Here is a 57,671-nt window from a genome sequence, read left to right on the forward strand (position 1 = left end):
GCGCATCTATAGACGCAAAAGTTCTAGGAGAAAAATCGTAGCCTATACTTGCATTAGCGCGATGTTTAGGTAAACGAATACGCGTCCCTTCTTTTAGTTCTGTAAATGTATAATTAGTAGAAATCGATACGTTTTTAAAAATATTCAATTCTGTTTCTAGCTCAAAACCTTGGACAGTAGCATCGTTAGATGCATTCTCATAGCCATTAGAACCAAAAATGATGGTATTCTGCTCATCTCTATTAAAATACACTCCGCTTATTCTAAAACCATTTTTAGTATTGTATTCCAAACCACCTTCGATAGTCGCATTTTCTTCGGGCTCTAAATCTGCATTTGGTCCAAAAAACCCAAATAGTTGCGATAAGTTAGGTGCAATAAATGATGTTGCATACGACCCAAATATTTTAGCATAACCTTCATTAACTGCAACCTTAAAAGACGGATTAATATTATATACAAACTGAGAACCATATTCACTATGATTGTTTAATCTTCCACCTGCATTAATAGTTAAGCCAATATCCGTAATGTAAACTACATTTGCATAAGGATCCGTACTCGTAAAGCTTTCTTCTTCAGCAAACAAACTTTTATAATCACCATAATTAAGACCTACTATAGTATAGATGTTATCATTAAAAGTGTATTTATTAAATACATCTACTACAAAACTCTCAGCTTCGTTTATAGAACCAAAAGCAGAAATAGTTTCTCTCTCAATATCGGTATATGCTGCATTTACTTGAATACTACCATTTTTATATGTGAATTTTGGAGCTATACCGACTCGTTTTTGTTTTGATAAAAATTCATCATTAGTATCTGCAAAAGTGAAGTTTGGTGGTGGAAAACCATCAATATCAGTTTTAAATCGATCTATACTTCCATATGCCGTAACATTAAAATTATCTGAAAACTCATAATCTAATTTTAAATTCACATTATATCTAGAAAATGGGTCAGCTTCAGGATTAGTAGACGCAGCTGCCGATAAACCTTCTGCAAACTGATTGCCAAAACTAGCCAAATACGTAAAATCATTTAAAGTTCCATTTACAGTAACATTATTTGTAAAATGCTCTGCTCTATAATCATCTACATCTTGTGACTGATTTGTACCAACAACTGATAAGAAGCTGGCCGAAATTGTCTTTTTAGAAGACTTTTTAGTCGTAATATTTATAACGGCTGTAGCAGCAGAGTTACCATATAGTGTACTTGCTGCACCTTTTACGATTTCAACAGTTTCAATAGTATTTAAGTCTAAAAGACGTAAATCAAACTCATTATTTACCAAAGATGGGTCATTTACTTGCACGCCATCAATAAGTACTAAAACTTGTCTGTTATTTCCGCCTCTAACAAAATATCCAAGATTTTGTCCTGCTACACTTCGTGTCCCATTAATTTCTATACCACTTTTGGTATTGATTAACTGAGCCAACGTACGTCCTTGGTTATTCTCAATCTCTTTTCGTGTAATTTTCACTACTGTTTTACCAGAATTTTCACGTTTAATTGCAAAACGCGTGTCCGTAATAACGACTTCGTCTAGCTTTTCGACTTTAGTAGAATCTTGCGTTTGTGCAAATCCAACATTGAGTATGCCAATAGATAGCACACCTAACCATTTTAGTTTTTTCATTTTAAATTTTAATTGCTCGAGAACATACAGCGAACCATACGTAAACTTTTATCCCGAAAGTTGTACTTATTTGTTGAAATTGGCAGGTCTCCTGACTTACGTCTTGTTGTTGGTCTTCCCATCCTAAACTATTATGGACAGTGACTTTGAAGGTAACAACAAGCTTTATAGCTTACAGTTGCGGGAACAGTTCTGGATTTTAACCAGATTCCCTTTTAATCGAAACATAAATAATTATGAATCAAACCAGATTTCGGCGCAAAACTAAACAATTGTTTTATTGTTTTCATTTAAAAGTCTAAATAATATTACTTTTGAAAGAAAACTATCCTTTTTGAAACTCTACAAATACATAATTATATTTCTGGTTCTTGTCGCTTGTAAGGATGAGAAAAAAGAAGAATTACTTCCCTTCTCACAAACAAAACAACTAAAGCTTAAATATGCAGAAGGGTTTTCAGTGATTGAATACCAAGATTATAAAGTCCTGACTATTTCTAAACCTTGGCCAAAAGCAGAAAAACAATATCAATATTTACTTGCTTCCTCTGAGCAATTAGCAAAAATGACATTTCCAAAAGATGCTTATGATGGTATAATTACAAATACTTTAGAAAGAATTGTTGTTACATCTACCACAAATATTCCTGCCTTAGAACTTCTTGGTGTTGAAAAAAGCTTGGTTGGGTTTCCTGGTACAGACTATATTTCTTCTGACAAAACACGACAACTTGTAGATAATGGAACTATTAGAGAACTTGGCAAAAACGAAGGCATAAATACAGAAGTCTTGATTGAGATTAACCCAGATGTTGTTGTTGGGTTTGGAGTGGATGGAGTAAATAAAACTTTTGAAACTATTAAGAAAGCAAATATCCCTGTCATATATAATGGAGATTGGGTTGAGTCTTCGGCTCTGGCAAAAGCAGAATGGATTAAGTTTTTTGGTATCCTTTTTAATAAAGAGAAAGAAGCTGATTCTATTTTTAATACTATTGAAAAGAACTATCAAGACGCCAAATCATTGGCTACAAATGCAATTTCAAAACCTACCATATTAAGTGGTGCCTTGACTAAAGATGTGTGGCACTTGCCAAACGGAAACAGTCCAGAAGCTCAATTTCTTAAAGATGCTAATGTCAATTATCTATGGAGTGACACTGACGGAAACGGCAGCTTATATCTAAGTTTTGAGGCTGTTTTAGATAAAGCCAAACATGCGGATATGTGGTTAAGTCCATCTTATTACAGGAGCTTAAAACAAATGAAAGATGCTAATCCGCTTTACACAAATTTCGATGCTTTTAAAAGTGGAGAAGTCTACAGTTTTACCAACTCAGTTGGCGCAACAGGCGGAAATTTGTATTACGAACTTGGTGCTGCACGCCCAGATTTAATTCTAAAAGACATCATAAAAATCGCGCATCCTGAGTTATTAGTTAACTACGAACCGTACTTTTTTAAGAAATTTGAAGACTAATAAAACATACAACCTTCAATTTCTATTGCTATTTGTAATTTTAGTTTTATGCTTCTTTACGAACATTAGTCTTGGTTCTGTTAGTATCCCATTTAAAAGTATTTTTAATGGATTATTTGGAACTATTGAGAATTCAAGCTGGCAAGTAATTATTACAGACTTTAGATTGCCTAAAGCTATTACTGCGATTTTAGTAGGTTCAGGTTTAGGGATTTCAGGATTATTAATGCAAACATTATTCAGAAATCCATTAGCTGGACCATTTGTTTTAGGTATTAGCTCAGGTGCTAGTTTAGGCGTTGCTTTGGTTATTTTGGGTTCTGGATTATTTGGCGGTTTATTTGCTACAGCTTTAACTACCAAATGGAGTATAGTTATTGCCGCAAGCTTGGGAAGTTTTTTAGTATTATTAGCAGTTTTAGCTGTCTCTAATAGAGTAAGAGATACAATGGCTATACTTATTATTGGGTTAATGTTTGGGAGTATAACAGCCGCTGTTGTTAGTGTATTATCCTATTTTAGTTCTGCTGAACAATTGCAACAATATATCTTTTGGGGTTTTGGGAGTTTGAGCAACCTATCTTGGAGTGAACTTATCATCTTTTTTGGAATTTACTTAGTTGGATTATTATTGAGTATTCTATCCATTAAAGGCTTAAATAGCCTTTTATTAGGAGATAATTACGCTAAGAGTTTGGGTCTTAACTTAAAACAGAATCGACTTGTTATTATAATTGCTACAAGCCTAATCGCAGGAACAATTACAGCATTTGCCGGTCCAATTGCTTTTATAGGTTTAGCTATTCCACATTTGACACGACAAATTTTCACAACCTCAAACCATAAAATTTTGTTACCTGCAGTTTGTTTGTTTGGTGCTATTATAATGCTTATTTGCGATAGTATTGCTCAAATTCCAGGTAGTGACTATGTCTTACCCATTAATGCTATAACGGCTTTAGTTGGTGCGCCAGTAGTCATCTGGTTATTGGTTAGACAACGAAAAATGATATTTTAATAGTGAGCAAAGACGCAAAAAATACCATTCTTAAAACAGAGAATCTTTCCATTGGCTATAAAACCAAAAAGGGAGACACAGTTGTTGCTTCAACTATTAATTTTGAGTTGCGTCAAGGGCAACTTATTGGGCTAGTTGGTGCCAATGGTATCGGTAAGTCTACGTTGCTTAGAACATTAATAAAAGTACAACCCAATTTATCGGGAAGTATTTTTCTGAATCATAAAGATCTAAAAGAAACCTCAACCATAGAATTAGCAAAACAATTGAGCATTGTTTTGACTGAACAATTAACATCAAAAAATTTATCTGTTTACGAATTGGTAGCTTTAGGTCGCCATCCTTACACCAACTGGATTGGGAACCTATCTACTGAAGACACTCAAAAAGTAAATGAGGCCATTGAGTTAGTAAATATCTCTGATTTAAAAGAAAAGAAATGTTTTGAACTCAGTGATGGGCAACTTCAAAAAGTAATGATTGCCCGTGCTCTAGCTCAAGATACAGATATTATTGTTTTAGATGAACCTACGACGCATCTAGACATGTATCATAAGGCATATATTCTAAAACTACTACAAAAGTTAACCAAAGAAACAGGAAAAACCATTCTGTTTTCCTCACATGAAATAGACTTAGCTATTCAACTTTGTGACACAATGATTGTCATGACAAATGATAGTCTAGTTTGTGACCAACCTTGTAATCTTATTGAAGACGGTGTTTTTAATTCGCTATTCCCTAAAGACATGATTGCCTTTGATACTAAAACGGGTAGCTTCAAGATAACCCAATAACTTTTATTTTAGTTTCGGCATTAAAATTTATCTTTGAAGAAATTCAGATTAAAAAATGAACGACACGCTTATTCTTTTGATTACCATTATAGTTTCTGCCGGAATTGGTACTTTTATTGGATTTAAATTTTCTCAACTTAACAACAAAAGTGAACGCAGTACTTTAGAAGAAAGACAACTTCAGCTTAATAATTCTATAAATGATTTAAAACAGAATATTGAAAAAACGGAGTCTGAACGAGAAGAAATTCGTCGAGAAAAAGATTTTTTAAATACCGAATTATCGCGTCGTAATACTGAGTTTGAAAACCTTCAGCAGCAAAACTTAAAACATGACGAGGAACTTGCAAAACAGCAAGAACAATTACGAAAAGATTTTGAGCTAATGGCTTCTAAAATACTAGAAGAAAAATCAGAGAAGTTTACCACTCAGAACAAAGAAAATATAAAGAACATCTTAAACCCTTTAGAAGAAAAAATAAAAGTCTTTGAAAAGAAAGTTGAAGATTCCCAAAAGGAAAGCATAAGTATGCATTCGGCTTTAAAAGAGCAATTATTAGGGCTAAAAGATTTGAATCAACAAATGGCTAAGGAAGCCACTAACTTAACAAAAGCCCTTAAAGGAGATAGTAAAACTCAAGGGAATTGGGGTGAATTGGTTTTAGAGCGTGTCTTAGAAAAATCTGGTTTAGAAAAAGACCGTGAGTATTTTGTTCAGCAAAATTTTCAACTCGAAGATGGGTCTCGGGTGATGCCAGATGTGGTATTACACCTACCCGATTCTAAGAAAATGATTATTGACTCTAAAGTATCTTTAACAGATTACGAGCGCATGGTTAATGCTGATGATGAAGAAAGAGCACAATACTTAAAATCACACGTTAGTTCAATAAAAAAGCATGTAGACCAACTATCTGCAAAAAATTATCAAGATTTATATGATATAGAATCTCCAGATTTTGTATTAATGTTTATACCTGTTGAACCTGCTTTTGCAGTAGCTATAAATGAAGATAATTCGCTCTATAATAAAGCTTTTGAACAAAATATTGTTATTGTTACACCTTCTACCCTATTGGCTACCCTTCGTACCATAGATACTATGTGGAATAACGAAAAGCAGCAGCAAAATGCCATTGAGATAGCTAGACAAGCTGGTGCGCTTTACGACAAATTTGAAGGCTTAGTAACAGATTTAACTGGAGTTGGTAAAAAAATTGATGCCGCAAAGAATGACTATTCTTCTGCCATGAATAAACTCGTTGAAGGCAAAGGCAACCTTATTTCTAGAGTAGAAAACATCAAGAAAATGGGTGCCAAAGCCAAAAAGTCTCTACCAGAAAACATCATAAAAAGAGCTGAAGAAGACGAATAATTAAATATTCCATAAAAAAGGCATAATTTAAAATATTCCATAAAAAAGGAATAAATTATAATATTCCATAAAAAAGGCATATATTTGATTTAAATACCAAATATTATGACCAGTATAATCACAGGAGATATTATAAAATCTCGAGATTTTAAAAACCAAGATATATGGCTTAATCAGCTAAAGTCTGCACTAGCAATGCTGTCAAGTGATGCTTCTTATTACGAAATTTATAGAGGTGATAGTTTTCAATTAGAGCATAGAGCTTATTTCGATAGTTTCTTTGCTGCTGCTTATATTAAAGCTTGCATAAAGTCAATAAAAGGATTAGATGTACGTATCGCAATTGGGGTGGGTAACAAGTCTTATCAAGGTAAAACAGTAAGTGAATCAAATGGAGAGGCTTTTGTGTTTTCTGGTGAAACTTTTGAAACACTTAAAAAAGAAAAGCTCAATTTAAAAATTAAAACAGGGAATTTCGATTTAGACGAAGAGTTAAATCTATATTTTAAGCTTGCGCTTATAGCCATGGACAATTGGACGGTAAATTCAGCAGAAATTGTAAAGTTAAGTTTTGAAAACCCAAACATGATTCAGTCAGAATTGGCTAAATTAGTAGGGATAAGTCAAGATGCAGTAAGTAAACGCCAAAAACGCGCATACCTTGACGAAATAAAAGAACTTGATTTAATTTATAGACATAAAATAGAAACATTAAAAAACGTCTAGACTATGACATTCCTAATCTTAAAACTTATTCTAGCACATATTATTGGCGATTTCTTTTTACAACCTCAAAAATGGGTTAAGGATAAAGAAAAAAAGAAATTAAAATCCAAATGGCTATATATACATGTAGCTATACATATTGCATTAATGTTTCTTATTGTTTGGGATGTTACGCAATGGCAATTAATTTTAACTATAGGTTTGCTTCATTTTATTATAGATACTGGTAAAATTTTATTCCAAAATAAAAAAACCAAAAGACTTCTCTTTTTTATAGACCAACTATTACACTTAACAACAATTTTAGTTCTTGTACATCTATTTCTTGAAAAGAACATAGAGTTTAACATCTTAAACCAAGATACTTTATTACTTCTATTGTGTATCGCTTTTTTGACTCTGCCTACATCCATAATCATGAAGACCACTTTTTCTAAATGGGATATTTCAAAAATCACAAAGGGGAATGAATCGTTAAAAGATGCTGGGAAATATATAGGTATTCTAGAACGTCTTTTGGTATTTATCTTTATAATCGTAGGCCAATGGCCAGCTGTTGGGTTTTTAATTACAGCAAAATCGGTCTTTAGATTTGGAGATTTAACCGCTTCGAAAGAACGAAAGCTTACGGAGTATATATTGATTGGTACATTGATTAGCTTTGGAATTGCTGTCTTGATTGGTTTACTTTATTTAAACTTAAAGCAATGATTACAATTTCTTTTCTTAATTTTATAAATAACTGAAAATCATATTTATATGAAAAAAAATACGATTTATATAATTCTTCTCGTCTTGGTACTTACCGCATACTTTGGGTACAACTATATATATCAAGACCATAGAGATATTAGTACAGAAAATGCAGATTATACTATAAATGCTTCTGATTTTATTGCAGAATTTATAAACGACTCTGAAACAGCACAAACCAAATACCTAAATAAAACAATTGTCATAAATGGTGACATCACTGCTCAAACTAACAATAGTATTACACTGAATAATTCTATTTTTTGTAGCTTACTTGAATATAATACAATAAGCAAAGAAATTACTGTTTCAATAAAGGGTCGTTGTATTGGATACGACGATTTATTAGAAGAAATAAAGTTAGATCAATGTTCTTTAACCAAAATTAACCAATGAAAAAATCTACTATTCTATTATTACTGCTAATTATGGCAGCACCTCTATTTGCGCAAGATGATTTGCTTGACGAAATAGATCAAGACTCACCTGAAGATAATTACGCAACAGCGACATTTAAAGGACTTAAGATTGTAAATTTTGAATCCACTAAATTAACTTCTAAAAAAGAATTTACACTTGTTGTTGCCCACCGTTTCGGCACAATTAAGAACGGATTTGACAGTTTTTTTGGACTAGATGATGCCGTTACTCGACTAAACTTTATTTATGGCGTAAATGATTGGTTAAATGTCAGTGTGTCTCGTAGCTCTTTTCAAAAGATTTATGAAGGCGCTTTAAAATATCGATTAGTAAAACAGAAAGAGGGTGGTTCTCCATTTACAATTGTCGGTTATAACTCTATCTTAATTAATACTGCTTTAGACGAAACTAACTTACCCAAATTAGAGTTCGAAAATCGTTTGGGCTATGCTACTCAAATTCTTATCGCCAGAAAGTTTAACAAAAACTTATCGTTACAATTAGCACCAACGCTATTTCATGATAATTATGTAGTAGACAACACGCAAGACAATACCCAATATGCTATTGGAATTGGAGGTAGACATAAACTCACAAAACGATGGTCAGTAAATATAGATTACGGATGGCACCTTAACAGGTCTAGCGCTTCACCTTTTAAAAATCCACTGTCTATAGGTTTTGACTTAGAAACTGGCGGACATGTCTTCCAGATGCATTTTACAAACGCACAAGGGATGAACACAAATACCTTTTTAGGACAAGGCACAGGAGATTGGGGAGATGGTGATATCTTTTTTGGATTTAACTTAAGTCGCGTATTTTAAACAGAAGGAAAATGAAAAACTACAAATACATTATAGGATTATTTACAATTTTACTAACGTATAATTGTACAAGTGTTAGTGAAGAAGATTTAATAGATAACACACCACCACCAAGCTCAGTAAGCTTTAATGAAGATATTAGAGTGATTATGGAAAACAACTGTACGTTCTGTCACAGTAATCCCCCAACAAATGGAGCTACTACATCATTAGTAACCTATCAAAATGTTGTTGATGGTGTAAATAATAATAACCTTATTCAGCGTATATCTGCTCAACCTGGAGAAGGTGGAGCTATGCCTTTAGGAGGACCTAGATTACCACAAAACCTTATAGATTTAATAATTGAATGGGAAGCTCAGGGTTTTATTGATGATACGCCTCCACCTCCACCTGTGACATATGATGATGACATTAAGATTATTATAGATAACAATTGTACGTTTTGCCATGGTAATCCTCCAACTAATGGTGCCACGACACCATTAGTTACATATCAGAATGTTGTTGATGGTGTAAATAACAATAACCTTATTCAGCGTATATCTGCTCAACCTGGAGAAGGTGGTGCTATGCCTTTAGGCGGACCTAGATTACCACAAAACCTTATTGATTTAGTCACTGAATGGCAAGCACAAGGCTTTATTGAAAACTAATAATGGTATAGTTGTTGAACATGATGAACATAAATATATAAATATGAAAAATCTAATACTTACATTTTTATTACTACTTACATTGAGCATAGCCGCACAGAATAAGTATATTACAAAAACTGGTAGTGTAACATTTGAAGCTTCTGTACCTTCTTTCGAAGAAGTAAAAGCTACAAATAAGAACACTACTGCTATTATAAATACTGAAAATGGTGAGTTTGCTGCCCTCGTATTAGTGAAAGGCTTTAGATTTAAAAATGCCTTAATGGAAGAACATTTTAATGAAAACTATGCTGATTCTGATGAGTATCCAAAAGCAACTTTTAAAGGTCAGATTTCAAGTTTTTCAGTTGATGATTTAAATAATTCTAGTCAACAAAAACAATATAATGGCACAATGACCTTTCATGGAAAAACCAAGACTTTAAGTAATGAAGCCTTATCAATTTCAAAAAATACGGATGGAAGCCTAAAAATCACCGGCAAATTAAAACTAAATGTTGCCGATTTTGATATTGAAATTCCAAAAATAGTCAGTAACAAGCTCTCTAGAGAAGTAGATGTAACCTTTGAGTTTTTATTGAATAAAAAATAATTTTCTAAAATATTATTAAGAAAAAAAAGACCATCTCAATAAGATGGTCTTTTTTATATTTCAATTATATATTTATTGCTTGATAAAACGTTTTGTTTGCGTGGATTGGTCACTAGACAGTTTAACTAAATAAACACCTCTTCTCCAATTTCTAACGTCAATTGATGAATCATCTTTAGTCAATTGACCTCTATATATTTGTTTACCTAACACATCATAAACTTCAAGATTATAATCTCTACTAGCATCATATAAGATGCCAATATTTAAATCATTAGCACTTGGATTAGGAGAAATGGTGAATCTAGCTGGGTTTAATTGAAAATCTTCGTTGCTTAAAACAGTGTTAGCAACAGCCCCGCCACGACTATTATGAAAAGTAAAATTAGTATTACCTCCTCTTGCCCATATTACCGTAAATGAATCAACGGAAGCAGGAAAAATAAAATCATTAACATCACCAGTATTTCTAGCTCGAGAAGCTACGACTGTTCTTGAACCACCTGAAGTTGTATTTGAAGATATACTCCAATTATTCTGCGTGGCATCTAATCCAGGTTGACCATTAAATCCCGCCTGCTGTCTATCTGTAATAGCACCATTTGCATAAAAAATAACATCATCTCCACCAAATTGTGCCATACCGCCGCCACCGCTGTAAGAATCATTTGTAGGAGACACTGCAAAACCAACATTGTCAGGACCAATCATCGTCACTGTAACAGTTGTAGATGTGATATCAAACTTTACTGTAAAATTTCCAGGAATCAAATCTATAGTTCCTGTTGTCCAAGTTTGAGAAAACGCAAAACTTGTGGCAATTAAAAAGCATAATAAAGTAATTTTTTTCATAGTATCACGATTTTTGAATATTTAGCAATTTATTTAATTTTTCATCATTATGAGCAATGGCATAATCCATAGCAGATTTATTGACATTGTTTTTTATAGTAAAATCCGCATTTGCATTGACTAATTTTTCGACAATAACATAATTTTTAAATAAAACAGCATAATGCGCAGCTGTGACGCCTTGCTCGTCTGTAATATCTGGATTAACTTTATTCTGTAATAAAACATCTACAATATTATCATAACCCTTTACTGTGGCAGCCATCAAGGGTGAACCATAAGATGTTTTATCATTTAAATTTTTCACCTTATCAACTAAAAAAGATACTATATCTTCATGTCCATAATAACAAGCAAGTACCAATGGTGTATAACCAGATTCTTCTTGAATATTAACAACATTGCCATCAATATTATATAGTTTTATAACAGTATCTATATTACCTTGCCTACAAGCATCAAAAATATTCTCTTGTGCAGTGAGAGCTCCAAGGGTAAAAAACCATAGGGAGAAGATAAGTAGTTTTGTTTTCATTAATTTGGGTTAATAACCAAATTTATAAAAAAAAAGCATACCCTACCTATCTGAATATCATAAAATTACATTATTTACTTAAATACATCTTACGTCTAGAGTATAAATCATAAAATTCATCATCCTTTAAACTATCAATAAAAAGTATACTTTCTCCTGTACTTTTCATCTCTGGTCCAAGTTTTTTATTCACATTAGGGAATTTATTAAAAGAAAATACGGGTTGTTTAATGGCATAACCGTCTAATTGAGGATTAAAATCAAAATCGGTCACCTTTTTTTCGCCTAACATAACCTTAGTCGCATAGTTGACATAAGGTTCTTTATAAGCTTTTGCGATAAATGGCACCGTACGCGAAGCTCTTGGGTTAGCTTCTATGATATATACCATATCATCTTTTATTGCAAATTGAATATTTATTAAACCAACTGTATTTAAAGCTCGTGCTATAGTATGTGTATGGTCAATAATTTGTTGCATTACCAAGTCTCCCAAGTTAAAAGCTGGCAATGTTGCATTACTATCTCCAGAATGGATTCCACATGGTTCAATATGCTCCATAATACCAATAATGTATACATTTCCATCTGCATCACATATCGCATCGGCTTCGGCTTCAATGGCACCATCTAGATAATGATCTAAGAGTAATTTATTATTAGGAATTTTATTTAATAAATCAACAACATGTTCTTCTAATTCTTGTTTATTAATAACAATTTTCATGCCTTGTCCTCCAAGTACGTATGAAGGTCTAACCAAAATCGGAAAGTTAAGCTTATCTGCTACAGCTAAGGCTTCATCAGCTGTTTCTGCAGTATCAAACTCTGGATAAGGAATATTGTTATCCTTCAATAAGGTCGAAAAACTTCCACGATCTTCAGCTACATCTAATGCCTGATACGTAGTTCCCATAATTTTAATACCATAACGCTCAAGCTTTTCTGCTAATTTTAAGGCAGTTTGCCCACCAAGCTGTACAATAACACCTTCTGGCTTTTCATGCTGAATAATATCGTAGATATGTTCCCAGAAGACAGGCTCAAAATATAGCTTGTCTGCAGTATCGAAATCAGTAGAAACGGTTTCTGGGTTACAATTAATCATAATCGTTTCGTAACCACACTCCGCAGCAGCTAACACACCGTGTACACAACAATAATCAAATTCAATACCTTGTCCTATTCTATTTGGTCCTGAGCCTAAAACAATGATTTTCTTTTTATCAGTGACTACACTTTCGTTAGCCACAGTGACTGTTCCGTCAGGGAACTCCATTTCACTCTCAAAAGTAGAATAGTAATATGGTGTCATTGCCTTAAATTCAGCAGCGCATGTATCTACTAACTTATATACACGATTTATCTTAAGCTCTTTTCTTTTGTTATAAACTTGACTTTCTAAACAACCCAACATATGTGCTATTTGCCTATCTCCATATCCTTTTTGTTTAGCTTCAAGCAATAACTCACGGTCTATATTTTCAATTTTATATGTTGAAATTTCCTTTTCTAGTTGAAATAGTTCTTCATACTGTTTCAAGTACCACATATCAATCTTAGTGATATCATGAATACGGCTTAAAGGAATTCCCATAGCAATGGCATCGTAAATTACAAATACGCGGTCCCAACTTGCATAGGTTAATTTTTCAATAACTGTATCATAGTCTTTATAACCTTTACCATCAGCACCTAAGCCATTTCTTTTTATCTCTAATGATTGCGTTGCTTTATGAAGTGCCTCTTGAAAAGAGCGCCCTATTCCCATAACTTCTCCAACAGCCTTCATTTGAAGTCCTAATGTTCTATCAGAACCTTCGAACTTATCAAAATTCCAACGAGGAATCTTTACAATAACGTAATCTAATGTTGGCTCAAATAAAGCAGAAGTTGACTTTGTTATTTGATTATCTAACTCATCTAAAGTATAACCGAGTGCTAACTTAGCAGCAATTTTAGCGATTGGATATCCTGTTGCTTTACTTGCCAATGCTGAAGAACGTGATACACGTGGATTAATTTCTATCGCAATAATTTCCTCTTGATCATCTGGACTCACTGCAAACTGAACATTACATCCTCCAGCAAAATCACCGATACTACGCATCATGTGAATTGCCATATCACGCATTTTTTGCTGTGTTTTATCAGATAATGTCATTGCCGGTGCTACTGTAATAGAATCTCCCGTATGGATGCCCATTGGGTCCATGTTTTCTATAGTACAAATAATAACAACATTATCATTTTTGTCACGAAGTAGTTCTAATTCATATTCTTTCCAACCCATCATAGCCTTGTCTATCATGACTTCATGAATTGGTGATATCTCTAATCCTCTAGTTAATGCTTCATCAAATTCTGCTTCATCATATACAATTGAAGCTCCTGCCCCACCTAAAGTAAAGGAAGCTCTAATACATAAGGGAAAACCAAATTCTTGAGCAATTTCTTTTCCTTTTAAAAATGAAGTTGCAGTTTCTTGAGGAGCCATACCTACTCCAATCTCTAACATGAGTTCTCTAAACTTCTCTCTATCTTCAGTAATATTAATTGCATCAATATCTACACCAATAATATCAACACCAAAATCTTCCCAAATCCCTTTTTCATCTGCCTCTATGCAAAGGTTTAATGCAGTTTGTCCACCCATTGTTGGTAAAACAGCATCAATATGTGGATGCTCCTTTAAAATCTGTATAATTGATTTAGTAGTTAATGGTAAAAGGTAAACATGATCCGCCATCGTAGGATCAGTCATTATTGTTGCTGGGTTAGAGTTTATAAGAATGGTTTCAATTCCGTCTTCACGTAGAGAACGTAAAGCTTGAGAACCTGAGTAATCAAATTCGCAAGCTTGACCAATGACAATAGGTCCAGAACCAATAAGTAAAATAGATTTGATGTTTTTGTTTTTTGGCATGTTATTAGTTATTTGGTTTACAAAAATAAATATCGTTTGGGTACAAAAAAAGGCGTTACACCTAAGTAACGCCTTTAAAATATTAACAATTGTTAATCATTATTTTTTATGTCTTAAATCTGAAGATACAGATAATCTTTTTCTTCCTTTAGCTCTACGACGTGCTAAGACTTTTCTACCATTAGCAGAAGCCATTCTTTCTCTGAAACCATGTTTGTTCCTTCTCTTTCTTTTTGACGGTTGAAACGTTCTTTTCGGCATGTCTTATATATTTAAAATCTTATATTATTATTGATATTTGGGTGCTATCCCAAAACTGCGTGCAAATATACAACAACTTTTTACTTTACCAAGCGTCAAATTAAAATAATTTTTAATTGTTTTTCTTACCTTTGCCATCCGCAAATTATAACAATACATATGTTTAATAAAAATATAAAACTAGTCATTGCTGCAGCTATTATTGCGTTTGCAGTTTATCAATTTACCGAAGGCGAAATAGGCAATGGTATCATGTATATACTACTATCATTGATATTCATTTTTTTATACTTTAAAAACGAAATGATTCTACTTGCTTTTTTAAGATTAAGAAAGCAAGATTTCCCAGGCGCAAAAAAGTGGTTAGACAAAATAAAAAATCCTAAAGGTGCTTTGGTTAAAAAACAACAAGGCTATTTAAATTACCTATACGGTGTTATGGTTTCGCAGACCAATATGAATGAAGCTGAAAAATATTTCAAAAAAGCCATTAATCTTGGTCTTTCTATGGACCATGATTTAGCGATGGCAAAATTAAATTTAGCAGGAATTGCTTTTAGTAAACGTAGAAAGCAAGAAGCGCAAAAACTATTAGCTGAAGCTCAGAAATTGGATAAACGTGATATGCTAGCTGACCAAATAAAGATGATGAAACAGCAAATGAAAAAAGCTGCTATCCCAAAACAACAATACGGACAACCAACGTCGTCAAGACAAAATAGACGTAGTAGACGATAAATAAAAAGCTCAATTCTAAGAATTGAGCTTTTTATTTTACTTATAATATCCTTCTTTAGGGATTTCTATAGTATATAATTTTCTCGATTTATTATTTAAGTGTTTCTCTCTTAACCAAGGGTTATGAATTTTTAGAATCTTATAATTAATCCCAAAACGTTTAGCAAATTGCGAGAAATCTGTAACTGCTGTATCAACTTCAACCTTATAAGTAGGGATATAACTATATAAATCACTTTTATTGAAATTGAAGCCATACTTAGATGGATTATTCATAATTTCTTTCAAGGCTAAAATCCTAAAAACATATCTCTCGGTTTCATCTGGCAATAGCGCATCATAATAACTATCAACCTGTTGTGCTTTAAGACGTTTAGATACACCATAAATTCCTGCGTTATATGAAGCAGCAGCTAAAGTCCAACTCCCAAAACGTTCTTTTGCCTTCTTCAAATATTCTGCTGCAACTTTTGTCGATTTTTCTATGTGATAACGCTCATCAACATTTTTGTTTATTTCCAACCCATATTCTTTACCTGTTTCACGCATAAAATGCCACATTCCTGCAGCTCCAGCACTAGAAGTTTCATCAATAAATCCACTTTCCGCCAAAGCTAAAAATTTAAAGTCGTCCGGTATATTATGCTTTTCAAGTAATGGTTCTAATAAAGGAAAATATTTTTGAGCTCGTTTTAATAAAAGTAACCCATTAGATTGCCAATATGTATTTACCAAAAGTTCCCTATCCATACGTTCATAGATGTCTGGATTCTCAATAGGAACTGATTCGCCTGCAAAGTTTAAACCTTCTGGCATTTCTAGTGCATATATATTGTAATCATTAACTAATGGAGTCTTTTTCTCTATCATCACTTCATCTGAAGGTGCTTTCTGCATACCAAAAATGAAGAAACCAGAAACGGCAACTAAACCTATTATCGAAAGTATGTTTTTAATAATTTTCATAAGAATTTCTTTTGTTTTAAATGTATTAAATAAACTACTGTTTATCAAGCTTCTTGCAATATAAGTTTTGGTAAATTTTCGTTAAACCACTTATATTTATTTATAATCATAATATGTGTACCGCCTTTAATAATAATACAATTACCATCAGTTGAATGAGGAAAAACGAAGTCTTTATCACCATGGATATAGATAGCTTGACTATTAGGAGCCTCTTGATTCCAACAAACAACTTCCTTAATGGCCCAATCCAAATACACCTTATCGTTAACTGAAAGATATTTTTTATAGAGTTCTACACGCTTTTTAATGGTTTCTCCAAAAGCATATTTTGCCAATAAATCTACATTACTAACAAGTTGAGTAGGCAATATTTTATAAGCTTTTGTGTACTTCAAAAGCTTTAATCGCTTAGGGAGCTCATGATGTGATTTTACACTAGACACAACAAAAAGCTTTCGTAAAGACATATGTTTACTCATTTCTTGAACCAATATACCACCAAAAGAAACACCTAAAAGCACAGGATTAACATGTGCAATATCCTCAATCATACGCTTAGCGTAAGACTCAAGAGATTCATTCTTAATTGGTATCTTCCACTCTAACCAATGTATTTCAAATTGATCCTCAGGCAATCTAATGTGTTCAAAAATAGAAGGATTAGCAGCCATTCCTGGCATTAAATACACATGTATCATTTGATTCTTCATCTTAATATTAAAATCCTAAGATTATTAATTAAATATCATAAAAAATAAATAGTTAAACACCTGCTATAGTGCTATTTAACACATATTCTCCTTGAAAGTGCTATATTTTTTGTACATTTGCACAAATCTATCGAAAATATAGAATCTACCCTAGCCAACCGCTAATTTAAAACACAAAAGATTATGACAGAGACCGCTGAGTTAATTGACAATGAATTCTTACGTCAATTTGAATTAAAGGTTGAAAATGAAATGGCAGTTATTGAATACTCTTTGCAAGAACGCAAGATATTTTTAACTAAACTTATTATCCCCGAAACTATTAGAACTAGAGAATTTGAGCTTGAGTTTATTGATTTGGTGTTTAGCAACATTAAAGAACGTAACATCTGTGTGGTGCCAACAAGCCCAGAAATAGCTAAATTTGTTAGAGCTAATAGAAAATACAAACGTATGTTGCCTGTAGGTATAAGAATATAGATAATACATAACCTTTAACAAAACCGAAGCAAATGCTTTGGTTTTTTGTTTTTATATAACTTTACTCTTTTATATAGCTTAAAACCAAATCTTTGGTTTCAATAACTTCAGTAAAGTCTATATTATAAATATTTATAGCATCTTCAAAAACTCGTGTCAATTGCTTACCGCTAAAATGGTACTCTTCTCCATTTGGCTCTATTATTACTTTATCATCTAAAACCTTAAAATTCGTTGCAAAACCTATACTTCCTTTATTACATTCTACATCGAAGACATACTTATCTCCATTCTTAGAAATTTTTACTGTCGGATTATAGGTGTTAATAGCATTTATAGTTCCATTTTTAAAAATGGTTAACATTTCCTTATTCTCACAGCTGGCTTCATCGAGTAGATTAGAACTCTTAATAGTATCATTATCTAGGTCCATTTCTATATCTATGTGCCAAGAAGATAACTTCCATTCTCCTAATAGAGGATTCTCATCTTCACAGGAAGCATTCATGAAAATGGTTAAGAGAACAAGAATAGTTTTTAGAGTGCTTTTCATAGTATTGAAAACCAGTATGTAGTTTATTAATAATCCCGGGCAAATCTAGTTTTTAAAATCGAAACGGACTAGTCCATCATCATCAATTTTAGTAAGCTTTATTTTATGAATGGTATTCACTAATTCTGGATTCCATGGTGCTTTTACCTTGACATAGTTTTCAGTAAATCCATGAATATAGCCTTCTTTATTTTCTCCTTCAAATAAAACTGTAGACTCAGTCCCTAACTGACTTTCATAAAAAGCACGACGTTTTTTTACAGAAAGGCCGCGTAACATTTTACTTCGTTTTGCTCTAATATTTTTTGGTACAACGCCTTCATAATTTGCAGCTTCGGTATTGTCACGTTCAGAATATGTAAATACGTGCAAGTATGAAATATCTAATTCACTTAGGTAATTATAAGTATCTAAAAATAAGTCATCTGTTTCGCCTGGAAAACCAACAATAACATCCACCCCAATACATGCATGAGGCATGACTTCTTTTATTTTTGAAACTCTATCCGTATATAGTTCGCTCATGTAGCGGCGTTTCATTTTTTTAAGTAATACATTACTACCGCTTTGCAATGGGATGTGAAAGTGTGGTACAAACGCTCTGGATTTTGAAACCAAATCAATAGTTTCATTTTTTAAGAGATTCGGTTCTATTGATGAAATTCTTAAACGCTCTATTCCTTCGACCTTATCTAATTTGGAAACTAGGTCTAAAAAAGTATGTTCGTGTTTTTTGTTGCCAAACTCACCTTTACCATAATCACCAATATTAACACCCGTTAATACAATTTCTTTTATTCCTTTTTGAGATATTTCCTTAGCATTATTAAGTACATTTCGCATGGTATCACTTCGAGAAATCCCTCTAGCTAATGGAATTGTACAATACGTACATTTATAATCACATCCATCTTGTACTTTTAAAAACGCGCGTGTTCTATCGCCTATTGAGTAACTACCCACATAGAAATCTGCTTCTTCAATTTCGCAAGAATGGACTTCTCCAAAGTCATTTTTGGATAGGTCATTGATATAGTCAGTAATTTTGAATTTTTCTGTTGCTCCAAGTACTAAATCTACGCCATCAACCTCAGCTAATTCTTCAGGCTTTAACTGAGCATAGCAGCCTACAGCTGCAACAAACGCGTCTGCATTTGCCTTTTGCGCTTGCTTAACTATTGTTTTAAAACGCTTATCTGCATTTTCTGTGACAGAACATGTGTTTATAACATAGATATCTGCTTTTTCTTTAAACTCTACTCTATCAAATCCTTCATCATTGAAGTTTCGGGCTATCGTAGAAGTTTCTGAAAAATTTAGTTTACAGCCTAAAGTATAAAAGGCAACTTTTTTTCTAGCGTTCATTCTTGTATTTTTACTCGATAATCGAGTTTTATATTTAAAAGCTTTTGTAAGTTTTGTAAAGTCTTTTCCTTTATCAATAACTTTAGTTAGCTTCAAAAGTTTATTTCAAGGCCACAAATTTACAACTAATACACAAAATGCTAAAACAAATATTAGGCTTTACTTCTCACAAAACCAGTAAAATAATTTTTGTTTTACTATTAGTTTTGATTTCTTCCTGTTCAAAAAATAAATCATCTGTTAAAGACCACTTAGTCTTTAGATATAACGAGCACCGTAATATAAGCTCGCTTGACCCCGCATTTTCAAAAGATTTAGCAGACATATGGGGTACAAATCAACTTTTTAATGGTCTAGTACAAATGGATGATGCGCTTAATGTAAAACCAGCTATAGCAGAATCTTGGCAAGTTACAGATAGTGCAAAAACCTATACATTTAACTTAAAGAAAGGTGTATACTTCCATAAACATTCTCTTTTTGGAAGTGACTCTACAAGAACAGTTAAGGCTTCTGATTTTGAATATAGTTTCAATAGACTAAAAGATAAAAAAATAGCATCTCCTGGAAGCTGGACTCTAAACAAGGTGGACAACTTTTATGCTAAAAATGATACGACTTTTATTATAAAACTCAAGCAACCGTTTCCAGCATTTTTAGGGTTATTGACTATGAAATACTGCTCTGTTGTTCCTAAAGAGATTGTTGAACATTACGGTTCTGATTTTAGGTCAAATCCGATTGGTACAGGACCATTTACATTTAAACGGTGGGAAGAAAACATTAAATTAGTTTTGAGACGAAACCAAAACTATTTTGAAAGTACACCCGATGGAACCCAATTACCATATCTTGAAGCTGTAGCTGTTACTTTTTTGCCAGATAAGCAAAGTGAGTTTTTACAATTTGCACAAGGAAATATTGATTTTGTATCTGGCTTAGATGCTTCATACAAAGATGAAATACTGACTTCAAAAGGCACTTTAAAGGATAATTACTCAAGTGATGTAAACATGATTCGTGGTCCATATTTAAATACTGAATATCTAGGTTTTTTTATGGAAAGTGATTTAAGTGAAGTACAATCTCAAAAAATCAGACAAGTTGTAAACTTAGGTTTTAACCGTAAAAAGATGATTACTTATTTACGCAATGGCATTGGAATTCCTGCAAATGGCGGATTTATACCAAAAGGTTTACCAGGTTATAACAACACTATAGGTTATAGTTACAATCCAGAAAAAGCAAGAGTATTACTCAATGAGTTTAAAAAAGAAACAAACATAACTTCTCCAAAAGTAACATTGACAACTACTAGTAATTACCTAAACTTTTGTGAATATATCCAGAGAGAGCTCCAAAAAATAGGGTTAGACATTACAGTAGATGTAATTCCTGCATCTAGTTTAAAGGATCTTAAGGCTAATGGTCAACTAGATTTTTTTAGAGCTAGTTGGATTGCCGATTATCCTGATGCTGAGAATTATTTATCACTCTATTACAGTAAAAATTTTGCACCTAATGGTCCAAATTACACACATTTTAAGAACAGTGTTTTCGACAATTTATATGAGCAATCCTATTTAGAAACTAATACAGAAGAGCGCACTAAGCTCTATACAAAAATGGATAGTTTAGTTATGCAATCTGCACCTATTATTCCTTTGTTCTACGATGAAGTAGTAAGGTTTACCAGAAAAAATGTAAAAGGTTTAGGTATCAATGCTACCAACTTACTAGACCTTAAAACTGTAAAAAAGGCTAAAATTCAATAGAATACTTAATCTCTCCTAAATTTTTGTGTGATTTCGAAAACATGTTCTAAAATAGATTTATCTATTTCCGCGAAGTTAACACCTCTTCTTTTCATAACAACTTCGGCAACTTCAAAAGCTTTATTGGTTTTGTATGTTACAAAGCCTTTACTTCCTCCCCAAGAAAAACTCGGTACAAAATTACGTGGAAAACCGCTTCCAAAAATGTTAGAACTTACACCAACAACAGTACCTGTATTAAACATTGAATTAATACCACATTTACTATGATCTCCCATCATTAATCCACAAAACTGTAATCCTGTTCTAGCAAAACCTTCTGTATTATAATCCCATAGACGAACTTCAGCATAATTGTTTTTTAAATTAGAATTATTAGTATCTGCTCCTAAATTACACCATTCACCTAAAACAGAGTTACCCAAAAACCCATCGTGACCTTTATTTGAATATCCAAAAATCACTGAATTATTGACTTCTCCTCCGATTTTACTATAAGGTCCAATAGTAGTAGGTCCGTAAATTTTTGCTCCTAATTTCAATACACTATTACTACACAATGCAAATGGCCCACGTACCAAACTGCCTTCCATTATTTCAGAATCTCTTCCTATATAAATAGGTCCAGAACTAGCATTAAGAGTAGCGAAATTAATTTTTGCGCCTTTTTCAATAAAGATTTGCTCTGGATTTATAGTGTTTACAGTAGATGGAATAGCTTGCGATTTTCGATTTTTAGTAATTAATTCAAAATCATCAGTGATGGCCTCTCCATTTTTTGAAAAGATATCCCAAGTATGCTCAATTTTTACAATATCATTTTGAAATTCAATAGCTTCAAAATTTGAAAAACCATCATGCTCTGCACCTTCTTCAACACAAAATGCAATAACATCTTCGTCTTTAAAAATGGCTTGATTAATTTTTAGCTCCTTTAAAATGGCTATAATTTCATGATTTGGTAAATAGGAAGCGTTAATCATTGTATTAACTTCCATTTCTACCATTGGGAACTTCTCAGATAAATAATCTTCCGTAACTGTAGTTGTTGTATAATCTAAATAAGACTCCCACTTTTCTCTAATGGTTAAGATACCAACTCTTATGTCAGCGACTGGTCTCGTATATGTAAATGGCAACAGATTATTTCTGTTAGGACCATCAAAAAGGATATAATTCATTGATTATTGAATTTATGTAAAAATAAAAAAGCCTTTCTGTTAAGGAAAGGCTTTTTGTAAATATCTGTAAACTAGGTTTATTTTTTAAACTTAGCGTATTTGTTTTTGAATTTATCAATACGTCCAGCAGTATCTACTAATTTAGATTTACCAGTATAGTATGGATGAGAAGTTCTAGAAATTTCTAGTTTTACTAATGGGTACTCAACACCATCAACCTCAATTGTTTCTGCTGTATCTGCTGTAGATTTAGTTAAAAACACTTCGTCGTTAGACATGTCTTTAAACGCTACTACTCTATAATTTTCTGGATGTATACCTTTTCTCATCACTAAATGCTTTATAATATTTTCGATTTTTTCGAGGTGCAAATTTAATTATTTTTTATAAATCTACAATGTTTTTCTTCTTTTTTATTTTAAAGATTTTTGTAACAATTCTCTATCTTTGAGTACTAACTAACTGATTAACTAATAAACTCTATCAACTCATGGAAAAATCTTTAAAATCTTCAGCTATTAATTACGGTCTTTATCTTGGACTAACTTTAGCAGCAGTTAATATCATTGCTTATGTCGTAGACATAAAACTCTTTAACAGTATATGGGTATTAGTAGCGATACTTGTTTCTATAATAGCGTATGGAATCATATCAATAAACTCATCTAAAAAAATGCTAGGTGGTTTTATCTCTTTTAAAAAAGCATTTACATCTTATTTCATAACTGTAGCACTAGGACTTTTTATAAGCACAGTAGTGTATTTCTTAATTTTTAATGTTGTTGATACCGAATCAGCTCAAGTTTTAGCCGAAATGCAAATTGAAAATCAAGTAAAAATGATGGAAAATTTTGGTGCACCACAAGCATCAATTGATGAAGCAGTAGCCAAACTAGAACAAAACAATCCTTTTTCAATTGGTAATCAATTTCTAGGTTATGCTATATTCTTAACTATAATGAGCTTAATTGGACTTATAGTAGCGGCAGTAACTAAAAAGAATGACCCTAATGAAGCTTAATTATTTTATTTACATTTGATGTCTAAACATTAGACAACAAAATACATGAATATATCTATAGTCATTCCGCTTTTAAACGAAGCTGAGTCGCTAACAGAATTACACGATTGGATTGTATCAGTGATGCAGTCCAATTCGTTTTCTTATGAAATTCTGTTTATTGATGATGGCAGCACAGATAATTCATGGCAAATTATATCTACACTTTCTCAAAAAGATAATAACGCAAAAGGTATTCGATTTTTACAAAATTTTGGAAAATCTCAAGCACTACACGCTGGTTTTGCAAAAGCAAAAGGTGACGTCGTTATTACTATGGATGCCGATTTACAAGATAATCCTGAAGAAATTCCAGAATTATATCAAATGATTATTAAAGATAAATTTGATTTGGTTTCTGGTTGGAAGAAAAAACGCTACGATTCAGTAATTGCTAAAAATTTACCTTCAAAATTATTTAATTGGGCAGCCCGAAGAACTTCAGGAGTAAAATTACATGATTTTAATTGCGGTTTAAAAGCCTATAAAAATGCTGTTGTAAAAAATATTGATGTCAATGGTGAGATGCACCGATACATTCCAGTACTAGCAAAAAATGCTGGTTTTAAAATTATTGGAGAAAAAGTTGTGAAACATCAAGCTAGAAAATATGGTACAACCAAATTTGGGATGAATCGTTTTATAAATGGCTTCTTAGATTTATTAACCATTTGGTTCATTTCAAAATTCGGTAAACGTCCAATGCATTTGTTTGGTGCACTTGGAGTTATCATGTTTTTAATTGGGTTTACATTTGCATTTTACATGGGTATCGATAAACTTTTTATTAATCCAACTGGTCGACTAATTACCCAACGTCCAACATTTTATATCGCTTTGGCTACAATGATAATAGGCACTCAATCTTTTATTGCAGGATTCCTTGGAGAGCTTATTTTGCGCTCTAAAAGAGATAACAAACGCTATCTCATAAAAGAGAATTTAAATCTCGATTAAAATACGTCTACATTCTACTTACTCCATTATTGTAATTATGTACTTTTGCACACAGAATACAATTAAACATGCTATATATAGAACCTGAAATATTAGAAAAAGTAAATGTTTGGTTAACACCAACTTTTGATAAAGACACTCAAGAGAAAGTTAACAGAATGATTGCAGGTAACCCTAAAGAACTTAAAGAAAGTTTTTATAAAAACTTAGAATTTGGCACTGGAGGAATGCGAGGTATTATGGGTGTTGGCAATAACCGTATCAACAAATATACTCTAGGAAAAAATACTCAAGGCCTCAGTAACTATTTGAAGCAAACTTTCCCTGGAGAACAGCTTAAAGTGGCTATCGCCTATGACTGCAGACACAACAGTAAAGCATTTGGTCAAGTTGTAGCGGATGTATTTTCTGCCAATGGTATTCAAGTATATTTATTTGAAGACTTAAGACCTACACCAGAGCTATCATTTGCTTTAAAACACTTCGACTGTCACTGTGGTATTGTATTAACTGCTTCTCACAATCCTCCAGAATATAATGGCTATAAGGTCTATTGGCAAGATGGTGGGCAACTTGTTCCACCTCAAGATGCAGAGATTATAGCAGAAATAAATGATTTGGATTATTCTGAAATTAAGTTTGATAGCAATTCTAATTTAATAGAATTTATAGGCAAAGACGTTGATGATGTTTTTATAGATGCATCTGTTAAGAATGGAAGTTTCAATACAACTCAAGACGCAAAAGACAATCTCAATATTGTATTTACTTCATTACATGGTACATCAATTACTTCAATTCCTGAAACCTTAAAACGTGCAGGTTATAACAATGTAAACATTGTTGAAGAACAAGCAGAACCAAATGGTGATTTCCCAACAGTAACTTCTCCAAATCCTGAAGAACCAGCTGCACTAAAAATGGCTATGGAATTAGCCGAAAAAGTTAATGGTGATATTGTTATTGGCACAGATCCAGATAGTGACCGGGTTGGTATTGCCGTAAGAGATTTAGAAGGGGAAATCTCATTACTTAACGGCAACCAAACCATGATAGTGATGACTGAATTCTTATTAAAACAATGGCAAAATGAAGCAAGACTAAAAGGAAAAGAATTTATTGGCTCTACTATAGTTTCAACGCCAATGATGAGTGTTCTTGCCGACGCTTACAATACCGAAATTAAAATAGGACTTACCGGTTTTAAATGGATTGCTAAGATGATTAAAGACTTCCCTGAGTTAGATTTTATTGGTGGTGGAGAAGAAAGTTTTGGCTTTATGGTTGGCGATTTTGTTAGAGATAAAGATGCCGTGACCTCAACACTATTAGCATGCGAAATTGCAGCTCAAGCTAAGGCAAATGGGAGTTCGTTTTATGAAGAATTAATTAAGCTTTATGTAAAACACGGTTTTTACAAAGAACGATTAGTATCGCTTGTTAAAAAAGGAATTGAAGGTGCAGAGGAAATTAAACAAATGATGATTGATGCTAGAGAAAATCCTTTAAAGGAAGTCAATGGTGAAAGAGTGGTACTAATTGAAGATTATAAGCTATCTATGGCAAAGAACCTTCAAACCCATGAAGAATATAAACTTGACATCCCTAAATCTAACGTCTTAATTTACTACACAGAAAATGGAAGTAAAATAGCATTGAGACCAAGTGGTACAGAACCAAAAATAAAATTCTATATTAGTGTTAACACAACACTTGACAATATGTCTGACTTTAGCAAAACGGAGCAGTTATTGGAATCTAAGATTGATGCTATTTTAAAAGACATGAATATATAGATGAATTATTTTAAACAAATTTTAAGGTTTGCCAAGCCATATAAGCGTTACGCCGTTCTCAACATAATAAGTAATGTTTTTTATGCGCTTTTTGGAACTTTATCAATGATTTCTTTATTTCCAATGCTCAAAGTATTATTTGGTGATACAAAGCCATTAAATATTGAGCCTGTATGGAAAGGTCTAGGAAACATAACAACCTATGGAGAACAATACCTCAACTATTTTGTGACTCAGAAAAAAGCAGAAGGAAGTGACGATGTACTTATTTTTATGGTCATTCTTATAGTAACTACCTTTTTACTTAAAAACTTATTCGGTTATCTAGCAATGTTTTTTATAACATTTCTTAGAAATGGAGTTTTAAAAGATATGCGTAATGAATTATATGAAAAAACGATAAGCCTACCTATATCGTTTTATTCCGAAAAACGAAAAGGTGATACAATGTCTCGTATTTCTACCGACGTACTTGAGATACAACATTCATTCCTTTCTATACTTGAACTTATTGTAAGAGAACCACTAATGATTCTTTTTACAATTGCTTCCATGTTTCTTATAAGTGCAAAGCTCACAGTATTTGTATTTATATTTATTCCTGTTAGTGGCTTTTTAATATCATTAATTGGTAAAAGTTTAAAACGAAAATCCGATAAAGTACAGAAAGAGCAAGGGTTCTTTTTATCTATACTTGAAGAAACCCTCTCTGGACTTAAAGTAATAAAAGGGTTTAATGCTGAAAAAATTTTTGGAAAACGATTTGAGGATTCTACAGAGCGATTTTACAGATTTTCTAATAGTCTTTTAAATAGACAAAATTTAGCTGGTCCAACAAGTGAATTTTTAGGTATAACTGTTATTGCCGTTTTGTTATGGTATGGTGGCCAAATGGTTTTACAAGACCAATCTTTAGACCCTGGTTTATTTCTAGTTTATATGGGCTTAGCATACAACATCCTCACACCAGCAAAAGCAATCAGTAAAGCAAGTTATAGCGTTAAAAAAGGTAATGCTGCCGCAGAGCGTGTTTTAGAAATTTTAAATACCGATTCGCCATTAGAAGACAAACCAAATGCAAAATCAAAAGACAATTTTACTTCAGAAATTGGTATTAACAATATTTCATTTAAATACGAAGACGATTTAGTTTTAAAGAACTTTTCGCTCAAAGTCCCAAAAGGCAGAAGTGTTGCTCTTGTGGGGCAATCTGGAAGTGGAAAAAGTACTATTGCCAATTTGGTAACACGTTTTTATGACGTAAACCAAGGTAATATTGCTATTGATGGTGAGGATATACGTGACTTAAAAAAATCTTCTCTTCGGGGATTAATGGGCTTAGTAACCCAAGATTCTATTCTATTTAATGATACCGTAAAAAATAATATTCTAATCGGCAAAGAAGATGCCTCTGATGATGAAGTTATAGAAGCACTTAAAATTGCCAATGCTTGGGAGTTTGTAAAAGATTTACCAAATGGTATTAAAACCAATATTGGTGATGCTGGTGGTAAATTATCTGGTGGGCAAAAACAACGCCTTAGTATTGCACGCGCTGTGCTAAAAAACCCACCAATCATGATTTTGGATGAGGCCACTTCTGCACTAGATACTGAGAGCGAACGTCTGGTACAAGTTGCATTAGAGAATATGATGAAAAACAGAACATCAGTTATTATTGCCCATCGTTTATCTACTATACAAAATGCTAATCAAATCGTAGTGATGTCTAAAGGTGAGATTGCCGAACAAGGAACTCATGAAGAGCTATTAGCAAAAGGTGGTGTGTACAAAAAACTAGTAGAAATGCAGAGTTTCGAGTAATTCTATAAAAATTCAATATATTTTAAACCTTTTCTAATTACCTTAGTCAAAGCAACAAATCAAAAGTTTTTTGACGGACGAATTAGACCTAATAACGCGCTTAAAAGATACCGCTACCAAAGACACTGCTTTTAGAGAGCTTTTAAGCCTCCATAAAGAACGGTTGTATTGGCATATTCGTAAGATTGTTATTAGTCATGATGATGCGGATGACGTACTTCAAAATACATTTATAAAAGTGTTTCGCAGTATCGATAAATTTAAAGGCGATAGTAAACTGTATTCATGGATGTATCGTATTGCTACAAATGAGTCGATTACACATATTAATAAAAATGCAAAGCAACTAAAGATTTCTAACGAAGAAATTCAGAATAATGCCATAAATAATTTGCAAGCAGACGTTTACTTTGAGGGTGATGAGATTCAGTTAAAACTTCAGAAAGCAATAACTAGTTTACCTCAAAAGCAGCAAATGGTTTTTAATATGAGATATTTTGACGATATGAAATACAAGGAAATGTCTGAAATCTTGGACACAAGTGAAGGTGCCTTAAAAGCTTCATATCATATCGCAGTTAAGAAAATAGAATTGTTTTTAACTTCAGATTAAACCTTTTAGTAATCTAGAAGTCATAGGAATAGGAAATGAAAGAAGATAAATTACATAACATTAATTCAACTGGGTTTAAGGCTCCAAAAGACTATTTTGAATCCTTTGACCAAAAGCTAATGCAGCGCTTAGAAGAAGACACTTCTATAAAAGGTATTACTGCTACAGGATTTAATGTACCTAAAGATTATTTTGATACAGTTGAAGCAAAAATTATTGACAAAGTCAATGAAGAGAACAAAACAAAAGTCATAAGTTTATTCTCAAGAAAAAACATGTATTATGTTTCTGGTATAGCTGCTTCTCTCCTATTGTTTTTTGCTATTTTTATTAATACGAACAACACAGAAGAGTTATCCATAGAAATGGTAGAGAATTACTTTATAGATAGTGATTTAGACACATATGATTTGGCAGAATTATTAACCGAAGCAGACGTTTTAGAAGAAGACTTTACATTAGTTGAAACAAATTATAGCGAAGAAAATCTAGAAGAATACTTATTAGAAAATGCAGATATCGAAGCTATTTTAGAATAAAAAACAATTAAAATGAAACAAATAATTACTTTACTCTTAATTTTTGCAGGACTTTCAAGTTTTGCACAGCCACCTCAAGATGGAAAAATGAGGGATAAAATAAAAGCTCAAAAAGTTGCTTTTATTACTGAAAAATTAGAGTTAACTACGGATGAAGCTCAGAAATTCTGGCCAATCTACAATCAATTTGACGACACTTCGAATAAAATTAAGTCTGACTATTTCAGACCAATTATGCGTAAAATGCGTAGAAATCAAGATGTATCGGATAGTGAAGCTAATTCTTTTTTAGAACAAATAATTGAGGGAGAAAATAGAATGCACCAAGCAAAACAAAAACTTTTGAAAGATTTAAAATCTGCTATCCCTTCAAAGAAAATTATACGTCTAAAAGTGGTCGAAGATCAGTTTAATAAATACCTTATTAAACAACTTGATAAATTCAGAAAAAACCGTAAAAAAGATTAAAAAAAGAAGCCCAGTTGGGCTTCTTTTTTATTTAAACACAAGTTTACTTATACGTCCGCGACCAGCAGCATAGGCAATAGAATCGTTTAAAAATCTGATAGTGTAAAAACCTTCATCACTTAGATGCTTCCACGATTCTCCGTTATTATTGCTATAATCAATACCTTTAAAACCAACAGCCACCAATTCTTGAGCATTACTATTTGGTATATACTGCACACAACTTCTATAACCTGGTGATTGTCCATCAGCTAAAACTTGCCATGTTTTCCCACCATCTTGTGTTCTTATCTTGTTAGATAGTGTGTCATTAGGTTTTGTATAATCGCCTCCAATAGCAAATCCATTTTTAGCATCATAAAAATCTAGAGAATACATTCCTGTAGTCGGTTTGCCCTGTACAATCGGTGTATCATATACCTCCCATGACTTCCCTTTATCTGGAGAATACATAATGCGACTAGCCATACCTCCAGTGGCAATCCAAGTCTCATCACCAACTATAGCAATATTAGTATCGCTTGCCGCAAATGCGGCTTCGCCTTCTACTGCTTTTGGTAGATCTCCACAAGATAGTTTAGTCCATGACTCACCGCCATCACGTGTTATAATAATACTTATACAATCTTCCGTTGGGTCACCCATGGCTATACCTTCTTTATCGTTCCAAAAATCTATAGAGTCGTAGAATGCTTTTAGATGATCTTCTTGATATCTCACTGAGTAATTGTCCATATCCACTTTAAATAATATCCCTGGACTTGAAATACTAATTAAGAATGTTCCATTTTCTGTTAAAGCTAACGAGCGAAAATTTGGAATTAAACTATCGTACATAATTCTATTAGCAATACCAACTCTATCGTTCTTTAAAGACAACCCACCATATCTTCCATCTGAAGTTGCGAAAACACCTTGATTTTCTTCTCTATATATTTCCAAAGCCCTAACATTCAATAGAGAGTCTTGTAATAGAGTCTGTATTTCAACTTTTGATATCGGAGATTTGGCTTCAATATTATTTATGTTAGACTTTTTTGTTTTATCACATGAAAAGCAAATGACAATTAAAACATATAAAATGAGATTTCGCATTATTTCTAATTTTCATCTAAAATAAAAAAGCTTTGCGGTTGTTCCACAAAGCTTTTTAACAAACTTCAAAAAAATCAAACTAAAACTAACCTCGTCTAGGTCTTCTACCTTGACCATTTGATCTTGGAGGACTTTTTAATTCGTCTTCTGTTAAAAATCCATCTTTATTTTTATCAACTTTATCAAAATCCTGACGCAATGGTCCTTTAACTTCTTTCTTACTAATTTTTCCATCCTTATTATCATCCATCATTTCTAGTAGTTCTGCATAACTTGGTGGTCCTCCAGGATTTCCGTTTGGTCTATTGCCTTGTGCTTGCGGTCCACGCTGTTCTTCAAATTCACCCATTAAACAACGACTAACATAAGGAAAAGTATTAGTGACCATATACATATACTTACCATTAATAGTAATACCATTACATTCATCTAAATCACCATAACCATCTATATATTCAAAATCACTACCGTAAGTACCATCATGATGCCCATTAACATCTATCTTTAATTTTTGCTTTGGATTTTCGTAAGTACAATCCTCACCCTCTCTATTTCCATCTAATGCTTTGTAGCTTGGCTTGTATTTACCACTTTTTGAGTAATACATAGGAAATCCGTCATGGGCAAAACCAATATGAATCAAATCTTCTCCTTCGTCTAAATCCTTAACAACAGATGTTGGCACTCCATGATAATGATATGCTCCTGTAGGTTGCACATGCGCATGATTAAAGTCCAGTCCTAAATCTATAACATCTTGTAATGCCTCTACTCGATAATTCTCACCAGTATCACATGCTACAACTTCCGCAGTTTGAGGCTCAAATTTAACACCATTAATAGCTACACCAGGTTCTCTTGCCCAAGTAGCTTTACCAGTATATTTTGGGTTTAGCGGAAATTTGTATGTCTTACTCTGCTCAGATATTGTATTTGGATTTCCTTGATTAGGGAAAACTCCTGTGTTATGATTAGGCAAAGAATTTGTAGTCATTATACGTTGACCATTAATAATTTTTACTTCGGTTTTTGTACCATAAGTTTCATCTTCTAAAGTATAATTACCCATATATGATTGGTTACTTTCTCCTATGATTGCATGACTATGTGTAATATCATTATGAGAATGATGATCAATTTCGGATTGGTTATTACAGCTAATAAATAATAAAAAAAATGGAGCTATCAGAAAGTACTTCATAATTAAAGATTGATTGTTTTTATACTATGACTTAAAAACTATTTTAAGGTTTAATTGAAGGTTAATAATTAGCAAAATCATTAAATAGTATTACCTTTGCACGCTATTATTTTAGTACTATGCGACTACACAGAAACTTATGCTTTGCGGTAATTGATGGGTTACACCTTATTTTCAATGAAGGTGAATATGCCGATAAGGTTGTACAACAACTTTTAAAGCGAGATAAACGCTGGGGAAGTCGCGATAGAGGTTTTGTAGCAGAAACAGTTTATCAAATTGTAAGATATAAGAGATTATATGCAGAAATAGCAGACGTCAAAGAGCCTTTTCATAGAGATAACTTATGGCGGATTTTTGCGGTTTGGGCTACCTTGAGAGGCATCACACTTCCAGATTGGAAATATTTTACAGACACTCCAACAAGAAAGATAAAAGGGAGATTTGATGAGCTTTCTAAAACTAGAAAACTAAGAGAGTCCATTCCCGACTGGATGGAGAATTTAGGTCTTGAAGAATTAGGCGAAAAACTATGGACTGCAGAAATTGCAATGCAAAATCAGCAAGCAGACGTTATTCTTAGAGTAAATACTTTAAAAACTACTAAAAAAGATTTACAGCTCAAACTACAATCCGAGGATATTGAAACAGAGTTTTTACCTAATCATCCATCAGCCTTAAAATTAGTAGAACGTGCAAATGTTTTTAAAACCGAAGCCTTTAAAAATGGTTGGTTCGAGGTACAAGATGCATCTTCGCAGTTAGTTGCTGACTTCTTAGATGTAAAACCGGGCATGAAAGTTGTAGATGTATGTGCAGGTGCAGGTGGTAAAACATTGCATTTGGCATCTTTGATGGAAAACAAAGGGCAAATCATTGCCATGGATATTTACGAAAGTAAATTGAAGAAGCTTAAAATTAGAGCACGTAGAAATGGTGTTCATAATATTGAGCTTAAAGTAATAGAGTCTACTAAACCTATTAAGAAATTACATGGTAAAGCCGATAGATTATTAATAGATGCACCATGTTCTGGTTTAGGGGTTTTAAGACGTAATCCTGATGCAAAATGGAAATTACAACCTGAGTTTATAGATAATATTAAGAAAACGCAAGAGGAAGTTTTAGAGCAATACTCAAAAATGGTAAAAGATGGCGGAAAGATGGTTTACGCTACATGTTCTATTTTACCATCTGAAAATGAAAAACAAGTTGAAAAATTCTTAACTTCGGAAAGCGGAAAGAACTTTAAACTTATAAAAGATAAAAAAATATTAGCCCACAAATCTGGCTTCGATGGCTTTTATATGGCCTTGCTAGAAAAAAACAATTAATTATGAAACACATCTACCTACTCTTTTTATTCATTGGCTTCATAGCCTACTCGCAACAACCATATTATGATTCTGTGAATTTTGATGGCCTTACAGGCGATAATCTAAAAAACACCCTAGCACAGCTGATTGATAATGCTAGTACAACTTACACCTACGGAGATGTTAGAGATGATTTCAAAATTATGGAACTAGACCCTACAGACGCTACTAATACTAATGTATTATTAACATATGGCTTTGTAAATACAGTTAGTTGTACTTCAGGTCAAACTGATAGAAGAATAAGAGATAAGGATGATTTTGGTGGTGGAACATGCGAATACAATAGAGAACATGTTTTTGCAAGATCCAATGCAAACCCATCAATGGGTAGTGTAAGTAATGGTGATACAGGTATTGCAGCCGACCCACAAAATCTTAGAGCTACAGATGTGCAAAGAAATGGTTCAAGAGGGAATAGAAAATTTGGTGATGGTACCGGTAATTCTGGTGTATTAGGAAATGGTGACTATTATCCTGGAGATGAATGGAAAGGTGATATTGCTCGTATTATGATGTACATGTATACACGTTATGGAGATAGATGCTTACCTGAGCTTAATGCTAGTGGTTTAAAACAAGGTACTACAGATATGCTTCAAATTTTATTACAATGGAATGTTGACGACCCAGTGTCTGAAGTTGAAGATAATAGAAACAATAGATTAGAAACTGTATATCTAAATAGAAATCCATTTATAGATAATCCTGCATTAGCAACAGTAATTTGGGGTGGGCCAGATGCAGAAGACCGTTGGGGTAATCTATTGTCAACCAATAACTTTCAACAGCCAGAAGTTAAAATATATCCAAATCCAGTAAGCGGAAATGAAGTTACAATAACCTCTAATAAAGATATCCTTGCAGAAGTTTATGATGTACTAGGCAAAAGAGTGAAACAACAAAACATAACAGCTAATCAGAAAAAGCTAAATATTGCAGGACTTAAAAAAGGCATTTATCTTCTTAGGTTAAAAACTGATAGCGTTACTATAACTAAAAAATTAATTAGACAATAAAATGAAAGCGACCAAATGGTCGCTTTTTTTATTTAATAACTTAGTGTATAACTATCAATTTTCATTAAAATAAATCATCGTAAATACACTTAAAAAAAGTAAATTTACAGCTTCAAAAACACAACATAATTTTACATAATGATTCACTTCTTCGGAAACCAAAACAGTAAAGTATTTGCTGTTCAAGCAACAAAAGAATTATCAACAGAAACTACATCTAAATTAGTGTGGTTATTTGGCGACCAACCAAAAATAGAGCAAGCATCAATTGATGCTTTTTTTGTTGGCCCACGTGCCGCTATGATTACGCCTTGGAGCACAAATGCAGTTGAAATCACCCAAAATATGGGTATTGATGGTATTATCAGAATTGAAGAATTTCAAGCTTCAACAGAAGCTTCAAAGGATTATGACCCAATGATTTCTGAAAAATTCAACGGATTACATCAAGATGTTTTTACGATTGCTATTCAACCAGAAGCTATTTTAGAAATTGAAGATATTTCTGCTTATAATCAACAAGAAGGTTTAGCCCTAAATGATGAAGAAATAGAATATCTTGAAGGTGTTTCGAAAAAAATTGGTCGTCCATTAACAGATTCTGAAGTGTTTGGTTTTTCGCAAGTCAACTCAGAACATTGCCGTCATAAAATTTTCAATGGAACATTTATCATTGATGGAGAAGAAAAGCCGACTTCGCTTTTTAAAATGATTAAAGAAACGTCTAAACAAAATCCTAACGATATTGTTTCGGCATATAAAGATAATGTCGCTTTTATAAAAGGTCCAAAAGTGGAGCAATTTGCACCAAAACGTGCTGATATACCAGACTATTACACAACTGAAGATTACGAATCTGTTATCTCATTAAAGGCTGAAACTCATAATTTTCCAACGACTGTAGAACCGTTTAACGGGGCGGCAACAGGTTCTGGAGGAGAAATTAGAGATAGACTTGCTGGTGGTAAAGGATCATTACCTTTAGCTGGTACAGCGGTTTATATGACATCATATTCTCGACTAGAAGATGATAGACCTTGGGAACAAAAATTTGAAGCTAGAAAATGGCTTTACCAGACTCCAATTGATATTTTAATAAAAGCATCAAATGGTGCGTCAGACTTTGGCAACAAATTTGGACAGCCGCTTATTTGCGGATCTGTTTTAACTTTTGAACATGAGCAAAACAATCGTAAACTTGGTTATGACAAAGTGATTATGCAAGCTGGTGGAATTGGCTACGGAAAAGCAGACCAAGCACTAAAAGACACACCAAAAGAAGGCGATAAAATCGTTATCCTTGGTGGTGAAAATTACCGCATCGGAATGGGTGGGGCTGCAGTATCTTCTGCAGATACAGGCGAATTTTCAACCGGAATTGAATTAAATGCTGTGCAACGCTCTAATCCTGAAATGCAAAAACGTGCAGCAAATGCAGTTCGCGGTATGGTTGAAAGCGAAGAAAACTATATCGTTTCTATTCACGACCACGGCGCAGGAGGACATCTTAACTGTTTATCTGAATTGGTAGAAGATACTGGCGGAAAAATAGACTTAGACAAATTACCAGTTGGTGACCCAACTTTATCGGATAAAGAAATTATCGGTAACGAATCTCAAGAACGCATGGGATTAGTTATTTCTAAAAAACATCTAGATACACTTCATAAGATTGCCGAAAGAGAACGTTCTCCAATTTATGAAGTTGGTGACGTTACTGGTGATGACCGATTTACATTTGAGTCAAAATCTAACGGAAATAAACCAATGGATTTAGGACTTGAGGACATGTTTGGCAGTTCTCCAAAGACTATAATGACAGATAATACTGTTGACCATAATTATGGAGTAATTTCATACAATCCTGATGATTTTTACAATTATTTAGACCAAGTTCTTCAACTCGAAGCTGTAGCTTGTAAGGATTGGTTGACAAACAAGGTTGACCGCTGTGTAGGTGGAAAAGTAGCTAAGCAACAATGTGCTGGTTCTTTACAATTACCATTAAACAATCTTGGTGTTATGGCTCTCGATTATAACGGAAAGGAAGGTATCGCCACTTCAATTGGCCACTCGCCTATTTCGGGATTAATTAATCCTGTAGCAGGAAGCAGAAATAGTATTACTGAAGCCTTAACCAACATCATTTGGGCACCGCTTAAGGATGGACTTAAAAGTATTTCGCTTTCAGCAAATTGGATGTGGCCTTGTAAAAATGAAGGTGAAGATGCACGTTTGTATGAAGCAGTAAAAGTGATTTCAGAATTCTCAATTGATTTAGGTATCAACGTTCCAACAGGAAAAGATTCCCTATCAATGAAACAAAAATATCTAGATGGTGAAGTCATTTCTCCGGGTACAGTTATTATTTCTGCAGCGGCAAATTGTAATGATATTACTAATGTTATCGAACCTGTATTACAAAAAAACAAAGGAAACATCTATTACATTAATATTTCTCAAGATGAGTTTAAGTTAGGAGGAAGTAGTTTTGCTCAAATCAAAAATAAAATTGGTAACGAAACACCTAATGTAAAAAGTGCCACATACGTAAAAACGGTTTTTGATACTATTCAAAAATTAATTAACGATAAGAAAATCGTTGCAGGTCATGATGTTGCTTCAGGCGGATTAATAACAACATTACTAGAGCTATGTTTTGCAGATAATAATCTTGGAGCCGAATTAGATATTACTGAGCTTCAACAAAAAGATTCCATAAAAGTGCTTTTTGCCGAAAATACTGGTATTGTTTTTCAAGCTGAAGATGATTCAATTGAGACAATTTTATCTGAAGCTCAAATTGATTTTCTAAATATTGGAAAAGTAACTGAAAGCGATGTCTTAAGCATCATTAATCATGACGAAGTATTTACCATGACTGTCTCACGTTTAAGAGATATGTGGTACAAAACCTCTCATTTACTCGACCAAAAACAAACTGCAAATGGTTTGGCAACAGCAAGATTTAACAACTATAAAAATCAGTCTTTAGACTATAAGTTTCCTTCAAGTTTTGATGGTATTTTAAAAGACCATAGGGCTAATTCAAGCAAACCAAAAGCAGCCATCATCCGTGAAAAAGGGAGTAACTCTGAGCGTGAAATGGCAAATGCGATGTATTTAGCTGGTTTTGATGTTAAAGATGTACACATGACGGATTTAATTTCTGGTCGAGAAACACTTGAGGACATTCAGTTTATTGGCGCTGTTGGAGGATTTAGTAATTCTGATGTTCTAGGCTCAGCAAAAGGTTGGGCTGGCGCATTTAAATACAATGAAAAAGCCAACAAAGCTTTGAAAAATTTCTTTAAAAGAGAAGACACGCTTTCTGTTGGTATTTGTAATGGTTGCCAGTTATGGATGGAGCTAGACCTTATCAATCCAGACCATGACGTTCATGGAAAAATGACGTATAATGATTCTGGGAAACACGAAAGTGCTTTTACTTCGGTGAAAGTACAGGAAAACAACTCAGTAATGCTATCAACTTTAGCAGGTACAACTTTAGGAGTTTGGATTAGTCATGGTGAAGGTAAATTTAGTTTACCTTACGCTGAAGATAAATATGATATTGTTGCCAAATACACTTATGATGCTTATCCACATAATCCTAATGGGTCAGACTTTAATACGGCTATGATGACAGATAAAACTGGTCGTCACTTAGTAACTATGCCACATATTGAGCGTTCAACGTTCCCTTGGAATTGGGCGCACTATCCAAAAGACAGAAACGACATGGTTTCACCTTGGTTAGAGGCTTTTATAAATGCTCGAAAATGGATTGAAAAAAAGTAAATCTTTGTTAAAAACAATAGCTTAATTTTTAATACAATAAATTACTACTGTTAATTTTCATATTTTCGTAATATTGCTACGCTAAAACTGAAAATTGACAATGACAGAAATTAAAAGGCTTTTTGACTTCCCTTATCACCAATTAGAACATAACCCAACTAATACAGCATTAGTAACTAAATATGATGGAAAATGGATGCCAATGTCTACCAAAGAATATTTAGATAAAGCCAATGCTATTAGTAGAGCACTTTTGAGAATGGGCGTTCAAAAAGGAGATAAAATTGCTTTAATTTCTTCTACTAATCGTACCGAATGGAATATTATGGATATAGGTACGCTACAAATCGGTGTTACTAATGTTCCTATTTATCCAACCATTTGTGCCGAAGATTACGAGTATGTACTCAATCATAGCGAATCAATCTATTGCTTTGTTTCTGACGAAGAAGTCCTTGAAAAAGTCAATAAAATTAAAGCCAATACAAAGCTAAAAGAAGTCTACTCTTTTGACCACATTGAAGGCTGTAAACACTATTCCGAACTCTTTGGTCTTGGCAAAGATGAAAGTAATCAACCTGAAGTTGAAGTACGTAAGGGCGAAGTAAAATCAGAAGATTTAGCTACTATTATATATACATCTGGTACTACCGGAAAACCAAAAGGCGTAATGCTTAGCCATTGGAATATTACTAGTAATGTTTTAGCGAGTTCACCAAGGGTACCACTTCCAGATTCAGGAGAAACAAGAGTATTAAGTTTCTTACCTATCTGTCATATTTTCGAACGCGTCCTTATCTATGTGTATCAATATGCAGGTACATCTGTTTATTTTGCCGAAGCTTTAGATAAAATTGGAGATAATGCCAAAGAGGTTAAACCTAATTTAATGAGTGTTGTACCAAGGCTTTTAGAAAAAGTATTTGATAAGATAATGCTTAAAGGTGAAGAACTTACAGGTATCAAAAAAGCATTATTCTTTTGGGCTGTAAGCTTAGGTGAAAAATGGGAACCATACGGGAAAAATGGTGCTTGGTATGAATTTAAATTAAAAATTGCCAATAAATTGATTTTTAGTAAATGGCGTGATGCACTTGGCGGAAACTTATATACAATGGTGTCTGGTAGTGCAGCTTTACAACCACGTTTAGCACGTATTTTCGGTGCTGCTGGCATGAAAGTTATGGAAGGTTATGGACTTACCGAAACCTCACCAGTAGTTTCTGTAGGCTTTTACGATAATAACATGTACCAAATTGGCACAGTAGGTAAGCCAATACCAGATGTTGAAGTAAAAATTGCTGATGACGGAGAATTGCTTATCAAAGGCCCAAATGTAATGATGGGCTATTACAAAGATCAAGAAAAAACAGATAGCGTTATGACTGGAGATTATTTCCATACTGGAGATAAAGGAGAAATCACACCTGAAGGTTTCTTAAAAATTACTGGTCGTAAAAAAGAAATGTTTAAAACCTCTGGTGGAAAATATGTCATTCCGCCGCTATTAGAAAACGATATGAAACAATCGCTTTTCATCGAGCAAATTATGGTCGTAGGTGAAGGTGAAAAAATGCCAGGAGCTATTATTCAACCTAATTTCGATTTTATAAGAGACTGGATAGAACATAAAGGGCACGACATTGGAAATAGTGATGTAGAAATTGCTAATTCAGAAATTGTTATAAAACGTATTCAAAAAGAAATAGATAAATACAATCAAAACTTTGGTAAATGGGAACAGATTAAACGCTTTGAATTAACACCAACTGTTTGGTCAATTGACAATGGCGAATTGACACCAACCATGAAGATGAAGCGATCTATTATAAAAGAAATGTACATAGATTTATATAATAAAATATATGGACGTTAAGATATATAATATTTAACGCAGGTATTTAGACTTTTTTAGTCCTTTTTTAGTTCTTTTTTCATTCTTAGGAAGATTTTAATTCTTCTATTTAGTATATACTTTTGACATATAATCTTAAATATTTTGTCAATCATGAAAAACACAATCAAATTAGTAAGTACGCTTTCATTTTTTTTATTATTTACTTTAGGAGTATTTGCTCAAAGTCAAAGCACTCATCAATGTAATTCAACAACATCCAATCGTAATATTGAATTAGAAGGAAGTTCGGACACAGAAAACATTAAAATAGAAGTCGATAAAGATGTCAATAAAATTCATATTGGTGTTAGTAGTACTATTAAATCTGGATACTTAACAGTCGAAGTTTATGATCCTAAAGGAAATAAAAAAGGAAACTTCTCTGTGGAAAGTCAGATTAAACCTGGAGACAAGAAAAAAGAATTGGTCTGTGGTCAAATGCAAAAACAAATCGATGAGCCTATTGAAGGGACTTGGATAGTAAAGTTAATTCCAAGAGATGCTGTTGGAACCATTTCAATTCATACCTCACAAATCTAAAACGGTTTTTAGTCTACTGTAAATGAGATCTTACGGATTTACAATCCTAAATAAATTAGCTATAATCTGGCTTATCATTATGCTAAGCAATAGTGTATGCTTTTCTCAATCAAATAGCGAACCATCTATTAAAGGTAAACTACATATAGATTCTAGGTGGAAACCTGTAGTTTACCTTTCTTATATCCCTACTTTTAAGGATATGTCAAAGATGTCCAGTCAAATGATTATCGCTGAAGCAAAAGTAGATAGTTTAGGCTATTTTTCATTTCCTGTTAATCAACTCCCTAAAAGTGATAGGCTATATAGAATACATATCTCAAAAAAGAAAGCTCCTCCTGCATCTTTAATTATTGGTGGAGAAGAAGAAAATCACATATTCTTTATAGCAAACCCAAATGTCAACATATACATATCTAATACAGATAGCTTAGGAATATTCAATAAACATAAGATTCAAGGCTATCTACCCAATAATGACTTGTCTTCAATTAATAAAATTATAGAAAACCGAAAAACAGAATCATCAACAGATTCGCGAATAAAACGTGAGTTTCTTGAAAAAAATATAAACAGTAAACTTAGACGTATTGCAGACACTAGTTCACATCCAATTGTATCATTATATGCCTTAAATCAGAGTAATTTTGAGTCTACTTTTTTAGAAAATCAAAAATTTTACAAAAATTATCTGAAAAAGTGGAAAAATGAAGACTCTTTATATTTTACAGAATTTAGGACTAAACTTCCGACAGAAGAGAATACATATATATATAAATTTTTACTGATTGCACTTGGTTTCTTCTCTTTGGGATTTATCATCAATTATCTTATAGTTCCAAGGAAAAAGCATAAGCAAAACAGAATACTAACTTCATTAAGTATCCAAGAACGGAAAATATTTGCTTTACTTCAGGATGGAAAATCAAACAAAGAAATTTCTGAAGAACTCAATATTGGTATTAGTACCGTTAAATCTCATATATCATCAATTTATAACAAACTCAATGTGAAATCAAGAAAAGACATTTTGAACTTACACCTCTAATTTTCAATTAGATAATTTTTATTATCTTGGAATAACTAACAAAATCAATTTTCTTATGAACACTAAATCATTTATTATTGCCGGCTTAGTTGGTGGTATTGTAGATTGGCTATTAGGATGGCTGTTTTACGGAATTATTTTTGCAGACAAATTTCCGCAACCAGATGCGGAAAGTAATGCAATGATTTACATTACATTAGGTTGTCTTGCCTTCGGTTTTTTCATTTCTTATATTTACAACAAATGGGCTAATATATCAACATTTGGTACTGGCTTAAAAGCAGGTGCAATTATTGGTCTTTTTATGGGTCTAATTTCAAACTTTTTCAGGTTAGCAGAACAAGCTTCAGATAATTTTGAGATGTTTGGAATTGACTTAGCTATTTCCATCGTAATGGCTGCCTTAGTCGGTGGTGCTGTAGGATTCGTCAATGGTAAAGTAGGAAGTAAATCCTAAACTTATAAAATACTTATTTAAAACGCCTCAGGTATTCTGAGGCGTTTTTTTTATTGCAAATCCTATTAAAACAACTTTTTGCTATGCGTGCATAATTTTTTTAATTTACTATGCGCGCATAGTATTTTTTAGTATATTTGAAATCTAAGAATTTAATATGAAAGATAAAACTATAGATTACGTTCTCAGAACTACATGGTTAGCAGTTAACAAGATGTATAATGAGGAAGCAGCTCAGTTCGACACAACTATGGCAACAGGTTTTGCCTTATTAAGTATCGATCCAGAATTTGGAACACCTTCTACTTCATTAGGTCCAAAAATGGGAATGGAAGCCACTAGCCTATCTCGCACATTAAAAACAATGGAAGAAAAAGGTTTAATTATTCGTAAACCAAACCCAGAAGACGGCCGTGGCGTATTAATTCACTTAACCGAATTTGGAAAAGAAAAGCGTGATTATTCAAGAGATCGTGTATTGACTTTTAATGAGGCAATTAGAGAAAATGTTTCTAGTGAACAGCTTAATGGTTTTTACGAAGTTGCTAAAGTCATCAACCATATGATATCCAATAAAAAAATATATAAACAAAAAGAACATTCATTAAAGTAATATGAGTAAGCGTAGAATTAAAAAAGTAGCCATTATTGGTTCTGGAATCATGGGAAGCGGTATTGCTTGTCATTTTGCTAATATTGGTGTAGATGTGCTACTATTAGACATCGTTCCAAGAGAACTTAATGCCAAAGAGCAGGCCAAAGGTCTTACTTTAGAAGATAAAGTAGTGCGCAACCGATTAGTAAATGATGCCTTGACAACATCTTTGAAATCAAAACCTTCTCCTATTTATAATCAATCTTTTGCGACAAGAATCACTACCGGCAATTTAGAAGATGATATCGCAAAAGTTGCTGATGTAGATTGGATTATGGAAGTTGTAGTCGAAAGACTAGATATTAAACAACAAGTCTTTGAAAAACTTGAAAAATACAGAACTCCTGGTACATTAATCACATCAAATACATCTGGGATTCCTATTAAGTTTATGAACGAAGGGCGTTCAGAAGATTTCCAGAAACATTTCTGTGGTACACACTTTTTTAACCCTGCACGCTACTTAAAGTTATTCGAAATTATTCCTGGACCAAATACTTCTCAAGAGGTGCTTGATTTCTTAAATGGCTATGGTGAACAATTCTTAGGAAAAACCTCAGTAGTTGCTAAAGACACACCTGCGTTTATTGGAAACCGTATTGGTATTTTCAGTATTCAGAGTTTATTTCACGCTGTTAAGGATTTAGATTTAACGATTGAGGAAGTTGATAAATTATCAGGTCCAGTAATCGGTAGACCAAAATCTGCAACCTTTAGAACGGTAGATGTTGTAGGCTTAGATACATTAGTGCATGTTGCAAATGGCATTTATGAAAACTGTAAAGATGACGAACGTTTAGAACTTTTTAAACTACCTGATTTCATAAATACTATGATGGAAAACAAATGGTTAGGAAGTAAAACTAAGCAAGGATTTTATAAAAAGACGGTATCCGCAGAAGGTAAAAAAGAAATTTTAAGTTTAGACTTAAATACTTTAGAATACCGTTCAGCCAAAAAAGCAAAATTTGCAACATTAGAGTTAACAAAAACTATTGATAATGTAGCAGATCGTTTTAAAATCTTAGTTAAAGGGAAAGATAAAGCAGGAGAATTTTACCGTAAGAGTTTTGCGGCATTATTTGCATACGTATCTAACCGTATTCCAGAAATTACTGATGAGCTTTACAAGATTGACGATGCTATGAAAGCTGGTTTTGGATGGCAACATGGGCCATTCCAAATCTGGGATGCTATTGGTGTTGAAAAAGGTATCGAAATGATGCAAGCCGAAGGTTTAAAACCTGCTGACTGGGTTCAAGATATGATTGAGTCTGGTAGCGATAGCTTCTACTCTATTAAAGATGGTGCAACATACTTCTATGATATTCCGAAGAAAGAACAAGAAAAAATTCCTGGACAAGATGCATTTATCATCTTAGATAATATTAGAAAAACAACAGAGGTTTTTAAAAACTCTGGTGTATCAATTCAAGATTTAGGAGATGGCATTCTAAATGTAGAATTCCAATCAAAAATGAATACCATTGGCGGGGATGTTTTAGCTGGAATTAATAAAGGTATTGATTTAGCCGAAAAAGATTTCGCTGGATTAATCATAGGGAATCAAGGTCCAAATTTCTCAGTTGGAGCAAACATAGGCATGATTTTCATGATGGCCGCCGAGCAAGAATATGATGAGCTTAACATGGCCATCAAATATTTCCAAGACACAATGATGCGTATGCGTTATTCTGCAATCCCTACAATTTCCGCACCTCACGGAATGGCACTTGGTGGTGGTTGCGAGATTTCATTACATGCCGATAAAATTGTAGCAGCAGCAGAAACTTACATGGGACTTGTAGAGTTTGGTGTTGGTGTAATTCCTGGCGGTGGTGGTTCTAAAGAAATGGCCTTAAGAGCATCTGATACTTTCAAAAAAGGTGATGTCCAATTAAATACACTTCAAGAGTATTTCCTAACTATTGGAATGGCTAAAGTATCTACTTCTGCTTACGAAGCGTTTGATTTAGGCTTAATGCAAAAAGGAAAAGATGTTGTTGTAGTTAATAAAGACCGTCAAATAGCAACTGCTAAAGCACATGCAAAATTAATGGCTGACGCAGGTTATACGCAACCGGTAAGACGTAAAGATGTTTTAGTGCTTGGTAAACAAGCATTAAGTATGTTTATGGTTGGTACAGATTCTATGGAAGCCTCTAATTATATCAGTGACCATGATCGCAAAATTGCAAATAAATTAGGCTATGTAATGGCTGGTGGTGATTTATCAGAACCAACTAAAGTAAGCGAACAGTACTTGTTAGATATTGAGCGTGAAGCTTTCTTATCGCTTTGTACAGAGCGTAAGACTTTAGAAAGAATTCAGCACATGTTAACCAAAGGAAAGCCTTTAAGAAACTAAGAAAAATGAAAACAGCATATATAGTAAAAGCATATAGAACCGCAGTTGGAAAAGCACCAAAGGGCGTGTTTCGCTTTAAAAGAACAGATGAATTGGCAGCCGAAACCATCAAACATATGATGAAAGAATTGCCCAATTTAGACCCAAAACGTATTGATGATGTTATTGTTGGTAATGCAATGCCAGAAGGTTCTCAAGGACTAAATATGGCGCGTTTAATCTCTTTAATGGGATTAGAAGTTATTGATGTTCCTGGTGTAACCGTAAACCGTTTTTGCTCTTCTGGAGTTGAGACTATTGGTATGGCAACAGCAAAAATCCAAGCCGGAATGGCAGATTGTATTATAGCTGGCGGTGCAGAAAGTATGAGTAGCGTACCAATGACAGGTTTTAAACCAGAATTAAACTACGACGCTATTGTAAAAGCGGGTCACGAAGATTATTACTGGGGCATGGGAAATACAGCTGAAGCAGTAGCTCAACAATTCAAAGTGTCGCGTGAAGACCAAGATGAGTTTGCATACAATTCTCATATGAAAGCCCTAAAAGCGCAAGCCGAAAATCGTTTTCAAGACCAGATTGTACCAATAGAAGTCGAACAAACGTACATTGATGCCAACGGAAAAAAGGCAACAAAATCATATACGGTAACTAAAGATGAAGGCCCAAGACAAGGGACTAACAAAGAAGCATTAGCAAAACTTAGAGCAGTGTTTGCAGCTGGTGGTAGTGTTACTGCAGGTAACTCATCTCAAATGAGTGATGGTGCTGCTTTTGTTATGGTTATGAGTGAAGATATGGTTAAAGAGTTAAATCTTGAACCTGTTGCACGTATGGTAAACTATGCCGCTGCTGGTGTAGAGCCTCGTATCATGGGTATTGGACCAGTAAAAGCAATTCCAAAAGCCTTAAAACAAGCTGGTTTAAAACAAGATGATTTATCACTAATAGAATTAAACGAAGCTTTCGCTTCTCAATCTCTTGCAGTTATTAGAGAATTAGATTTAAATCCAGAAATCATAAACGTTAATGGAGGTGCCATCGCATTAGGTCATCCTCTAGGATGTACAGGTGCAAAATTATCAGTGCAGTTATTTGACGAAATGCGTAAGCAAAATATGCAAGGTAAATATGGCGCAGTAACCATGTGTGTTGGAACTGGGCAAGGCGCTTGTGGATTATTCGAATTTTTAAATTAAGAAAAAAGAAATTAAGATTATATAGTAGTTATGGAAGCAACTCAAGAAAAAGAATTATTAAGAGGTGGACAATTCTTAGTAAAAGAAACAAAGTGTGAAGACGTATTCACTCCTGAAGATTTTTCAGAAGAACAGAATATGATGAAAGAAGCAGTAATGGAATTCAACGAACGTGAAATCATTGCACATAAGCCTCGTTTTGAAGCTAAAGATTACGCGCTAACTGAAGAGGTCATGCGAAAAGCTGGAGAGTTAGGGTTTTTAGGTGTCGCAGTTCCTGAAGCTTATGGCGGATTAGGAATGGGCTTTGTTTCAACATGCTTAACATGTGACTATATTTCTTCAGGAACAGGTTCTTTTAGTACAGCTTTTGGTGCGCACACAGGAATTGGTACTATGCCAATTACACTTTATGGAACTGAAGCTCAAAAACAAAAGTATGTACCTAAGTTAGCTACTGGCGAATGGTTTGGTGCTTACTGTTTAACAGAGCCAGGTGCAGGATCTGATGCTAATTCTGGCAAAACTACTGCTGAGCTTTCTGCAGATGGAAAATCTTATAAAATCAACGGACAGAAAATGTGGATTTCAAACGCAGGTTTCTGTAGTGTGATGATAGTTTTTGCACGTATTGAAGATGATAAAAATATTACTGGTTTCATCGTAGAATATGATGGTGATAATCCAAATGGAATTACTCTAGGTGAAGAAGAACACAAATTAGGTATTCGTGCTAGTTCTACGCGTCAAGTATTCTTTAACGATACGATTGTACCTGTAGAAAACATGTTAGCTGGTCGTGGTGAAGGCTTCAAAATTGCCATGAATGCATTAAATGTTGGTCGTATTAAGTTAGCTGCTGCATGTTTAGATTCTCAAAGAAGAATTTTAACCACTGGCGTGCAATATGCAAACGAGCGTAAGCAGTTTAAAACACCTATTTCAGATTTTGGTGCTATTAAAACCAAGCTAGCTAAAATGGCAACTGATGCTTATGCAGGAGAATCTGCAACGTATAGAGCTGCCAAAAATATTGAAGATCGTATTGCATTACGTGAAGCGGCTGGTAACACACACCAAGAAGCAGAGCTTAAAGGCGTTGAAGAATATGCTATTGAATGCTCTATCTTAAAAGTTGCGGTATCTGAAGATGTACAAAACTGTGCTGACGAAGGTATCCAGATTTTCGGTGGTATGGGCTTCTCTGAAGAAACACCAATGGAAGCAGCTTGGAGAGATGCACGTATTGCGCGTATCTACGAAGGTACTAACGAGATTAATAGAATGTTATCTGTTGGTATGTTAGTGAAGAAAGCCATGAAAGGTCATGTAGACTTATTAGGACCTGCGCAAGCAGTTCAACAAGAATTAATGGGCATTCCGTCTTTTGAAACACCTGATTATTCAGAGTTGTTTTCTGAAGAAAAAGCAATGATTGCAAAGTTGAAGAAAGTATTTTTAATGGTGGCTGGCGCTGCTGTTCAAAAATATGGACCAGATATGGAGCAACACCAACAGTTATTAATTGCTGCTGCAGATATCTTAATTGAAATCTATATGGCAGAATCTACAATTTTAAGAACTGAGAAAAACGCAAAACGTACTAGCGAAAAAGAACAAGCCGTGCAAATTGCCATGTCCAAATTATACTTATATAATGCTGTAAGCATTGTAGAAGGAAAAGGAAAAGAAAGTATTATTTCTTTTGCTGAAGGTGATGAGCAACGTATGATGCTTATGGGACTTAAGCGTTTTACAAAATACACAAACTATCCAGATATCGTTGACTTACGTAACGAAATCGCAGAAAAAGTTAAAGCAGAAGGGAAGTACTGCTTTTAGTTAAGTTTAATTAGATGTAGAAAGTCGGGTTGTTTCGTTGCAATCCGACTTTTTTATTTGTGTATATTTAGGTTTCAAAATCCAGAAATAAATGAAATCTATACTATATCTTTTTGTATTTGCCATTACGACCACTACCCTAGCCCAAAACACCGAAGTTTACCTTTTTGATATTTCTAATGCAGATGGTAAATTATCACTAAGCAATCAGCGAAATGTATCAAATAATGAAGGCTATGACAACCAACCTAGTTTTTATAATGATAATATTTTAGCATTTGTTTCTACAAGAAATGGACAAACAGATATTGCCAAATATAATATTAGAGATAAAGCTGTTTCGTTTTTAAATAGCACACCAGATGGTGGTGAATATTCGCCATTAAAAATTCCAAATTCAAAAGATATCTCAGCAGTTAGACTCGATAATGATGGGAAACAGCGCTTATATCGCTACGATTTTAAAACAGGAAAATCTACAGAACTCATCAAAGACTTGGTTGTTGCTTACTACACTTGGTATGATGAAAATACTGTAGTTTCTGCAGTCATTGAAGATGATGGATTAAATTTATTTGTAACAGATATTAAAGCTCAAAAGAGTAGAAAATATGCTACAAATGTTGGCCGCTCGTTTCATAAAATACCGAATTCGAAATTAGTGAGTTTTGTGTCTAAAGAAGAGGAACGATGGGCTTTAAAGTCTTTAAATCCTCATACAGGTGAAACTGAAGTCATTATGCAATTACCAAATAAAATTGAGGATGTGTGTTGGTTGATTGATGGTAGTGTAATTATTCCTATTAATAATGTGGTTTACAAATTCAACCCAAAGAAAGACGAACGTTTTAATACATTAGCTAATCTTCAAGATGACAACCTTCAAAAAATAACACGTATTAGCACTAACGAGATTGGCACCATGTTGGCATTAGTTTCCGAAGTGTCTCCAGAAGCCATTGTGCAAAAACAATTAGATGCTTATAATGCTAGAGATATCGATGCGTTTATGGCAACGTACTCTAATGATATAAAACTATATAACTTCCCTAACGAGCTACGTACAGAAGGCCAAGAGGCTATGAAAAACTCGTACAAAGGCTTTTTTGAAAATACTCCAGACCTCAACTGTAAAATATTAAAACGTATTGTAACTGGTAATAAAGTCATTGACCATGAATTAGTTACTGCAAATGGCAGTACTTTTAAAGCTGTAGCGGTCTATGAAGTTGAAAATGGGTTGATTAGTAAAGTAACATTTATTAATTAATGTAACATTATACTATCTTTAAATACAAATATTTAACCGACCTCAACTACACCATCAACCTAACGTACTTGTTTATTCTAACAAGTGACTGTACCTTTTGTATCATTTTTTTACTCAAACGCATTCTAAATATGAAATTAAATATTTTCTATTTATCTGCTTTCCTATGCTTATTTATGTCTTGTAATAAGGCGCTAGAGAAAAAAGAGAAAATAATTACTAAAACTAAAATTATTGATTTAAGCCATACCTTTTCTGAAGAAACCGTGTATTGGGTAACAGCTAAGGAATTTAAATTAGATATAGTTTCCAAAGGAGATACAGACAAAGGCTTTTTTTATGCTGCTAATAATTTTGAAACTGCCGAGCATGGTGGCACACACATCGATGCGCCTATTCACTTCTCAAAAGGCAAGCAATCCGTTGAAGAAATTCCGTTAGATAAACTCATAGGCCAGGCCATTAAGGTTGATGTTACCGCAAACGCTTCAAATGATCCTGATTATTTGATAAGTGTAGAAGATTTTACCGATTGGGAAAAAGTAAATGGTACAATACCTAAAGATGCTATAGTACTTTTAGAAACTGGTCATTCTAAACATTATCCCGATAAGCAAAAATATTTAGGTACTGATCAACGTGGTCCTGAAGCCGTGAAGCTGTTACATTTTCCTGGACTTTCACCAGAAGCAGCCACATGGCTAGTAGAAAATAGAAACATTAATGCCATTGGTATAGATACGCCTAGTATAGATTATGGGCAATCAGAATATTTTAAAAGCCATGTAATCTTATTATCAGAAAATATTCCTGCATTTGAGAACATCACTAACCTAGACCAATTGCCTGCTAAAGACTTTGATATCACTGCTTTACCCATGAAAATTAAAGACGGTAGTGGCGCTCCATTACGAATTATTGCTAAAGTAAAAGAAGAAATATGATTAAATTCTTCAGACATATTCGTAAATCACTAATTGAAAAGAATCAAATGGGCAAGTACTTTAAATATGCCATTGGAGAAATACTACTTGTAGTTATAGGAATACTTATAGCCCTTCAGATTAACACGTGGAACACTCAAAGATTAGATGGTTTAAAGGAAAAGGCAATTCTTAAAGAATTGCATAAGGAGTTTTTAGGTAATAAAATTCAGTTCGATACTGTTAAGTTGGTTCATACAAGGTCTATGAAATCTCTTAATACCATTATTGATGCTATGCCTCTAACCAAAGAAAATGTATTTAACTTAATAGATACTTTCGAATATGCTCTACATACGTTTACCTTCAATCCTTCCAGTGGTGTTGTAAACTCTTTGATTGCTTCTGGGAATTATGAACTTATTAAAAATGATACCTTACGAAATTATTTGGTGACTTGGAATGATGTTTATCGAGACTTTTTAGAGGAAGAGCTTAACCATCAAAAATACAGGTATGAAGTTATGGATCCGCATTCTGCACTGAATACAGATGCAATTATGCTTAATAAAGGGGATCAAAAAGCAATAGATTATACTATAGACTATGTAGCATCTCGAGAATTTAGAGGTCATCTCACTGTTATTAAAGGAAGGCTTCAAAATATTATAACCGACTTAGAACAAAAGACAGTAGAAAATCATATAAACGAAATTATTAGACTTACTCAGACCAGTGATTAAATTCTTCAGACATATCCGCCAAAACTTAATCATGGAAAACAAAACAGGCAAATACTTTAAATACGCCATTGGCGAAATTATCCTTGTGGTTATTGGGATTCTCATTGCGCTTCAGATTAACAATTGGAATGAGCATAGAAAGGCTAACACCTTAGAGAAAAGCTATTATTGCTTATTACTAGATGATTTAAAGCAAGACAAACAACAAGTAGAAGTACTTAAAACATTAGTACAGGAGCGTATAAGCTACTCAAACCAAATGATTTCTGTGATTCAAAAAGACCAATCAGATGCTACTAAATTCGGTGAAAATCTAAGATACGCAATACGCTTGGCTGCAAAATCATTTCAACCAAATGATGCCACATATCAAGACATAAAATCTAGTGGAAACCTGAGTATTATAAGAGACAAAAAGATAGTAAAAGCCCTAAACACATATTTTAAATCAACAGATGGTTATACAAAAGCTATTATTACAAATTTTGAACTTGATTTTGACCGACTCTCTAACTTTGAAAATTTCATCTCACTAGGCTTATTTAATGCCAATGATGAATTTTATAAGAATGAAATATTTACAGAAGACATTAGACAACAACTTGAAGAAGACCTACCTCAATTTATACCTATGGATATTAAACCTAGACTATACGGTACTGCACTTAGCATTGGTTTAAACAATAGACGACGCCTAGAATTATTAAACTTAATTGAAGATGAAGTAGACAGTATGTTAAGACTACTAAATCAAAAGTGTATAAATCAATGATTAAATTCTTTCGAAAACATGGATGGATTTGACATTGTAATGGTAATAGCTATTATCCTTTTCGCTAGATTAGGAGTACGTTTAGTTACAGGATATATAAAACTTAAAAAAGACGAAGAAGACACTAAAGAAGATTAAATTGTCCTCTAATAACCTTCTGTAAACGTTTTAATAGTAAAACTATAAACGCATTAAAAAAATGAAATCTTTATCTACGCTATTTTTATCTGTTTTTACTTTAGCACTATTTGCTCAAGACAAAACCTTAGAACCAAAGCTTGAAAGCATCTCCTGGATTGCTGGTACATGGCATGGTGAGGCCTTTGGTGGCATAACCGAAGAAATCTGGAGCAAACCATCTAGTGGCTCTATGATGGCAACTTTTAAACTCACCGTCGATGGGAAAGTACAGTTTTATGAGATTGAAGTTATTCGTGAAATAGAAAACAGCCTCATTCTTCAGCTAAAACACTTTAACAACGACCTTAAAGGTTGGGAAACCAAAGACGAAACCGTAGACTTTCCGCTAAAATATATTACCGAAAACAAGGTGGTGTTTGAAGGCATGTCTTTTGAAAAAATTTCTGAAAACGAAATGAATGTCTATGTTGATGTCAAGGAAAATGACAAAGTTGAAACTGTAAAATTCAATTACAAAAAAGACTTACCTATAAAAAAACCTGTGAAGCAGCTTATAGAAGTAAAAAAAACGAAAGTGCAACCAATTATAGATGGAAAAGCGAATGAGCCAATTTGGAAGAACTCGCAATGGTATCCAATTAATCAATTATGGTTAGGAGAACCATACAGTAAAGACGATTTTCAAGGGCGTTATAAACTCACATGGGCCAAAGAAGCACTTTATCTGTTGGCAGAAATTAAAGACGATAAGCTTGTAGATAACTACAAAGACCCTCTAAAAAGCTGGTGGGATGAGGATTGCTTGGAAGTTTTTATTGACGAAGATAATAGTGGCGGCAATCATCAATACAATCATTCTGCATTTGCATATCATATAGATTTAGACGGTAATGTGGTAGATGTTACACCACAAAAAGAAGGCAAATTATACAATTCTCATATCGTATCTAAACGAATTACAAATGGCAATACCACGACATGGGAAGTCAAGATTCTCCTTTTTGATAAATCGTATAAAGACGGCAGTATTAATAATCCTGTAGAATTAAAAAGTGGCAAAAACATAGGCTTTGCTTTAGCCTATTGCGATAATGATAATAGTGAGCATCGTGAAAATTTTATTGGCTCTATAGTAGTTGATGGTGCGGATAATGACAGAGGTTGGATTGATGCAAATATTTTTGGGACTTTGCTCTTATCAGAAAACTAGCTGAAACGTAATTAACAAATATTTAAAAGCGATTCTTTGGCTAAAGACTTATTTTTAAGGCTGAAAAACAACCACCAACCTTATGAAAAAAATAATTCTTGCTTTAGCACTATTCAATTTTGCTTTTGGCCAATCACAAACAGACCAAAAACTATACGATATTATTGATGCCGTTTCTGAAGAGCGTTTAAAAAATGATGTCAAAACTTTAGCAGATTTTGGCACACGCCATACACTAAGTGATACCATATCAGATACTCGTGGTATTGGTGCAGCACGACGCTGGATAAAAGGACAATTCGATAATATTTCAAAAGATTGTGATAACTGTTTAGAAGTCTTTTATCAACAAGATTTAGTAGAAAAAGGAAGAAATCAACGTATTGTTAAAGATGTAATGGTAGTTAATGTGGTTGCTATACAACGCGGCACAAAATATCCAAATCGCTTTATAATCATGAGTGGCGACATCGATTCGCGAGTATCTGACCCAGCAGATTACACCTCAGATTCACCTGGAGCTAATGACAATGCGTCTGGTATGGCTGGAGCCATTGAAACAGCAAGAGTATTGTCTAAATATAAATTTGAAAGTAGTATTATCTATGTTGGCCTTTCTGGAGAAGAGCAAGGGCTTTTTGGTGGACAAGGTTTAGCTAAATATGCGCAAGACAATAATTGGGATATTGTTGGCATTCTCAACAACGATATGATAGGAAACATTACTGGTGTTGATGGTGTGATAGATAACCGTACATTCCGCATTTTCTCTGAACCTGTACCAGCTAATGAAGGTGAAAGAGCGCGTCGTGCACGTCGTTTTTATGGTGGCGAGGTCGATGGCATTTCTCGTCAATTGGCACGTTATGTGCATAAAACCGTAAAAACATACATGCCCGAAATGAACCCTATGATGGTTTACAGATTAGACCGTTTTGGGCGCGGTGGTCATCACAGACCTTTTAATGATGTAGGTTTTGCAGGCATCCGTATTATGGAAGCCCACGAAAATTATACACAACAGCACCAAGACATTAGAACAGAAGATGGTATTAACTACGGTGATACGTTTGAGCATGTTAATTTTCCGTATTGTAAGAAGCTAACCGCTGTAAATGCTATTAATTTAGCAAGTATTGCCTCTGCTCCGCCTTCACCAAAAAATGTTGGTATTGGAGGTATTGTACAGCCTTCAGCAAAGTTTAGCTGGGATAAGGTAGATGGTGCAGTAGGTTACAAGATTTACTGGAGAGATACCACGTCTCCTACTTGGGATAATAGTAGGTATGTTGGTGATGTATCAGAATACACTTTAGACGGCATAGTAGTCGATAATTTCTTTTTTGGTGTTGCTGCCGTTGGAAAAGATGGACACGAGAGTGTTGTTGTTTTCCCAAATAAGATTATTCGTTAATTAAATGAAGAGGTGCTATTTTTTAACCTTATGTTTTGCTCTCCTGTTGATGGGTTGCTCAAAAAAACTCAAGGCACCACGTTTCATAAAATTTAAGGTTGAAAAAGATTCGCTTTTAGTGATTTCTAAAAATCATTTGGTATCTCCTATGTATGTAAAAGTCATAGATAGAAAAACAAATGAAGATACTTATCACCAGCTTAAACCGAAAGAAGAAACAACCATCTTAAAATATCTAAATTCTAAGATAGATTCTAATGAAGTACTTGAAAAATACAAATTTCTCGGGTATTATGGCGAATACCCTTTTAAATCTTACGATACCAATCACATCTATACATTACCATTTCAAAAAGGATATCAATCCTTGGTCATTCAGGGTTATGACGGCGATTTCTCACATAAAGGCTCTTTTTCTGCTAAATGCTTAGATTTTGAAATGGCAATTGGAGACACCATTGTTGCTGCAAGAGATGGTGTTGTTGTAAAAGTGAGTATTAAACATAATAAGCAAGGCACCACAGAAGATTATAGAGATTATGGCAATTATATGATGCTATATCACTCAGACAATACATTCTCCCAGTATGTACATTTAAAACAATATGGTAACTTAGCCAAAGTTGGTGATTCTGTAAAAGCTAAACAGCCTATAGCCTTATCAGGTTTTACGGGTTGGACAACTGCACCTCACTTGCATTTTGGTGTTTATAAACCAACAGCAACCGGATTAGTATCAATTCCTGTAATTTTGGATTCTATACCAGGAAAACAATTAAAGCGAGGTGATATCTTAACTAAGAAATAAAAATGAAAGCATTAAAACACAGACTTTGTATTGCACTATTATTAATCTCAACATTTGGTATTGCTCAAGGATTATTAAATAAAAAAAAAGATTTTACAAGGCAAGACACGCTAAGAGGGAGCATTACTCCTGAGCGCGAATGGTGGGATTTAACCTATTACCATTTGGATATTGAAGTGAAACCAGATGAGAAATTTATCTCGGGAAAGAATACCATTCAATATAAAGTATTAAAACCACATCAAGTGATGCAAATAGATTTGCAAGTACCAATGCAGATTACAAAAGTACTTCAAAACGGTAAACCTTTAGACGTAAAACATGAGGGTAATGCACACTTTGTCACATTAAATGACAAGCAAAAAATTGGTGCTGTAAATACCATCGAAGTGCATTACAAAGGCAAGCCTAGAGAAGCAAAACGTGCACCTTGGGATGGCGGTTTTTCATGGAAAAAAGACAAAAACGGCAAACACTTTATTGCCACGTCTTGTCAAGGCTTGGGCGCAAGTGTATGGTGGCCTAACAAAGACCATATGTATGACGAAGTAGACAGTATGCTCATTAGTATCACAAACCCAAAAGGCTTAACTAATGTATCTAATGGCAGGCTCAGAAAGTTAGAAGATAAAGGTGATAAAGTCACATCGCATTGGTATGTAAATAATCCAATCAATAATTACGGTGTCAATGTAAATATTGGAGATTATGTGAACTTTTCTGAAATCTATAAAGGAGAAAATGGAAATCTTGATATGGATTATTGGGTATTGAAGGATAATCTTGACAAAGCAAAAGAGCATTTTAAAGATGCTCCAAAAATGATGAAAGCTTTTGAGCATTGGTTTGGTCCTTATCCATTTTATGAAGACAGTTTTAAACTCGTAGAAGTCCCATATCTAGGTATGGAACATCAGAGTTCAGTAACCTATGGCAACCAATATAAAAAGGGATATTTAGGTAATGATTTATCGCGGACTGGCTGGGGATTAAAATGGGATTTTATTATTGTTCATGAAGGTGGACACGAATGGTTTGCCAATAACATAACCAATGTAGATGTAGCAGATATGTGGATACATGAAGGCTTTACAGCCTATTCTGAAAATCTCTTTTTAGATTATTACTATGGCAAAGAAGCCTCTGCAGATTATGTGATTGGCACACGGGCAAATATTCAGAACGACAAGCCTTTAATTGGGGTTTATAACGTCAATAAGGAAGGCTCTAGCGACATGTATTATAAAGGCGCTAATATGTTGCATACTTTGAGACAGCTTATTGAAGACGATGAGCTTTGGTGTCAAATTTTAAGAGGCTTAAATTCAGAGTTTTATCATCAAACCGTAACTACAAAACAAGTTGAAGATTACATTAGTAAAATGACTAGAAAGGACTTAAGTGCTTTCTTTAATCAGTATTTACGTGATGTACGTATTCCAACTTTAGAGTATAAAATAGAAGACAATGCGTTTAAATTCCGCTATGTAAATATTGTCGAAAATTTTGACATGCCAATTGAAGTAGAAATTAATGGCAAATCAGAATGGATTTTCCCAAATTCTGAATGGAAAACTAAACAAATTAAAGTTTCAGAATTTAAAGTAGACAGAGACTACTATATTTATTCAAAACAATTATAATGAAGGCTATTCCTGAGCTTTATTTTGAACGTGATGTAGAATGGTATGACTGGTTACTTGCCAATCATGACACCCATAAGGCAGTCTATATTGTTTTCTATAAGCTCGAAACTAAAATTCCAACAATGCGATGGGAAGAAGCTGTAAGAGTGGCGCTATGTTTCGGTTGGATTGATGCTACAGTAAAAAGTTTAGGTGGTGGTAAACGCATTCAATATTTCACGCATAGAAACCCTAAAAGTACATGGAGTGCACTCAACAAAAAGTATGTTATTGAACTCGAAAAGTCTAATCTAATTCAAGAACCCGGTTGGAAAATGATTGAATTGGCAAAAGAAACTGGCACTTGGAC

The 57,671-nt window shown here is 33.6% G+C and carries 53 protein-coding genes and 1 riboswitch (2 of these 54 running past the window's edge); of the genes, 40 read left to right on the forward strand and 13 right to left on the reverse strand.

Going from position 1 to position 57,671, the window contains the following annotated elements:
* A protein-coding gene (locus Q0770_RS04455) for a TonB-dependent siderophore receptor (RefSeq protein ID WP_299114432.1) crosses the window boundary here: on the reverse strand, nucleotides 1-1,648 show its 5' portion. The gene continues 224 nt to the left of window position 1, outside the view; only the first 1,648 of its 1,872 coding nucleotides appear in the window; it begins with the start codon at nucleotides 1,646-1,648; the stop codon falls past the left edge of the window.
* A gap of 63 nt (nucleotides 1,649-1,711) precedes the next feature.
* A riboswitch (cobalamin riboswitch) is annotated at nucleotides 1,712-1,914 on the reverse strand.
* Nucleotides 1,915-1,982: 68 nt separating this feature from the next.
* On the opposite strand from Q0770_RS04455, the gene Q0770_RS04460 reads away from it, so the two are divergent.
* The 10 genes from Q0770_RS04460 to Q0770_RS04505 all read left to right on the forward strand — a co-directional run bounded on the left by Q0770_RS04460 (nucleotide 1,983) and on the right by Q0770_RS04505 (nucleotide 10,295).
* On the forward strand, nucleotides 1,983-3,128 hold the full coding sequence (locus Q0770_RS04460; RefSeq protein ID WP_299114434.1) for an ABC transporter substrate-binding protein: 1,146 nt from the start codon (nucleotides 1,983-1,985) through the stop codon (nucleotides 3,126-3,128).
* Nucleotides 3,118-4,146: an iron ABC transporter permease gene (locus Q0770_RS04465; protein WP_299114436.1), complete on the forward strand. Its 1,029-nt coding sequence runs from the start codon at nucleotides 3,118-3,120 to the stop codon at nucleotides 4,144-4,146. Before Q0770_RS04460 ends, Q0770_RS04465 begins: the two co-directional genes overlap by 11 nt.
* A 2-nt stretch (nucleotides 4,147-4,148) precedes the next feature.
* Nucleotides 4,149-4,943 carry an ABC transporter ATP-binding protein gene (locus tag Q0770_RS04470; RefSeq protein ID WP_299114438.1) on the forward strand — a complete coding sequence of 265 codons (795 nt, stop codon included), beginning with the start codon at nucleotides 4,149-4,151 and terminating at the stop codon, nucleotides 4,941-4,943.
* Nucleotides 4,944-4,998: 55 nt separating this feature from the next.
* On the forward strand, nucleotides 4,999-6,318 hold the full coding sequence (gene rmuC, locus Q0770_RS04475) for a DNA recombination protein RmuC (RefSeq protein WP_299114440.1): 1,320 nt from the start codon (nucleotides 4,999-5,001) through the stop codon (nucleotides 6,316-6,318).
* Nucleotides 6,319-6,423: 105 nt separating this feature from the next.
* A complete protein-coding gene (locus Q0770_RS04480) occupies nucleotides 6,424-7,044 on the forward strand; it encodes a transcriptional regulator (protein ID WP_299114442.1) in 621 nt (206 codons plus the stop codon).
* A 3-nt stretch (nucleotides 7,045-7,047) separates the two neighbouring features.
* The gene (locus tag Q0770_RS04485) at nucleotides 7,048-7,755 is read left to right on the forward strand and encodes a DUF3307 domain-containing protein (protein WP_299114444.1); all 708 of its coding nucleotides are present in this window, start codon (nucleotides 7,048-7,050) and stop codon (nucleotides 7,753-7,755) included.
* 48 nt (nucleotides 7,756-7,803) lie between these two features.
* Nucleotides 7,804-8,193, forward strand: coding sequence for a hypothetical protein (locus Q0770_RS04490; protein WP_299114446.1), 390 nt, complete (start codon nucleotides 7,804-7,806; stop codon nucleotides 8,191-8,193).
* Nucleotides 8,190-9,044 (forward strand): DUF5777 family beta-barrel protein, encoded by an 855-nt coding sequence (locus tag Q0770_RS04495; protein WP_299114448.1) that lies wholly within the window; start codon nucleotides 8,190-8,192, stop codon nucleotides 9,042-9,044. The genes Q0770_RS04490 and Q0770_RS04495 overlap by 4 nt, the downstream gene beginning before the upstream one ends.
* A gap of 11 nt (nucleotides 9,045-9,055) precedes the next feature.
* A complete protein-coding gene (locus tag Q0770_RS04500; RefSeq protein ID WP_299114450.1) occupies nucleotides 9,056-9,700 on the forward strand; it encodes a hypothetical protein in 645 nt (214 codons plus the stop codon).
* 43 nt (nucleotides 9,701-9,743) lie between these two features.
* Nucleotides 9,744-10,295 carry a YceI family protein gene (locus Q0770_RS04505; RefSeq protein ID WP_299114452.1) on the forward strand — a complete coding sequence of 184 codons (552 nt, stop codon included), beginning with the start codon at nucleotides 9,744-9,746 and terminating at the stop codon, nucleotides 10,293-10,295.
* A 72-nt stretch (nucleotides 10,296-10,367) separates the two neighbouring features.
* Here Q0770_RS04505 and Q0770_RS04510 read toward each other — a convergent pair whose 3' ends face one another.
* The 4 genes from Q0770_RS04510 to rpmH all read right to left on the reverse strand — a co-directional run bounded on the left by Q0770_RS04510 (nucleotide 10,368) and on the right by rpmH (nucleotide 14,869).
* Complete coding sequence (locus Q0770_RS04510; protein WP_299114455.1) at nucleotides 10,368-11,147, reverse strand: T9SS type A sorting domain-containing protein; 780 nt, start codon at nucleotides 11,145-11,147, stop codon at nucleotides 10,368-10,370.
* Nucleotides 11,148-11,151: 4 nt separating this feature from the next.
* The gene (locus tag Q0770_RS04515; protein WP_299114457.1) at nucleotides 11,152-11,682 is read right to left on the reverse strand and encodes an ankyrin repeat domain-containing protein; all 531 of its coding nucleotides are present in this window, start codon (nucleotides 11,680-11,682) and stop codon (nucleotides 11,152-11,154) included.
* Nucleotides 11,683-11,752: 70 nt separating this feature from the next.
* Entirely contained in the window at nucleotides 11,753-14,608 is a 2,856-nt protein-coding gene (gene carB, locus Q0770_RS04520; RefSeq protein WP_299114459.1) for a carbamoyl-phosphate synthase large subunit, read from the reverse strand.
* Between the two features lie 99 nt (nucleotides 14,609-14,707).
* On the reverse strand, nucleotides 14,708-14,869 hold the full coding sequence (gene rpmH, locus Q0770_RS04525; RefSeq protein ID WP_087491454.1) for a 50S ribosomal protein L34: 162 nt from the start codon (nucleotides 14,867-14,869) through the stop codon (nucleotides 14,708-14,710).
* A gap of 159 nt (nucleotides 14,870-15,028) precedes the next feature.
* Between rpmH and Q0770_RS04530 the strand changes: the two genes are divergently transcribed.
* Nucleotides 15,029-15,607, forward strand: a complete 579-nt coding sequence (locus Q0770_RS04530; RefSeq protein ID WP_299114461.1) for a DUF2892 domain-containing protein — start codon at nucleotides 15,029-15,031, stop codon at nucleotides 15,605-15,607.
* A gap of 36 nt (nucleotides 15,608-15,643) precedes the next feature.
* Here the strand turns inward: Q0770_RS04530 and Q0770_RS04535 are convergent, their stop codons facing one another.
* Both Q0770_RS04535 and Q0770_RS04540 read right to left on the reverse strand, forming a co-directional pair.
* Entirely contained in the window at nucleotides 15,644-16,573 is a 930-nt protein-coding gene (locus tag Q0770_RS04535) for a lytic transglycosylase domain-containing protein (protein ID WP_299114463.1), read from the reverse strand.
* A 44-nt stretch (nucleotides 16,574-16,617) separates the two neighbouring features.
* A complete protein-coding gene (locus Q0770_RS04540) occupies nucleotides 16,618-17,286 on the reverse strand; it encodes an alpha/beta hydrolase (protein WP_299114465.1) in 669 nt (222 codons plus the stop codon).
* A gap of 183 nt (nucleotides 17,287-17,469) precedes the next feature.
* On the opposite strand from Q0770_RS04540, the gene Q0770_RS04545 reads away from it, so the two are divergent.
* Nucleotides 17,470-17,766, forward strand: coding sequence for an N-acetyltransferase (locus Q0770_RS04545; protein ID WP_188374843.1), 297 nt, complete (start codon nucleotides 17,470-17,472; stop codon nucleotides 17,764-17,766).
* 61 nt (nucleotides 17,767-17,827) lie between these two features.
* Here Q0770_RS04545 and Q0770_RS04550 read toward each other — a convergent pair whose 3' ends face one another.
* The gene (locus tag Q0770_RS04550) at nucleotides 17,828-18,319 is read right to left on the reverse strand and encodes a hypothetical protein (RefSeq protein ID WP_299114470.1); all 492 of its coding nucleotides are present in this window, start codon (nucleotides 18,317-18,319) and stop codon (nucleotides 17,828-17,830) included.
* Nucleotides 18,320-18,364: 45 nt separating this feature from the next.
* Nucleotides 18,365-19,684, reverse strand: a complete 1,320-nt coding sequence (gene mtaB, locus Q0770_RS04555) for a tRNA (N(6)-L-threonylcarbamoyladenosine(37)-C(2))-methylthiotransferase MtaB (protein WP_299114472.1) — start codon at nucleotides 19,682-19,684, stop codon at nucleotides 18,365-18,367.
* Nucleotides 19,685-19,821: 137 nt separating this feature from the next.
* On the opposite strand from mtaB, the gene Q0770_RS04560 reads away from it, so the two are divergent.
* The gene (locus Q0770_RS04560) at nucleotides 19,822-21,459 is read left to right on the forward strand and encodes an ABC transporter substrate-binding protein (RefSeq protein ID WP_299114474.1); all 1,638 of its coding nucleotides are present in this window, start codon (nucleotides 19,822-19,824) and stop codon (nucleotides 21,457-21,459) included.
* A 5-nt stretch (nucleotides 21,460-21,464) separates the two neighbouring features.
* Here Q0770_RS04560 and Q0770_RS04565 read toward each other — a convergent pair whose 3' ends face one another.
* Both Q0770_RS04565 and Q0770_RS04570 read right to left on the reverse strand, forming a co-directional pair.
* Nucleotides 21,465-22,640, reverse strand: coding sequence for a GlmU family protein (locus Q0770_RS04565; protein ID WP_299114477.1), 1,176 nt, complete (start codon nucleotides 22,638-22,640; stop codon nucleotides 21,465-21,467).
* 77 nt (nucleotides 22,641-22,717) lie between these two features.
* Complete coding sequence (locus tag Q0770_RS04570; RefSeq protein WP_188374848.1) at nucleotides 22,718-22,969, reverse strand: type B 50S ribosomal protein L31; 252 nt, start codon at nucleotides 22,967-22,969, stop codon at nucleotides 22,718-22,720.
* Nucleotides 22,970-23,130: 161 nt separating this feature from the next.
* Between Q0770_RS04570 and Q0770_RS04575 the strand changes: the two genes are divergently transcribed.
* The 7 genes from Q0770_RS04575 to Q0770_RS04605 all read left to right on the forward strand — a co-directional run bounded on the left by Q0770_RS04575 (nucleotide 23,131) and on the right by Q0770_RS04605 (nucleotide 29,897).
* Complete coding sequence (locus Q0770_RS04575) at nucleotides 23,131-23,661, forward strand: DUF4199 domain-containing protein (RefSeq protein WP_299114481.1); 531 nt, start codon at nucleotides 23,131-23,133, stop codon at nucleotides 23,659-23,661.
* Between the two features lie 45 nt (nucleotides 23,662-23,706).
* The gene (locus tag Q0770_RS04580) at nucleotides 23,707-24,657 is read left to right on the forward strand and encodes a glycosyltransferase family 2 protein (protein ID WP_299114483.1); all 951 of its coding nucleotides are present in this window, start codon (nucleotides 23,707-23,709) and stop codon (nucleotides 24,655-24,657) included.
* 68 nt (nucleotides 24,658-24,725) lie between these two features.
* A complete protein-coding gene (locus tag Q0770_RS04585) occupies nucleotides 24,726-26,453 on the forward strand; it encodes a phospho-sugar mutase (protein WP_299114485.1) in 1,728 nt (575 codons plus the stop codon).
* Nucleotides 26,454-28,277 (forward strand): ABC transporter ATP-binding protein, encoded by a 1,824-nt coding sequence (locus Q0770_RS04590; RefSeq protein ID WP_299114487.1) that lies wholly within the window; start codon nucleotides 26,454-26,456, stop codon nucleotides 28,275-28,277.
* Nucleotides 28,278-28,347: 70 nt separating this feature from the next.
* The gene (locus tag Q0770_RS04595; protein ID WP_299114489.1) at nucleotides 28,348-28,890 is read left to right on the forward strand and encodes an RNA polymerase sigma factor; all 543 of its coding nucleotides are present in this window, start codon (nucleotides 28,348-28,350) and stop codon (nucleotides 28,888-28,890) included.
* A 35-nt stretch (nucleotides 28,891-28,925) separates the two neighbouring features.
* Nucleotides 28,926-29,429: a hypothetical protein gene (locus tag Q0770_RS04600; protein ID WP_299114491.1), complete on the forward strand. Its 504-nt coding sequence runs from the start codon at nucleotides 28,926-28,928 to the stop codon at nucleotides 29,427-29,429.
* A gap of 12 nt (nucleotides 29,430-29,441) precedes the next feature.
* Nucleotides 29,442-29,897 (forward strand): sensor of ECF-type sigma factor, encoded by a 456-nt coding sequence (locus tag Q0770_RS04605; protein ID WP_299114493.1) that lies wholly within the window; start codon nucleotides 29,442-29,444, stop codon nucleotides 29,895-29,897.
* A gap of 27 nt (nucleotides 29,898-29,924) precedes the next feature.
* Here the strand turns inward: Q0770_RS04605 and Q0770_RS04610 are convergent, their stop codons facing one another.
* Nucleotides 29,925-30,992 carry an oxidoreductase gene (locus Q0770_RS04610; protein WP_299114495.1) on the reverse strand — a complete coding sequence of 356 codons (1,068 nt, stop codon included), beginning with the start codon at nucleotides 30,990-30,992 and terminating at the stop codon, nucleotides 29,925-29,927.
* Between the two features lie 85 nt (nucleotides 30,993-31,077).
* Nucleotides 31,078-32,193 (reverse strand): YHYH protein, encoded by a 1,116-nt coding sequence (locus Q0770_RS04615; RefSeq protein ID WP_299114497.1) that lies wholly within the window; start codon nucleotides 32,191-32,193, stop codon nucleotides 31,078-31,080.
* A gap of 119 nt (nucleotides 32,194-32,312) precedes the next feature.
* Here Q0770_RS04615 and Q0770_RS04620 point away from each other — a divergent pair, with 119 nt between their 5' ends.
* The 20 genes from Q0770_RS04620 to Q0770_RS04715 all read left to right on the forward strand — a co-directional run.
* Complete coding sequence (locus Q0770_RS04620) at nucleotides 32,313-33,527, forward strand: RsmB/NOP family class I SAM-dependent RNA methyltransferase (RefSeq protein ID WP_299114499.1); 1,215 nt, start codon at nucleotides 32,313-32,315, stop codon at nucleotides 33,525-33,527.
* 2 nt (nucleotides 33,528-33,529) lie between these two features.
* Nucleotides 33,530-34,588: an endonuclease gene (locus tag Q0770_RS04625; RefSeq protein WP_299114501.1), complete on the forward strand. Its 1,059-nt coding sequence runs from the start codon at nucleotides 33,530-33,532 to the stop codon at nucleotides 34,586-34,588.
* 138 nt (nucleotides 34,589-34,726) lie between these two features.
* Nucleotides 34,727-38,389 (forward strand): phosphoribosylformylglycinamidine synthase, encoded by a 3,663-nt coding sequence (gene purL, locus Q0770_RS04630; RefSeq protein WP_299114503.1) that lies wholly within the window; start codon nucleotides 34,727-34,729, stop codon nucleotides 38,387-38,389.
* A 100-nt stretch (nucleotides 38,390-38,489) separates the two neighbouring features.
* Entirely contained in the window at nucleotides 38,490-40,265 is a 1,776-nt protein-coding gene (locus tag Q0770_RS04635; RefSeq protein ID WP_299114505.1) for a long-chain fatty acid--CoA ligase, read from the forward strand.
* 132 nt (nucleotides 40,266-40,397) lie between these two features.
* A complete protein-coding gene (locus Q0770_RS04640) occupies nucleotides 40,398-40,826 on the forward strand; it encodes a hypothetical protein (protein WP_299114507.1) in 429 nt (142 codons plus the stop codon).
* Between the two features lie 22 nt (nucleotides 40,827-40,848).
* Entirely contained in the window at nucleotides 40,849-41,874 is a 1,026-nt protein-coding gene (locus tag Q0770_RS04645; RefSeq protein WP_299114509.1) for a response regulator transcription factor, read from the forward strand.
* Between the two features lie 55 nt (nucleotides 41,875-41,929).
* Nucleotides 41,930-42,331 (forward strand): hypothetical protein, encoded by a 402-nt coding sequence (locus Q0770_RS04650; RefSeq protein WP_299114510.1) that lies wholly within the window; start codon nucleotides 41,930-41,932, stop codon nucleotides 42,329-42,331.
* Nucleotides 42,332-42,488: 157 nt separating this feature from the next.
* A complete protein-coding gene (locus tag Q0770_RS04655) occupies nucleotides 42,489-42,944 on the forward strand; it encodes a MarR family winged helix-turn-helix transcriptional regulator (RefSeq protein WP_299114511.1) in 456 nt (151 codons plus the stop codon).
* A gap of 1 nt (nucleotide 42,945) precedes the next feature.
* A complete protein-coding gene (locus Q0770_RS04660) occupies nucleotides 42,946-45,354 on the forward strand; it encodes a 3-hydroxyacyl-CoA dehydrogenase/enoyl-CoA hydratase family protein (RefSeq protein WP_299114513.1) in 2,409 nt (802 codons plus the stop codon).
* 5 nt (nucleotides 45,355-45,359) lie between these two features.
* Nucleotides 45,360-46,553 carry an acetyl-CoA C-acyltransferase gene (locus tag Q0770_RS04665; RefSeq protein WP_299114516.1) on the forward strand — a complete coding sequence of 398 codons (1,194 nt, stop codon included), beginning with the start codon at nucleotides 45,360-45,362 and terminating at the stop codon, nucleotides 46,551-46,553.
* 30 nt (nucleotides 46,554-46,583) lie between these two features.
* Nucleotides 46,584-48,395: an acyl-CoA dehydrogenase family protein gene (locus tag Q0770_RS04670; RefSeq protein ID WP_299114517.1), complete on the forward strand. Its 1,812-nt coding sequence runs from the start codon at nucleotides 46,584-46,586 to the stop codon at nucleotides 48,393-48,395.
* 91 nt (nucleotides 48,396-48,486) lie between these two features.
* On the forward strand, nucleotides 48,487-49,665 hold the full coding sequence (locus Q0770_RS04675) for a nuclear transport factor 2 family protein (RefSeq protein WP_299114518.1): 1,179 nt from the start codon (nucleotides 48,487-48,489) through the stop codon (nucleotides 49,663-49,665).
* Nucleotides 49,666-49,796: 131 nt separating this feature from the next.
* Nucleotides 49,797-50,609: a cyclase family protein gene (locus Q0770_RS04680; protein ID WP_299114519.1), complete on the forward strand. Its 813-nt coding sequence runs from the start codon at nucleotides 49,797-49,799 to the stop codon at nucleotides 50,607-50,609.
* Entirely contained in the window at nucleotides 50,606-51,331 is a 726-nt protein-coding gene (locus Q0770_RS04685; RefSeq protein WP_299114521.1) for a DUF6090 family protein, read from the forward strand. Before Q0770_RS04680 ends, Q0770_RS04685 begins: the two co-directional genes overlap by 4 nt.
* 31 nt (nucleotides 51,332-51,362) lie before the next feature.
* Nucleotides 51,363-52,103 (forward strand): DUF6090 family protein, encoded by a 741-nt coding sequence (locus Q0770_RS04690; protein ID WP_299114523.1) that lies wholly within the window; start codon nucleotides 51,363-51,365, stop codon nucleotides 52,101-52,103.
* Between the two features lie 199 nt (nucleotides 52,104-52,302).
* The gene (locus Q0770_RS04695; RefSeq protein ID WP_299114525.1) at nucleotides 52,303-53,454 is read left to right on the forward strand and encodes a DUF6265 family protein; all 1,152 of its coding nucleotides are present in this window, start codon (nucleotides 52,303-52,305) and stop codon (nucleotides 53,452-53,454) included.
* An 82-nt stretch (nucleotides 53,455-53,536) separates the two neighbouring features.
* Nucleotides 53,537-54,868: a M28 family metallopeptidase gene (locus Q0770_RS04700; RefSeq protein WP_299114526.1), complete on the forward strand. Its 1,332-nt coding sequence runs from the start codon at nucleotides 53,537-53,539 to the stop codon at nucleotides 54,866-54,868.
* Between the two features lie 4 nt (nucleotides 54,869-54,872).
* Nucleotides 54,873-55,676 carry a M23 family metallopeptidase gene (locus Q0770_RS04705; RefSeq protein ID WP_299114527.1) on the forward strand — a complete coding sequence of 268 codons (804 nt, stop codon included), beginning with the start codon at nucleotides 54,873-54,875 and terminating at the stop codon, nucleotides 55,674-55,676.
* Between the two features lie 2 nt (nucleotides 55,677-55,678).
* Nucleotides 55,679-57,319: a M1 family metallopeptidase gene (locus Q0770_RS04710; RefSeq protein WP_299114528.1), complete on the forward strand. Its 1,641-nt coding sequence runs from the start codon at nucleotides 55,679-55,681 to the stop codon at nucleotides 57,317-57,319.
* Nucleotides 57,319-57,671: the 5' portion of a YdeI family protein gene (locus tag Q0770_RS04715; RefSeq protein ID WP_299114529.1), read on the forward strand. It continues 223 nt past the right edge of the window; only the first 353 of its 576 coding nucleotides appear in the window; it begins with the start codon at nucleotides 57,319-57,321; the stop codon falls past the right edge of the window. The genes Q0770_RS04710 and Q0770_RS04715 overlap by 1 nt, the downstream gene beginning before the upstream one ends.

This window comes from uncultured Winogradskyella sp., from assembly GCF_947501905.1.
Lineage (GTDB): Bacteria > Bacteroidota > Bacteroidia > Flavobacteriales > Flavobacteriaceae > Winogradskyella.

Coding starts and splice junctions, on each gene's coding strand:
- Q0770_RS04675 (WP_299114518.1), top strand. CDS start 48,487: ATGAAATCTATACTATATCTTTTTGTATTTGCCATTACGACCACTACC.
- Q0770_RS04545 (WP_188374843.1), top strand. CDS start 17,470: ATGACAGAGACCGCTGAGTTAATTGACAATGAATTCTTACGTCAATTT.
- Q0770_RS04560 (WP_299114474.1), top strand. CDS start 19,822: ATGCTAAAACAAATATTAGGCTTTACTTCTCACAAAACCAGTAAAATA.
- Q0770_RS04500 (WP_299114450.1), top strand. CDS start 9,056: ATGAAAAACTACAAATACATTATAGGATTATTTACAATTTTACTAACG.
- Q0770_RS04645 (WP_299114509.1), top strand. CDS start 40,849: ATGAGATCTTACGGATTTACAATCCTAAATAAATTAGCTATAATCTGG.
- Q0770_RS04700 (WP_299114526.1), top strand. CDS start 53,537: ATGAAAAAAATAATTCTTGCTTTAGCACTATTCAATTTTGCTTTTGGC.
- carB (WP_299114459.1), bottom strand. CDS start 14,608: ATGCCAAAAAACAAAAACATCAAATCTATTTTACTTATTGGTTCTGGA.
- Q0770_RS04565 (WP_299114477.1), bottom strand. CDS start 22,640: ATGAATTATATCCTTTTTGATGGTCCTAACAGAAATAATCTGTTGCCA.
- Q0770_RS04540 (WP_299114465.1), bottom strand. CDS start 17,286: ATGAAGAATCAAATGATACATGTGTATTTAATGCCAGGAATGGCTGCT.
- Q0770_RS04605 (WP_299114493.1), top strand. CDS start 29,442: ATGAAACAAATAATTACTTTACTCTTAATTTTTGCAGGACTTTCAAGT.
- Q0770_RS04590 (WP_299114487.1), top strand. CDS start 26,454: ATGAATTATTTTAAACAAATTTTAAGGTTTGCCAAGCCATATAAGCGT.
- Q0770_RS04670 (WP_299114517.1), top strand. CDS start 46,584: ATGGAAGCAACTCAAGAAAAAGAATTATTAAGAGGTGGACAATTCTTA.
- Q0770_RS04690 (WP_299114523.1), top strand. CDS start 51,363: ATGGAAAACAAAACAGGCAAATACTTTAAATACGCCATTGGCGAAATT.
- Q0770_RS04550 (WP_299114470.1), bottom strand. CDS start 18,319: ATGAAAAGCACTCTAAAAACTATTCTTGTTCTCTTAACCATTTTCATG.
- Q0770_RS04635 (WP_299114505.1), top strand. CDS start 38,490: ATGACAGAAATTAAAAGGCTTTTTGACTTCCCTTATCACCAATTAGAA.
- Q0770_RS04625 (WP_299114501.1), top strand. CDS start 33,530: ATGAAACACATCTACCTACTCTTTTTATTCATTGGCTTCATAGCCTAC.
- Q0770_RS04620 (WP_299114499.1), top strand. CDS start 32,313: ATGCGACTACACAGAAACTTATGCTTTGCGGTAATTGATGGGTTACAC.
- Q0770_RS04650 (WP_299114510.1), top strand. CDS start 41,930: ATGAACACTAAATCATTTATTATTGCCGGCTTAGTTGGTGGTATTGTA.
- Q0770_RS04615 (WP_299114497.1), bottom strand. CDS start 32,193: ATGAAGTACTTTCTGATAGCTCCATTTTTTTTATTATTTATTAGCTGT.
- Q0770_RS04600 (WP_299114491.1), top strand. CDS start 28,926: ATGAAAGAAGATAAATTACATAACATTAATTCAACTGGGTTTAAGGCT.
- Q0770_RS04490 (WP_299114446.1), top strand. CDS start 7,804: ATGAAAAAAAATACGATTTATATAATTCTTCTCGTCTTGGTACTTACC.
- Q0770_RS04680 (WP_299114519.1), top strand. CDS start 49,797: ATGAAATTAAATATTTTCTATTTATCTGCTTTCCTATGCTTATTTATG.
- Q0770_RS04705 (WP_299114527.1), top strand. CDS start 54,873: ATGAAGAGGTGCTATTTTTTAACCTTATGTTTTGCTCTCCTGTTGATG.
- Q0770_RS04585 (WP_299114485.1), top strand. CDS start 24,726: ATGCTATATATAGAACCTGAAATATTAGAAAAAGTAAATGTTTGGTTA.
- Q0770_RS04610 (WP_299114495.1), bottom strand. CDS start 30,992: ATGCGAAATCTCATTTTATATGTTTTAATTGTCATTTGCTTTTCATGT.
- Q0770_RS04510 (WP_299114455.1), bottom strand. CDS start 11,147: ATGAAAAAAATTACTTTATTATGCTTTTTAATTGCCACAAGTTTTGCG.
- Q0770_RS04480 (WP_299114442.1), top strand. CDS start 6,424: ATGACCAGTATAATCACAGGAGATATTATAAAATCTCGAGATTTTAAA.
- rpmH (WP_087491454.1), bottom strand. CDS start 14,869: ATGCCGAAAAGAACGTTTCAACCGTCAAAAAGAAAGAGAAGGAACAAA.
- Q0770_RS04495 (WP_299114448.1), top strand. CDS start 8,190: ATGAAAAAATCTACTATTCTATTATTACTGCTAATTATGGCAGCACCT.
- rmuC (WP_299114440.1), top strand. CDS start 4,999: ATGAACGACACGCTTATTCTTTTGATTACCATTATAGTTTCTGCCGGA.
- Q0770_RS04570 (WP_188374848.1), bottom strand. CDS start 22,969: ATGAGAAAAGGTATACATCCAGAAAATTATAGAGTAGTAGCGTTTAAA.
- Q0770_RS04665 (WP_299114516.1), top strand. CDS start 45,360: ATGAAAACAGCATATATAGTAAAAGCATATAGAACCGCAGTTGGAAAA.
- mtaB (WP_299114472.1), bottom strand. CDS start 19,684: ATGAACGCTAGAAAAAAAGTTGCCTTTTATACTTTAGGCTGTAAACTA.
- Q0770_RS04655 (WP_299114511.1), top strand. CDS start 42,489: ATGAAAGATAAAACTATAGATTACGTTCTCAGAACTACATGGTTAGCA.
- Q0770_RS04695 (WP_299114525.1), top strand. CDS start 52,303: ATGAAATCTTTATCTACGCTATTTTTATCTGTTTTTACTTTAGCACTA.
- Q0770_RS04575 (WP_299114481.1), top strand. CDS start 23,131: ATGGAAAAATCTTTAAAATCTTCAGCTATTAATTACGGTCTTTATCTT.
- Q0770_RS04580 (WP_299114483.1), top strand. CDS start 23,707: ATGAATATATCTATAGTCATTCCGCTTTTAAACGAAGCTGAGTCGCTA.
- Q0770_RS04640 (WP_299114507.1), top strand. CDS start 40,398: ATGAAAAACACAATCAAATTAGTAAGTACGCTTTCATTTTTTTTATTA.
- Q0770_RS04515 (WP_299114457.1), bottom strand. CDS start 11,682: ATGAAAACAAAACTACTTATCTTCTCCCTATGGTTTTTTACCCTTGGA.
- Q0770_RS04505 (WP_299114452.1), top strand. CDS start 9,744: ATGAAAAATCTAATACTTACATTTTTATTACTACTTACATTGAGCATA.
- Q0770_RS04530 (WP_299114461.1), top strand. CDS start 15,029: ATGTTTAATAAAAATATAAAACTAGTCATTGCTGCAGCTATTATTGCG.
- Q0770_RS04660 (WP_299114513.1), top strand. CDS start 42,946: ATGAGTAAGCGTAGAATTAAAAAAGTAGCCATTATTGGTTCTGGAATC.
- Q0770_RS04485 (WP_299114444.1), top strand. CDS start 7,048: ATGACATTCCTAATCTTAAAACTTATTCTAGCACATATTATTGGCGAT.
- Q0770_RS04710 (WP_299114528.1), top strand. CDS start 55,679: ATGAAAGCATTAAAACACAGACTTTGTATTGCACTATTATTAATCTCA.
- Q0770_RS04685 (WP_299114521.1), top strand. CDS start 50,606: ATGATTAAATTCTTCAGACATATTCGTAAATCACTAATTGAAAAGAAT.
- purL (WP_299114503.1), top strand. CDS start 34,727: ATGATTCACTTCTTCGGAAACCAAAACAGTAAAGTATTTGCTGTTCAA.
- Q0770_RS04535 (WP_299114463.1), bottom strand. CDS start 16,573: ATGAAAATTATTAAAAACATACTTTCGATAATAGGTTTAGTTGCCGTT.